This is a genomic window from Pseudoalteromonas sp. PA2MD11, from assembly GCF_017808125.1.
GTDB lineage: Bacteria > Pseudomonadota > Gammaproteobacteria > Enterobacterales > Alteromonadaceae > Pseudoalteromonas > Pseudoalteromonas simplex.
The window spans coordinates 115,343-173,013 of record NZ_JADKNF010000006.1 but is presented as its reverse complement, the minus strand read 5'-3'; the positions used below and the strand labels follow the sequence as shown (position 1 = coordinate 173,013).

Here is a 57,671-nt window from a genome sequence, read left to right as displayed (position 1 = left end):
GTGAGTTGGGGCAATTGTTGTTTTATCGCTGAAATAGTCGCTAATGAAGCCTTCGTTCTAAGTACAACTTCAACCAGCCCTAGCCCTGCATCAGCCATTGCTTTGGCTATTTTTACCCCTTGTTCAGGTGTCTCAGCTTGAATAAGAGGCAGCAGTGTTTGCCCTGACATCAGTTCAGAAAAGCGGATCATGTTCGTTCTCTCTTTAAATTAATTGGTAAAGATCAAGTTGCTGCTAACGAGCAGTTAAAAGGTAGTTTTGAAATTAAGTACTCTGCATGGCCTTCACAAAGTGTTCTTTTGGTGTAATTGCTCCTGGCTGCTGGATCACCACAGCAGCGGCTTTTGCAGCAAGCTGTACAGCTTTATGTTCATCCATACCTGCCATTCTGGCACCTAGGTAAGCACCATTAAATGCATCGCCTGCTGATGTGGTGTCGACAACATGTGTAACTGGTGTAATTTGATGCTCAAACAATTGACCATTTATTTTTGTAAAGACAGAGCTTGGGCCATTTTTAACAACGACTTCTGAGATATTAAATTGCGCTAAATAGTCCATAACGGCTTGTGCGCTATGAAGCTCATAAAGTGTCGTTAAATCTTCAATACCTGGTAGACAAATATCAGCTAGTTCGAATGCAATAGTGTATTGCCCTTTAGTTTCTTGCTCACTCTGCCACAACCGGGCTCGATAATTGGGATCAAAAACGATTTTAACGCCCGCTTTTTTTATCCGCTGCACGATTTGCCAAAATAAATCTCGGCTTGCTGGTTCAATGACAGCCAATGAAATACCCGAGATAAACAGCATATCTGCACTGGCTAATTCTTCTTCAACACTTGGGTTAAAAAAATCCACCACTTTACGGGCTGCTGAGTCATGTCGCCAGTAGGTAAAACTGCGCTCCCCTTGCTCATCAGTTTCAATGTAGTAAATACCGGGTACTTTATTAGCATGTGTGAAGACAAGCTGTGTCGCTAGGCCTTCTTCGACAAATCGCTGCCGCATTTTAATACTGAGCGCATCCGTACCGATAGCACTTACAACCCCACATTCAAGTGAGCTAAAACAACGCTTTAAATACACCGCTGAATTATAAACATCGCCAGCAAATGATTGATTTAGCGTGCTATCTGAAATAGCTTTTAACTCAACCATGCATTCACCCAGAAAGAAGATTTTTTTCATTATTTTATCCTGTAATTAAAAAGGCTTTTTAGAGAATCTAAAAAGCCTTTATTTGGGTTACTTTTTACTGCTTAGTGGTTCAATTTTTGGGATCAATAGCCAAACAGCCAACATCGCAATAATCGCAAGCGATGCGCCAATCACAAATGCAGGTGTGTAATTACCGCCGGCAGTTAAGTAAGGCACCAATGACGTTAGACCTACAGCACCTAGTTTTGCAGCCATACCAGAAATACCCGATAAGGTGCCGACTGCTTTTTTCCCTAATAAGTCACTCGGTAGCGTTTGCACATTACCAATCGCTGTTTGAAAACCGAATAAAATCACAGCCATAATCAATACAGCTACTACGGGCGCGCCTGGGTTTGCCATGGCAATTAAGGCTGGCAACATAATTAAGCAGCCTAATGTAATGGTGAGCTTACGTGTTTTATCCGTGCTCCATCCGGCTTTTAAACGGTTTTGCGCAAGTAAACCACCAAACCATGCACCAAACATAGCGCCTACATAAGGCACCCAACCATAAATTCCAATTGACTTAACATCCATGCCATAGACTTCATTGAGGTAAATTGGGATCCAAAAAACAAACAACCACCAAATAGGGTCAATTGCTGCTGATGCAATGATAACGCCCCAGCTTTGTTTACGACTTAAAAGCTCAGTCGTGCTTGGGTTGTATTCTTCATCATTGGTGTTATCGGCTGTAGACTGACGTTGGCCGGTTAAGATGTATTGCTTTTCTTCTTCGCTGATCCATGGATGAGAGCCTGGTGGAGCTTTCACTAGAATAAGCCAAGGCACTAGCCATAAGAAGCCCATAACACCTACCACAACAAACACCATTTGCCAGCTAAAGTAGACAGTTAAATAAGCAATAAGAGGGATTGCAATAATGCCGCCAATTGCAGCACCAGAGTTAAAAATTCCTTGTGCTAAGGCACGCTCTTTAGTTGGAAACCATTCAGCATTGCCTTTTGCAGCTCCCGGCCAATTCCCAGCTTCTGCAACGCCTAAAATAGCGCGAAAAAGACTTAAGCTCATTACTCCTTGGGCAAATGCATGAGCCACGGTTGCTAGCGACCACACACCTATTGATAAAACAAAACCAAAGCGCGTACCAACCCAATCAAAAATTTTGCCAAAAATTGCTTGCCCAAATGCATAAGCAAATACAAAAACAATCGAAATATTGGCATAAATTTGCTTTCGCTCTAAAGCTGATTCATCAGGAAACAGTTCTTCAACAATATCAGGCCATAGCACACTTAGCGCTTGTCTATCGATATAATTGATAATAGTTGCCAGTGCTATTAGAGCAATTACCCACCAGCGTAAACCTTGAAGTTTCATATTATTCATCCTCTAAAAAGTCTTCACGAGCTGGGCTAAAGGTATCAATTAAAATACCGCCCGTTGGGCAAGTTGCACCGTGATCTGCAAAAGGAGGAATAAAACAGCTATCACCTGCTTTTAATACTTTGGTAACACCATCAATATTAAAATGAAATTCACCTTCAACAACATAAGTAACTTGTGAATGACGGTGAGCATGGTTATAGCCAATAGCACCTTGTGCAAACCAAATTTTAACGGCCATTAGTTCTTCGTTATAACCAAGCATTTGACGTTTTAGGCCATTCCCTAGGGCTTCAACTTCAGCGTCGCTTGCAAATGTAAAATGTTCACTTTGTTTAGTCATGGCAACTATTCCTAAATGTTGGTCATCAAATAAACGCCTAAGTGGCCGTCTAATGAATATGATTGATTTTTATATTTAAATGATCTTTTACTAGCGTCTTTGTTGTTATTAATGGCAATTAAATAAGGCTTATCTGCCACAGTTAACTCAATAAGCGTAAGCTCCCCCTGTTGTGTGTGTGACAAGGCAGATAATCGGCTTTGTGCAACGAGGGTATATTCTTTGCTCGGGTTATATTCACCATGAGGCTCTAGTATTGAAATAAATTGATGCCTATTTACACCTTTCACTCGGCGGATAAAACCATGTTCATTACGTAGATTGAAGTTAGGATCGTTTGCACCAACTTGCGTGAATAGAAACGACTCTTCGCCATTCACTAAGCTTGATAAAGTATAAAAGCGGCCATTTTCATTTAACCATGTGACCTTAGCTACCCCCTTTTCAGGACGAGCTTGCGCTCTTAACCAAAGATGTTGATAACCATTCTTTTTACCCAGCGCCGTCATCTGTTGACTCTGCGTATTTAAATCAAAATTACTATCGATAAATTGCCCTTTATAATGCAAAGGCAAATCTAGTTGGTGAGGTTGTGATGCGTTGACACTGTATAAATCAATAGCAATAGTACTACCTAGTTCTTTAAGTTCGACCAAAGCAAGCGTTCTCTCAAGCTCAACCTCTTCGTAAGCTGTATTTATTTGACCACTCGATACACTGCCGTATTCCGAGGTTTCAAAGAAATTTAGCGTTGGAGCATGTTTGTTTCCTTGCTTTACATCTGAATTAAAATGACTGATTTCGTCCACAACGACTGTATTGTGCGCTACGGTTTGTTTTGCATAGCTGTTATTTTCCGGTAAGTAACGACCCCCAAATTTGGCTTCAACATTTAAAAAACGCGCAGCACCATAATCAGAAACAATTTCTTGTCCCTTGTCGTAAAACTGCCAGGTTAACTTATCGAAGTGGCCATGCCCTAATCCCTGAGAAGCAGGTTTAAAGAGTAATGCCTGTTCGCCATTGGGTTTGCTGCGCATGATCACAAGCGCCCCTTCATCTCCTTGGCTGCCATCTCCAAATGCGACGGACCTGAACTGATAGGGTGTTGCTAATCCTTCATCTAACGCATTTGCAACTTCTAAACCATCTCCCGAAAGAATAATTTGCCCTTGTTGTTGAGCAATATCTAAGTAGCCTGTATCACCCGTTAAACCGTAAGCAACCGTCACACCATGCACAAGTTCAATGGTGTCGATCCCTTTGCTCTTAATTGCATCATTAATCGGAAAAAACAAACCGTTATAGCTTAGTTGAATTGTAGTATCTATGGCTTTTAGCAAAATGCTATCACGATAGTGTGCAATTTTTCGCTCAGGTTCGTTATGTGCAATAGCTTGGGCAAACGTAACAAAAGGGAGTAACGCAAAGCGCTGGTAATAGGGGCCTTCGTTATAATACCCCTGAGGTGAAAAAAGCATATCAAGTTGCTTTAAGAAGCCACCTTTACCAGATTTATCTAAATCATACAGCGCCTTTTCAACCCACTGTGGCTCACCTAACACGTAGCCTGCCATGCCAACTCCAGCTGTAGCCCAAGTGCCGTGATTATGTACTTTATTAAAAGTAGAAGGCTGTCCTTGTGATAAAAAGAGTGCCACAGGTCTTAATAGCTTATGCTCAATGTCATTAATGTCTTGATCTGTTAGTGTCTCAACGATCAAATCATAAGCTTGAATTGTGTATACCAACCACATAGCTTCATTTAAGCTTTGCCAAAATAATTTTCCTGGGTTTTGCGACTTAACTTTACGTTTGGGGTGCACATCTAACGTTGGATAGAGTGCGGCATATTCAAGTAACATATCGCGCACAAAATCGGCATATTTTTGCTCTTGGCTTAACTGGTAAATTATGCCAGCGCCATACATCAGCTGATAATTCTTTTTATGACGCTCATGGCTATAACCACCGCCACCATCTTTAGGTAACGGCACAACAATCCCAAAAGCAAGTTGCTGATCTACTTGTTGCTTTAGCTCAAGATACCGATCATTAAAGCGACCCGATTGGTTAAGCGCACTGCGCATCTTCTCAACATCAGATTGGGTGATTACTAAATTTGGGTGCGTCGCAAAAGCACTGCATGTGGTAATAGCCAGAGCAGTTACCGCTATTTTTAAGCCTGTGTAAAAATTAAATATTTTCATGCTTGCTCCCTACTTCTGAATCACTTGGTTATTTTTTAAAATAGCCGTATGCGAGCCTGCAATATTTAGCTCTTTAATGTGTGGTTTTGCTGTATTAGTGAACGTGTTTGAGATAATACGCGTTTGCGGTTCACCAACTGTATGTTCAACGACAATCGGCGCAGAATTGGTAAACGCGTTCTCGGCGATTTCGGTAACTTGCACACCATGTAAGTAAACACTGGCATTAGTTTTATTTCGCTTACCTAAACCCACTGAGTTCAGTGTATTATTCTTTAACAAAAAGTGAGGACCAAACGTACTTTCATCAGTGCCGCCACGATAAAGCTTAACTAGCGCACCACTAACATTATCAAAATGATTATTTGTTAAGGTGACATACTCTGCGTTATACACACCTAAGTTTTCAATCTCGCTGTCCAAGCGCAAGATATCACCAGTAACCTGACTAAACTGGTTATTAATTAAAGTGATTTCATCCGCTAGTGCACCTTTACCCGTTTTAAAAAAATCAAAGGTATGATTAATATCTAAATTAATTAATTGGCAACGCTCCATAATCAAACGGTAGTTTTCAACCATGCCCCATTTTTTAGTACGAATAACCGAATTACCCGCTGAGTCTGGGCTGTTTTTACCAGATATAACTAACCCTTCTAATTTTAAACTGCCGCCATCATGAATTTCGAACAAACTCGAGCGCTCAAAGGTCAAATTCACAGCGCCATCTTGAGCCGCCTTAAAAGAAAGGGTTTTATCAATCACGACCAGTTTTGCGAGGTCATAGTCTCCTGCTGATAGTTCAAGTACATCACCAGAGTGCGCTTGTTCAATTTTAAGCAGGAGATCCTTCTCAGAATTTTCCACTCGATGGGTTTTTCCCGAATCAAAAGCCACAACTGCAGGGCTTTTAGGGTACCAGCTCACTCCTGTGTCTGCTTTTTTCAGTACAGTTAAATCGGCCTTAACACCCGCAAGAACTGACTCTGAAACAGGGTAAAGTAAACCCGCTTTATTACGCATTAACTTAACTTGCTGTTGATTTACTCCCTTGCTAAGCGATGGTAATACGGCTGTATTGGCAATGTTGTTACTAAACTTAATGCCACTAATATCATCAAAAGCTGTGAACGGTTGCTGCGAGTCGTTAATGATCAGGTTATTGTTCATCACACTATTAATTGGTACAGCACTGCGTTCAGCATCACTGCCAGCAGCAAGCTGAATATGTTCAACATTTATAAAGGTATTGTTTTCAATTTGCGCATTTTCAACTTGGTGATAGCGGTTAATGGGTGAATTAGGCACACCATTCATCACCGTAAAGCCACTGCCAAAACGAAATCCCGTTAATCCCTCGAGATAATTATTACGAATAATGTGATCTTTGTTGATAACGCGAATGCCGCCAGTATGCTCTACACCATTACCGAAAAAAATATTTTCTTCGATGATATTTCCATTCCCATGACGCAGTGTAAGTGTGCCGCGAGCTTCATAAAAAACGTTATTTCGAATATGGTTCTTACCTGATTTAATCGAAATGATTTCGACCTCACCATTGGTTTGTTCAAAATAGTTGTTCTCAACTAATGTGTGCGAATCGGACAACGAGTAATGGCTCGTCCCAATACGTAACGTTTCTCCACCGTTAGAGCCAAATACAGGACGATAGCCAAAATAGTTATGGTCAATTTGATGGTAATTCTGCTGACTTTGTTCAGAGTTCAACCGAACCGCAACTGTTACTCCTTTATTTCGTTTACCTTCCAAGTGGTTGTGATCAAAACGGTTATGCTGACCATAAAGCGCTACCCAATAATCAGATTCGCGCTTATCTGGGTTGTTATAATTATCGATCACCATTTCAGAGACACGCGAATTAAATGCGAGTTCTTTACCATTACGAAACTCAATAACCGCGGATGTCGGGGTATAACCATTTTTAAATACAAGGCCGCTGGCATGCAAATACTGCCCTGCTAAACGAAGGTTTGACTGCCCAGATAAAATAACCTTACCTTTAGTTTGCGGCTTTAATCTAATCGGTAATTGTTTAGAGCCTTGACCAGATAAAACAATTTCGAAGTCATGCCACACCCCATTTTGTAAAATTACGGTATCACCTGCTTGTAACGTGTTGGCTATTTTTGCGTAAGCTTGTTTGTTGTCTATTAAGTAGTCTTTGGCTGCAATCGTTGTCGAAAAACAACCAAGAATAACTAGGCTAAGCTTTATTATATTTAGTTTAATCAATCGCATAGTTAACTCATTTTTACTGATATTTCGACGAAAAACGCCATCAGCTTTATTATGTGTGTTCAGACGCTTCACGATGTGAAGCGCTTTGGCAAATGGCTTTACTTAACTAAGCTTTTGAAATAATCAAAAATCTCAGGCACATTGCCTTGACCCATTCCCGCATCAAATGCCGCTTGTAAATTCGCCGATGAGCCTTCAGCAATTTTTGACACAGTGCCAAGATCCTCTACCATCTGTAAAAAGTAACCTAAGTCCTTATTTGCATTTGCAATTGAAAACCCAAGATCACTCACTCCATCCACCGCATAGTTTTTACAAAAATGCATAAAAGGTGAATTTGATGGTCCCGTAGACATAATGTCGAAAAGTTGTTGGCGATTTACGCCGGCACGATCAGCAACAGCAAATGCTTGAGACATCGCACATACCGTTGTCATACCCATAAAGTTATTAATTAACTTTGTTGTATGACCTGCGCCAAGCTCCCCTAAATGGAACACATTTTCACCTTGATCATCTAATACAGGCTTCACTTTATTAAACGTCTCTAAGTCACCTGCAGCCATAATATTCAATAAGCCATCTTTTGCATGCGCTGGAGTACGCCCTAAAGGTGCATCAATCATACCTACGCCTTTTGCAGCAAGGTCTTTACCAATTTTCTTAGTTGAGGCAGGAATTGATGTACCAAAATCGATTAAAACAGATCCTTCTTTTAATCCATCCAATAAACCTTCATCTGAATAAACTACTTTTTCCACGATATCTGATGTTGTTAAGCAAAGCATAACAATGTCTGAAGCAGCGGCTAACTCTTTACCTGTCGATACTGTTTGAGCACCTCGCTCTACACATTTTGTAACGGCTTCTTTATTAAGATCCATCACAATCAACTGATAGCCTTTGTTTTGTAGATTCTCGACCATATTGCCACCCATTAGGCCAAGGCCGATAAAACCGATCGTTGGTTTTGACATGTAGAACTCCTAAATAAATTGACACTTTTGAATGAAGTTAACCATTTCGAAAAGTGCGCCTAGTTAAATTTTTTAAATCTCACAGCACTACATCTTAATAGCAGCACTTACACAAACTGGCACAACAAGGTTACCAATAACAACATAAGTTATTACCAATAAATTGCATTGTCAACCAATTGGCGTTACAAAAAAAGAAAAGAATATTGACCAATATTCAAAAAAGTCTGTCGCGATAAAAATAAAAGCTATCAAGTAAAATTATTTACTAACTTAATTAGTTAATTTTATTAGATTATTTGATTATTTACGGGAATTGATAAGTTTGAGAAAATTTTGAGATGAGGGTGCAACTTAAAAACATAAAATTGGTAAGAACACTAAAATCATCTTTATGACCAATCATGCCAACCAGCTTAAATTAGTAAACAAATTTGAAGCATTTAAATATTGTTGAAAACAGCAAAAAGCGTCGTGACTAGTTGTTTCAACAATTCCACTGGTAACCCTGTAATCATTTTTAACGTAGGCGGTAATGGTTTAAATATAAGAGTAACTAAAACTATGTCGCCCGTATGGGCGACACACATTTATTAATTAGGGCAATTACCTAATTCATAATACCCTGCACTAGTTTGCGCTAAGGTACTGGTATAAAAAGTGTTATAAAGACCAAGGTTATCACCTGAACCCACTGCATAGGCGTAAGAGCCATTCGTAGTTGCGCGATTTGCTTGCACATGTGCATAGTTGCTTGAGGTGGTTTCAGTGCATTGGTAATCACCATTCGGGGTTGAGTCACACGCATCACCCACACCATCTGCATCACTATCCAGTTGATCACTATTGGCCACCAGCGGGCAGTTATCTAGGCTATCACTGACACCATCGCTGTCAGAGTCACTCGTTTCACCATCAGGAGTGCTGTCACACACATTACCAATCCCGTCATTATCGTTATCAGCTTGATCAGCATTCGCTACATTCGGGCAATTATCTGCGCCGTCGAGCACACCGTCGTTGTCTGCGTCATTAGTCGGTTCGGTGGTGGTTTTGCATGCCTGTAATGGCCCTGCACAACTTGAATCATCATCAGCGATCCACTGACATTGATTGGTACCCGCTGAATACTCGCGCATAGTAAAGGCAGCGGTTCCAAACGCTAAATAACAGGCAGAGTAACCTTCGCCCCAGCTAATATGGCCTTCGTTGATATGAAGATTGTAATCGCCTGTCACGCCAGCATCGATGACAAAACTAATGCTATCTGTTGATGTCAGCGCAGTATCATCTGTTGCGGTGATCACTACGGTATTATTGCCACCAGCCAAATTGCATTGTTCAGCAAAGTACTCAAGCCCATTCACCGTAGCCGTCACATCACCATTGCTAAAACTGACCACTACGGTACTTAAGTTTTGATTATCATCAATCACCGTTCCCGTCACTGTAGCGCACTGCCCGTTTACACTTGCCGCAGTATCACTCAGTAGCGGTGCTGTAGCTGCAGGCTCTGGCCCGACACGTACCGTAAGATTAGCTTCATCCCCCTGTTTCGCTTCGTTATCTATGGCACTGACACGCACTTCATAAAGTCCATCGCTGAGTACGCTTGTCACCCCGCTAAAGGTATTATTCGCATCGACTTGTACGTTCAGTGATTCAATTAAGCTTGCCGCGCCACCGGCTAGGCTATACACGTTAATATCAACATTGGTTACACTGCCTTCTGGGTCGACTGCACTGCCTGTAATGGTGAGCTGATTATTACTGTCTGTGGCAGTTAAATTACTAATTTCAGGGCCTGCATTACGATCAACTCGTTTATTATTAGCCGCAAAGTACTCACCGAGATAGGTTGCAAAATTAATACTGTTTGCTGCGACATAATCGCCAGACGCACCTTGTCCGCCCGACCACGAATGATCCAAATTATTAAACCACAGCATAGCAACCCGATTGTCTTGCCAAAGTGACTGCTCAGCAGTGCGTGTTGCATCATCACTTATGGTCGTCGTGCCTGAAAGTTGATTAACCTCATAAAGGGCAGCAAAGCCATCTGCGTTTTGCTGGTTGTAACAGGTATTGACTGTGGTATCGGCAGTACCATGACCAATCACCGCTATTTGTGTGGCAAAATGATCTTTATAACTGCCAGCATAGCTTTCACAGCGGGATACAAAGGTGTTTTCAGACACTGTTTCACAGGTCGAAATTGCCCCACTTGAACTTGTGCCGATGGTCGGCCCGGCGCTGGGAGCAACCCCGGCAAATACATCTGGCGCTACACAAGCCGTTTGTGCAGCCATTGCAGCCCCAGATGATAAGCCTGCAATATACACTTGTTTAGGGTCAATATTACGCGCCACGTCAGAACTTAATGCATTGGCTAAATTAATTAAATTTTTATAATCACCAGAGCTGCGATTGATTGCTCCTTGCCAATATGACCAGCAGCTATAGCCTGCTTTATTCATAGCATCAGGAACGGCTATTACCATGCCATGGGCTTCGGCTGCATCTTCAAGATTCGCAGTTAAGTAGTTATTAATGGGTTGTACGCAGCCATGCAGTACCAGCATCAAAGAATGGCCATTGCCTATGCTTGATTGCGTATCCGGAGTGTAAATATGAACATTATTAAAACCGCCAATGCTGACATTTTGCTGCCAACTCCCTGCAAAGCTTGGCTGTGAGAAAATAGCAGCACAGAGCACTGCGAGCGGAGTAAACGACGCTGATTTTCGTTTACATAATTGTGTTACTTTTTGCATATATCGCCTTTATAGTCGTTATCTTTGTTGTCTGTCAGTTGATGACTAACCCAATGTAGTAGAACTATTCAAAAAGCGAACTATAACTATAGTGCTATACAACCATTAAAAAAAAACCCAAAGGTAGCACCACTGGATTTATTGTTATTTTCAAAACTAAAGTTAATTTTATTAACAAAGCCAACGTAACTCGTTGGCTTTGCTTTTGCTAAGGAGTCGGCTTAAAAATTAAACCCAACTGATAGCCAATAACGGCGACCATCTTCAACATATCCGTATTCAGCTTCGGTGATTTCTTTGTCAAACAGGTTATAAACACCAAACCCTAACTTAATGCTGCGGCTTAAATCATAGTTACCACCGATATCAGCCAAGGTGTAATCTGGCGCAATTAAGCTGTCTTGTGACGGACCTGTTGTCGGCTGACTTTCTTCACCACGGTAATGTACACGCAACCAGGTGCCTAGTTTATCAACCGGGCGCCAATTAACTGAAGTTTGTAAAATATGCTTTGGTAATTGGTTAAGTGGGCTGCCTTTGTATTCACCGGTTTTTTGCTCAGAATCGGTGTAGGTGTAGTTGGCACTAACATCAAGCTCACTGGTAATGTCGTAAGATACTGATAACTCAAAGCCTTGCGTTACGGCTTCATCCACATTGACATAGGTCGTTGGCATCGAACCAAACTGATTTGGTCCATCTGTACACTGGGTAAGTGGGCACGAAATACGGGTAATTTTATCTTCAAACTCGTTGTAAAATACGGTGCTTGAAAGCGATAAATCACGGCTAGCATCATAGTAAATACCCATTTCGTAGTTTACTGATTTTTCAGGGCTTAAATCTGGGTTACCGTAAATATTACCACCTCGGCTCACTTGCCCCCACGCTGCGGTAGATTGACGAATATTCGGCGCTCTAAAACCTGTAGAGATACCGCCTTTTACCGTCAACGACTTAGTTGCTGTATACACACCATATAAACGCGGGCTGAAATGGCCTGAAAAATTGCCATCATGATCATAACGAAGACCTGTAGTGAGTTTAAACTGCTTGGTTGCTGCCCACTCATCTTCGGCAAATACTGACCACTGCTCGTTCTCAACATGGGTTAAGTCACTAATGCGGTTACTGGTGTAATCGTCCAGCTCTTCCTTTAAATATGACGCCCCAAATGCAGCATTATGATTGGTAAAAGGTAAAGTCCAGCTGGTTTGCGCATCGGTATTTTCGACATACATTTCGCGAGAGGTATTATCGAATTTATCGTACTTTAGGTAACTGCGTGATGAGCCAAAATCATAAAAACCATTATGGCTTAGTGAATAGCTCTCTTGGTCATACTCTGTGGTTGATGACTCAGGACAGCCATTTCGACCACAGCTTTCGCCTTCAGCTAAAGGAGCAACCGTTTTGCCTAATGTTTCGTCGAGTTTTTGTTTTGCAGAGCCTACTTCAAGCATGATTTCGTGGTTATCAGAAGGCGTTAAGATGAACTTAGCTTTGATATTACTTTGCTCTTTGCCACGAAAACCTGCTTCAAAATCGTCTTCGTCACGCTTTGAGAATTGACCAGATAACTGCATACCTAATAACTCAGGAATTAAGCCACCCGCTGTGAAAAAGCTACCTTGATTGATATTGCCCGATTCACTTGATTCTTGAATGATGCTATCTAGGCGCAATTCGCCATACCATTTTTCTGGTGTTTTACGGGTAATAATATTGATAACCCCACCGATTGCATCTGAGCCATATAATGACGACATAGGGCCACGGATAACCTCGATGCGTTCAATCGCTGAGATAGGCGGAGTCCATGCTCCTTCAACACCAGGGCCATCACTATTTGGGCGGGTTTCACGAGAGGTTTGACGCTGGCCATCAATTAAAATCAAAGTATATTGACTTGCCATACCACGAAGACTGATATCTTTTCTGTCGCCACCACCTGTGACAACCACACCAGGAACATCTGTCATTGCATCGGTTAGATCACGATAAAAACGCTTTTCGAGTTGCTCACGATCAATAACACTGATGCTGGCTGGTGCCTCTTTAAGGATCTGCTCATAACCTGAAGCAGAAACTACAATCACTTCCATGTCTTGCTTTTTATCATCTGCATTTGCAGAATAAGACAAACTAGCCAGTATAGCTGCCGTTAATGGTAAAATGTTCGTAACAACCCTCGTCATAATAATACTCCGTGACATTTTGTTTATTAATGATAATAATTAGCGTTTGCATACTAATGAGAAGTCCCGATTTTCACAATTTACGATTTCTTAAAACTGAATTAAGAAGGCCTGAACTATGAATTCCAAGCTGATAAAAACACTACGCGTTTTTTCTCGTACTGTAGAGACAGGCAATATGAGCGGTGCAGCTGCAGAGTTATCGATGACCACATCGGCTGTGAGTCAACACATTAAGCAATTAGAACAAGAAATCGGATTAAGCCTATTTAACCGCAGCCCACGCGAACTTACCTTAACCGAAGCCGGCCATCTGTATTATCAAAGCTGTTTAAAAATGCTGGCACTTGCTGATCAAGCCAGTACGCAATTACAACATTTGCAAAATAAGCCCAGTGGCGAGCTTAAATTAGTGGCGCCAGTGGGTTTTGGTGGAGGATTATTAAGCGAGCCGTTGGAGCGCTTAATTAACGAATTTGATGATTTACGTATTCAGTTAATTTTGACTGACGAGCCAATTGATATGATTAAATGCGGCGCTGACTTAGCAATCGCTATTGGCCCATTAACAGATTCCAACCTAGTAGCAAGGCAATTAGCAACGTGGCCACTAAAGTTATGCGCCCATAAAGATCATCCAATTAGTCAAATAAAACAGGCTCGCTGGCAAGATCTCAACCAGTTTGCCAGAATTGGACACAGTAATGCTGACAGCAACGCATTTAACCCTTCTACATTAGAAAGCAAGCCACTGCCAAAGGCTAAAATTACAGTGAACAACATGCAAAGTTTAATCAAACTTGTGATTGATGGTGTTGGCTATGGCGTGTTACCCGAACCAGAAGTTAGGCATTTACTAAAATCGAAAGAACTGGTTGAAATAGCACCTGAATGGGCAATGCCAAACTATACTGTTTATGCTGTAACACCAGCCCGAGACAGTTTAGCGGCAAAAACAAGGACTGCCATTGATACTTTAAAACTATGCTTTAACCATGTGTCTAAGCAAGTTGAATTAGTTAATTAAGACTCATAAAGGATAATAGCCATTTGCAATATGCAGATGGGTATTATCCAACTTAGCGTTAACCTAGCGCCAGCCAAACGCCTACACCCATCATAAGCGCGCCAGCAATACGGTTTAACCACTTCACATTATCGCCTTTATCTAAAAACAGCCTTAAGCTTTTACCGCCTGTTGCGTAAATCAACATACAGATAAATTCGCTCAGCATAATAATGCTCACTAATACCGCAAGCTGAGGAGCAACCGCTAAATCAACATTAATAAACGGAGGGAGTAAAGAAATCATAAATGCCCACCCTTTTGGGTTTGCAATGGCAGTGATATAACCCTGCGAAAATAATTGCCCACGACCAATTTGTTGCTGTGTAGCATCGTTAGGTTTAAAGCTGGTTTTAGCGCGCCACATATTAACACCTAAGTATATTAAGTACGCGCCACCTAGGTATTTTAAAAAGACAAATAAGTCAGGGTAATTAAGCATAATACTAGCAACCCCAATCACCGCAGCAATGGCTACCGTGGCAACCCCTAACACCTCACCGACCATCATCCACAGCGTACGTCTAACGCCTACACTCATGCCTAACGTCATGGCGAGCGTCATACACATACCAGGTGTAATAGAAACAAAGAAAAAGGTCGGAATAAAAACCGCGAGTACTGCTAAATCGAGCATAAATGCAATCACATGTTTATTGCTTAAAAAGAGAAAGCGATTAAATCACATTCACTTAAATAAGCAAACAAACACGCGATTGCTAACAGGCTTATAAAAACATACCGCCCGATGCTTCTATTCGTTGCCCGGTTACCCAACGGTTTTCATCACCGAGTAATTGCGCAATCATAGGACCAATATCATCAGCTTGGCCAACGCGTCCCATGGCTGTAAATGAACTCACTAATTGCGCAACATGCTCATTATCACGGACAGCACCGCCACCAAAATCAGTGGCAATTGCGCCAGGCGCGACGACATTCACGGCAATATTGCGACCAGCAAGTTCCTTTGCCATGTATTTGGTTAATACTTCAACGGCTCCTTTCATGGTGGCGTAGGCCGCTTTTCCTGGTAATGCAAAGCGCGTCAGCCCTGAAGATAAGTTAATAATACGCCCGCCATCATTGATCATCTCATGCAGTGTTTGCGTTAAGAAAAACACCCCTTTTACATGTACATTCATCAAATTATCAAACATAGCTTCGCTGGTATCAGCAAATGCACTATCACTGCCATGGCCTGCGTTATTAATTAAATAATCAAATCGAGATGTTTGCCATTGTGTTGCCAAGGTACTCTCAAGTGTTTGTTTAAATTCAGCAAAACCTAAAGTATCGCTCACATCAAGTTGAATGGCGACGGCTTTTGCCCCTAGCGCTGCAACTTCTTCTACAACGTGCTGCGCTTCATCTTTATGGATTCTGTAAGTAAATACGCAATCAATGTTCTTACGTGCCAAACTTAAAACCGTATTTTTACCTAAACCGCGATTACCACCTGTGATCACTGCAATTTTGTTGCTCATCGTGCTTACCCTTTTGCTTTGAAGTAATTGTGAGCAACCAGTATATTTACACTGCAAAACCAGATAAACCATGTAAAATTGAATTAACTGTTCGTAAATAACAAACAATCATGAATGAACTTAATGCCATGAAAACCTTTGTTCAGGTTGCAGAGCTAAAAAGCTTTTCGGCTGCAGCACTTGCACTGAGCATGCCTAAATCATCTGTCTCGCAGTTGGTCAAACAACTCGAAGATACGTTAGGTGCTCGGCTTCTAAACCGCACAACAAGGCGAGTCACGCTGACCAACGAAGGCACAGTTTTTTATCAGCGCTGCAAAGATATGCTTGCTGATATAGACGAACTACAAACCCTATTTCATAAAAAAGACGAAGCGTTATCAGGGCGTCTTAGAGTAGATATGCCACAGCCAATTAGTCGGCGCTTAGTGCTACCGAATCTAGACAGCTTTTTATCTGCACACCCGCAATTAGAGATTGAACTGAGTAGTTCTGACAGGCGAGTTAACCTAATTGAAGAAGGTTTTGATTGTGTAGTGCGAGTCGGTAATTTAGAGGACTCATCGCTGATTGCGAAAAAAATTGGCCACTGCCCTATGATTAACTGTGTAAGCCCAGGTTATATTAAAAACTATGGCAACATCACAAAACTTAGCGATTTAGCCGAGCATTACATTGTTCGCTATAGCCAAACACTCGGCCAACTTGACCCCGGCTTTGAATACCAAGATACGCAAGGCGATTGGCAAACCCTGACCATGAAATCACAGCTTACAGTCAACAATACTGATGCTTATAAAGCAGCGTGTTTAGCTGGGCTTGGCCTTATTCAAGTGCCTCGTCATGGAGTTCTTGACGAGCTTAGTCGTGGTGAACTTATCCAAGTTTTACCTGACTATAATTTGCCGCCCATGCCTATGAATATCGTCTACCCAAATCGACGCCATTTACCAAGGCGTACCCGAGTGTTTATTGATTGGTTAAGCGAGCAATTAAAACCGATTACCCATAGCTAAGATGCTTGCTATGTGCGCTTCAGTTTAACTACCTTTAATTACAGACAGCAGGAGTTGATCAATTTCATTATTCACTCCACCAACGCTACTATTGTTTAATATTACATAACCAATATTTTTATCTGTCACAGAGCGAGTTAAGGATGTCCAGCCTCTATTAAACCCTGCAAAACCTAGACTCTTATTCTCAGAGTCTACGACATAACTCATACTCCATCGCCCTCCTGTGTGAGGCTGAGCTTGAATCATATTTGCAATAAGCTGATTTGATAAAATATTTGAACCAATGTAATTACCTTGCTCATTTTTTAGCACTGCCTGATTAAATTTAGCTAAATCATCTGCCGTTGTTATAAAGCCAGCTGCAGCTGTTTCTGTAAAGTACACCATAGCTGTTTTGTTGCCATTCTCATCGTAAGGACTAGCCAGCTTTGCTGGAGAAATACGGTTGATATCAAACGAAGAATTTGTCATTCCGAGGGGTAAAAGAACGTTTTCAGTCATATAATTACTGAAAGATTGATTAGTCAGGTCTTCAATTAACAGCTGAACTATCGTGTAACCACCACCTGAGTATGACCATTTAGTGTCAGGTTCATGAATAATTTTAACGGCTCCATCACCCGTGTTATTGCCTTCTAATGACTCTACAAGAGTAGGTAATGGATCTTCAGCACTCCATCCATTGTAGCCACTTAATGAAAGCCCTGCAGTATGAGAGAGAATATTACGTAAAGTTACTTTGTTAGCATTAAACTGAGAATTCGGTATTTTCCAGCTTTTTAAATAGTCATTAATTGGTTTATCAAGTTCAACTTTACCTTGTTCAACTAGTTTCATTGCGCCCCAAGCTGTAATCACTTTAGAAATGGAGCCAACATTGAATAAAGTTTTGTGTGTGATTGGGGTTCTATTTTCAGCGTCAGCATAGCCATAAGAATATGAACCAAGCACCTCATTCCCTTGAACAATCGATATAGCAATACCACGCGCTTGGCTTTTTTCAAGAATTAACGGGATCTCCTTATCTAGCACTTTAGAAAATTTTAAACTTTTGGTTTGTTTTGCATGTAATGAGCAAGACGATATTAAAAATAATATTAGAATTATAAACTTATTCATGAGCATCCTTGTTTTATAACGACCGCATCAAAGGCCTAATTTAATTGACTAAAATAGCATTCAAAGCAGAAACCAAGCACTTAGGACCTTCCCTTAAGCTATTGCCTGCTAAACTTTTAGAGCTGATAGTAACTTCTCAGCTTCATCAAATAGCTTAACGCGTTCATCCATTTCTGAAACATGCTTTAAGCGCGTGTAGATTTCAATATAACGTGTTCTTGCTTTTACAAAAGCCTCTGAATGATAGCAGCTGTAAATCCACTCCAGCTCTTGCTCTGATATGCTTTCGAGAACTCTGTATGGTACTTCCTCACAATACTCTAACAGTGAGAAGTTTGTTAGATGGCGCATATCAATAGGCTCTACTTTTTCATCAAGTAGCCATGGCAATAAATATACATTCGAAAACATAGTTTCAGCTAATTCGTAAGACGCCTTATTAATATCACCAATACGAAAAGTTAGTATCGAACGACACAACATTTGCACTGGCTCTCCCATATCATCAGGAAAGTGTGAATCATGCCACTGTATGTGTTGCTCAGCTTTTTTCATATCATTGAGTACGAGCAACAAAGGAAATATTAAATATCGCTTACCATAACCATCTGAGATACACCCATAATCTCTAATCTCTCGGTTAAAAGCAGATTTATAGCTAGATATCTTTGCTCGAATTTTCTTGTCGGTATCTGGAATTATAAACATGAACAACATTTCCTCTTATTTGCTAACCGCTTATCTACGAATAAGAATATGCAAGTAGGCAATACAAAAATCCCCGCTTAATGGGCGGGGATTCCTAATTTAACCATTTAACTAACTACTGAGTGACACCGTCAGCGGCAACTGGCTCTGCGGGTTTTTCGTCACTTAATAAGTATTTTTCTAACCACTGCTCTTGCTCCCAAAGTACATGCAGCAAGCTCTTACGAGCGCGATAGCCATGCGCCTCATAAGGTAACATCACTAAGCGGGCTTCTTTACCTAAGCCTTTTAGTGCAGCGTACATACGCTCACTTTGCATTGGGAAGGTACCCGAATTAGGATCTTCTTGACCATGGATCATCAGCATAGGCTCATTGATTTTCTCAGTGTGGAAAAACGGTGACATCGCCGCGTACACATCTTGCGCTTGCCAAAAGTCACGCTCTTCACCTTGGAAACCAAATGGCGTTAGGGTGCGGTTGTAAGCACCACTGCGGGCAATACCGGTTTTAAATAAATCGCTGTGCGCTAATAAATTCGCCACCATAAAGGCACCATAAGAGTGGCCTGCAATGGCAATGTTATCTTTATCTGCCACACCTTTTTCAACAAGTACATCTACCGCAGCCTTAGCACTTGCTACCAGCTGCTTACGGAATAAGTCGTTTGGCTCTTTACCGTCAACACCCACGATTGGCATTTTCGGGTCGTCAAATACGGCAATACCTTTTGCAAGGTAAGGCATTGGCCCCCAATAACCGATATAAGTAAACTCATAAGGCGACTCGCGCATTTGTGACGCAACGGCTTTATCTTTATATTCAAGCGGATAAGCCCACATTAGAACCGGTAACGGGCCTTGAGTTGAATCATAACCAGGCGGTAAATAAAGCGTACCACTAAGCTCAACGCCATCATCACGCTTGTATCGAATTAGCTCTTTAGTCACCCCTTTAAATTCTGGGTAAGGGTGCTCAAAAGTCGTAAGTTGAGTCAGGGTTTTATCGTCTAGGTCGCGAATAAAAAAGTTAGGTTGCTCAGTTTTAGATTCGCGAATCGTAATTAAACGCTCGCCTTCATCATCAAGCATTGCACGCACACGCTCATAGTATGGCGCTTCTGATTGCCAAACACGTGTTGTAGAATTGGTTTTTACATCATATCGGTCTAAAAACGGAATATTACCTTGTTCAGAGGCACCGTTACCGCGTAAGAAAAGATAACGCCCACCAACAACTTTTAATACGTCAGCGCCTAAATCATTCTTTTCATAAATTGGGTAACCTGGATCTTTATACGCATCGTTATAGCTGCGCTCAGAAAATAGCACACGGTTTTTATCTGCATTACGAGGTTGAATAACAAATGTGCGAACTTGTCGGTCGCTAAAGCGCCATTCAGATAACAGAGCAATATTACCGTTGCCCCAAGTAATTGAGTCAAAACGGCGTTCAACTTTCGCAAATAACTTCGCATCACGTTTAAAAGGTGCTCTTAGGCTATAAAGGTGATCGTGATAAGGCACGTCGGTTTTCATATCACCGCCGTCTTGTGCTTCTGCCCAAATGATCTCAGCGCCTTGATCTGCTCGCCATTGAAATTCGCGGCGACCAGTACGCACACTGTCATAACCTTGTGGAATGTTATCTGCTAAAGGCTGCTTCGCAAGCTCTGCTAACGTATAGCCACGCATGCCCCAAATTTGCCAAGTCGCAGCAAATCGGCTGTAAGGTACTTGATACGAAAAAGGCTCATCAATCATGCCAACCAAAATATTGGTTGAATCAGGCGAGACCGAAAACGATTTAATTAAGCCCGGTTGACCAATCGGTTGGCCTTGACCACTGAGCGGAATATAAGTCAGCTGGCTTTGGGCAAAGAACTTAAATTGTGCTTCATCGTATGGGCTAGTTAGCAGGTTTTGATAAGTACGCGCAGGCGCTTTTTCACCACTACTTTGCTGAATAACAGGCACAACCTGCGAGCTGTCGTTGCTGATACGTGCTTTACCAATATTGACCGCTGCATTAGCGACAATAGCGCTGCTATCTGGCAGCCAAGTATAAGACGTGCGCGTTAGCACAGAATTAAGAGGCGTATCACTTAACTGGCGGGCTTGCTTAGTACTTACATTATAGACCCATAGGTTAGCACTCGATGCTTGCTCAACCACAAATGCCAAATATTGACTGTCGCTTGACCAACTTGGTGAGCGTAAAATGCCATTTGGCAAACCAGATACACCAATTTCAGAGCCTGTTTCAACATGCTTAAGCACTAAAGATGTAAATTTATTACGCACTCGTGAGCGCGAAAAATTAGCAGGATTAAGCTTAATGCCCGCAAGTTTTAACTCTTCTTTGGCTAAGTCTTGTAAGGTATCGATGCGTTTTCTATCGAATAGCGCCAGCCACTGGCCATCATTCGATAAATAACTACTTGGTGCGAGCTTAGCGTCAACCACAGCAGCCAGTGCCGGCGATGGAGTTTGATAACCTTGATTAGCAAAACTGGGTGTGCAAACAGCTGCGCCAATGACTAGCGCAAAAAGCAGTTTAAATGCTTTCATGTTCGTTCCTTTTTCGTTTTTATTTTCGATTCTGTAAACAAGTAGAACATGTTTGCAGCATTTCATAAAGAGTTTCGACCCTTTTGGCAGCCAATCAGTGACTTAAACAGCTAAATTACGCTAAAATAAGAGCACTCTATTCGCCACTTTTTGCTAATAAAAATGAAAAAATCGACAGGCAAAGTCACAATTTGGGATGTGGCTGAACAAGCACAGGTTTCAAAGTCAACGGTGTCTTTGGTCCTTACCAACAGTGATAAGGTCAGTAAAAAAAGTAAAGAAAAAGTACTGGCTGCCATTGATAAGCTTGGCTATGTGTATAACCGCGATGCTGCAGCCCTACGCAGCAAGCGATCAAACCTAGTCGCGTTGGTTATAAATGACTTAACCAACCCGTATTCAGCTCAGCTTGCTGTTGGTCTCGAAAAACACATCTTTGAGCTTGGCATGCTGCCAATGCTGGTGAATATTGCAGAGTGTGTCGAAAGGCAAACTCAAGTGGTGAAAACCCTAAAAGAATACAACGTATCGGCGTTTATTATGTGTCCAGCACCGGGGACAGAGCAGCAGTGGCAAGATGATTTAATAAATAGTGGTTTTCCGGTTATTAATATCATGCGTGAAATTCCGTTTTCAGCTGCGCCGTGTATTTTGCCTGATAACAAAAAAGGCACACATATTTCGACTAGCCATATTTTATCGCAAGGCATAGAAGAAGTTGCATTTTTAGGCGGCACGGCAGAAATATCTGACTACCATGAACGTTTAAGTGGTTTTTTAGCTGCGCTTGAGCAATTTAATATCACTGACGAAAAACCCGTTATTCAAGCGCCGACAAACCGCCAAGGTGGCCGAGAAGCCTTTAATACCCTTATAAAACAAGCGCCAAATACCAAGGCCATTGTCTGTTTTAATGATGTGATTGCTTACGGCGCGATTGAAGCTATGCGCCAACACGGCCTTGAGCCGGGTAAAGACATTAAAGTTATTGGCTTTGATGACCTAGAAGATTCACGCTTAATGCTGCCCTCTCTTTCAACCATCGCCATTAATGCCGATGAAATCGGTAAACGCACCTGCCAGGTGTTAAAAGAACTATTAGATAAATCAACGCCACCCGTTCGCACCTTGGTGGATGTTAACTTAAAAATACGAGATTCAAGTCAATGAAAAAAGTGTTAGTGATCGGTTATGTATGGCCTGAGCCTAATTCGTCGGCAGCCGGCACCCACATGATGTCACTCTTGCGCGCCTTTCGTGCAGAAAACTGGCAAGTTGAATTTGCAAGCCCAGCGCAAAAAACCGAACACATGGTGGATCTCAGCGAAGATGGCATTACCACACAGGTCATTGCATTAAACTGCTCAAGCTTTGATGAGTACGTGCAAGCGTATAACCCTGATATTGTGATGTTTGATCGCTTTATGATGGAAGAACAGTTTGGTTGGCGAGTCGATAAATACTGCCCTAAAGCACTTAAAATTCTTGATACCGAAGATTTACAGTGCCTAAGAAATGCCCGTCACGAAGCTCACAAAGCAGGCCGAGAATTCAGCCATAGTGATTTACACAGCGATATTGCAAAGCGAGAAATCGCGGCAATTTTACGCTCAGACATCAGTTTAATTATCTCGCATTACGAGATGCAGCTACTCAATGACGTTTTCAAAGTTGATAGCGCCCTACTTCACCATTTACCATTTTTGGTTGATTTACAGCATATTCCTACCAGCACCAAAGCATTTGCTGAGCGTAAGCACTTTATGACCATTGGTAATTTTCGTCATGCGCCAAACTGGGATGCTGTGTTGTACTTGCAACAGATTTGGCCGCTGATCCGCAAACAATTACCCGATGCTGAACTCCATATTTATGGCTCCTACCCGCCACCTAAGGCGACAGCGCTTAACAATCCAAAAACCGGCTTCTTAATCAAAGGCTGGGCAGATGATGCTTATCAAGTTATGGAAGATGCCCGAGTATGTTTATCGCCACTGCGTTTTGGGGCTGGTATCAAGGGTAAGTTACTCGAAGCGATGATCATGCAAACGCCGAGCGTAACAACCCCTATTGGTAGTGAAGGCATGCATCAAGATGAGCCATGGTCAGGCGCAATCTGTGAAGATGCACAGCAATTTGCTGATGCAGCAGTGGCACTTTATCAAGATGAAGCTCTGTTTACCCAAGCACTGCAAAATGGCCAGCTGTTATTGCAAAAATATTATGATAAATCAAAACTTCAGTCGCAGTTAATCGCTAAAATCACCGCCATTAGTGAGTCATTAGCGCAGCATAGACAGCAAAATTTTACCGGCCAAATGCTTAAACATCACACCATGCGTTCGACCCAATACATGGCGCAGTGGATTGAAGCAAAAAATAAGTAATTTTGCCGTAAATAACACTAGACATAGCGGCTTTTGTCGCTAAAATCGCGCAGGTCAATTTTAAGCGATATAGTCTAGCTATTAGACTATATCTTATTGAATTTTGGTCTATCCTTAACTGAACAATTTAACCTTTGGTTCAAAACGCCTTTGAAAACCGCAACGTTTACTGAAAAACGAAAATTTATCGTGAAGCTTGGCAAAATGCTTCATAAATACGGTACACCTGCATACCGACTAGAAGCGCACTTAATGGAAGTTGCGACTTACCTCGGTTTAAAATCATCTTTTGTTATGTCGCCAACATCCGTGACCTTTGTTATTTGGACAGATGGTCACGAAGAAGAGTATACCCATGTGGCGCGTGTTGATCCGGGCGATCATGACTTAGGCTCGCTGGCAGATACCGATGACTTAGTAAACAAAATGCTTAATGGCGAGCTGACGCTACAAGAAGTCGATAAACAGCTCGATATCATTTACACCATGCCAAACCCATATAATAAATTTATGACTGGCGTTGCGTTTGCGACCTCGGGTGGGGCATTTGCCATGCTGATGGGTACTAGTTGGAATGATGTATTCTGGTCTGCACTCATCACCTTAGTTGTTTATCTATTTGTGCTTTGGTCAACAAGCTCAAAACGCGTTGCGCATATGCTTGAACCATTAGTTGCCATCGTATCGGCGATTATAGCCTGTGCTATTAGTGTCTATATTGATGCCCAAATAAACATACGACTGGTGGTACTTTCAGCCATCATTGTGTTTATACCCGGCTTAGCATTAGCCCTTGGGTTAGCAGAATTAGCAGCAAGGCATTTGGTATCGGGCACAGCAAGAGTGATGGACTCATTCATGCTGCTATTTAAGCTGTATTTTGGTGCTTTTATTGGAATCGGCATTGGCTTTGCTATTTTTGGCCAAAGTGATTTTGTGCAACCAGAGCCTTTACCTAAATGGACTGCTTGGCTTGCTATTTTCATGCTATGTAGCAGCCTAATCGTGATTTTTAGAACCAAACTAAAACATGCCCTTTGGTCAATCGCTTCTGGCTTTATCGCGTATGGCACAAGTATTGGTTCCGCTATGTACCTAGACTACACATTAGGTACATTTGTTGGTGCTTTATCTGTCGGGGTATTCAGTAACTTGTTTAACCGTGTTGCAAATGCACCCGCCTCTATTGTAGCCATGCAAGGTTTAATTGTTTTAGTACCTGGAAGTAAAACCTATATCGGTTTGAATTCATTAATTGAAGGTCAAGATTTCGTTTATGCGGAGCATATAGGCCAACAAACCTTCTTGATATTTATGTCATTAGTGGCGGGGCTTATCTTCGCTAACGTTGCGCTGCCACCGAAGAAAAGTCTATAACTTACTAAGCCCGAGCTTCTCGGGCTTTTTTATATCCTCGTTTTAACAAGCCGACTTTGCTTATCAGTAACAAACTGATATAACTCATAAGTGCATGTGGTAAAAATAAATAGGATTTATTCTGTGATGAGATTGGCTTGGCTGTTATGTAGCTTTTTCGCATTTAGTGTGTTTGCAGAGTCCCAGTGTGTTAACTGTCATCAAAGCCAAGTTGCAGACTGGCAAACATCCCATCATTTTCATGCTATGGAAAAAGCCACTCCCGCTTCAGTGCTTGGCAATTTCAACGAACAAACCCTCGACTATCAAGGCCAGCAAGCGCGCTTTTTTCAAAAAGACCAACAACTTTTTATAAGCATGCCAAACCTTGATGGCAAATTGACTGACTACCCTGTTTTATACACATTTGGCTATGAGCCATTGCAGCAATACATGTTTGATATGGGCAAAGGCCACATACAACTGTTTCCATTTGCGTGGGACTCACGCAGTAAAACAGACGGCGGTCAGCGCTGGTTTGTACTGCATCCTGAGCAGAAACAACACGACCTTTTTCATTGGTCGCAAAAAGGCCAAAACTGGAATCATATGTGTGCCGATTGCCACTCAACTGATTTCAAAAAGCAATTTGACCTTAAAACGAATAGCTTTGATTCAACTTATTCAAGCATTAACGTGAGCTGTAAAGCGTGTCATGGCGACACACAAGCGCATTTAAAATGGGCTGATGGCGATAGCAGTATTGCCGATAAGGGCTTTACTCATAATATTAAAAAGCAAACCCCGCTGTTTACCCAAGAAATCGATGGCAGTATGCAAAGCGTGCAGCCTCTGGTAAAAAGCGAGCAAGTGCAAGTGTGTGCAACATGTCATGCTCGCCGCTCACAGCTTGATGACCGCAAAGACCCACATAGCTTTTTACAACACTTTCAAGGCTCATTACTCACTCCTGAGCTTTATCACGTTGATGGTCAAGTGTGGGACGAAGACTATGTTTGGGGTTCATTTTTACAAAGTAAAATGTTCAATGCCGGGGTAACATGTAGTAACTGCCATAACCCTCATTCGGGTAAATTAAAACTACCGGGTAATCAAACCTGTACGCAATGTCATAGCCAAGAGGTGTTCGACACGCCAAAACATCACGGTCATAAAGTGGCAAGTACTGGTAGCCAATGTGTTGATTGTCATATGCCTGCCACCACCTATATGCAAGTTGATGCAAGGCGCGACCACAGCTTTCGGGTACCACGCCCAGACTTAACATTAAAAACCAATGCTCCAAACGCCTGTAATAGCTGCCATGAAGACAAGACGCCACAATGGGCGGTTGCTAAAATAAAAGGCTGGCATCCACATTCAAAGCACCTTGGCACTGCGCATTTTTCTGAGGCGTTTTATGCCGCGGATAACCGTTTGCCTAATGCATCAACCATGCTGACCAAAATCGTGCAAGATAAAGGCTTTCCTGAGATCATCCGTGCATCAGCATTAAGCCGCTTAGCCGCAAGCCAAGATAACAATGCTGTCGTCGCGATTGCTCGCTCAGTAAAAGACAGCGAACCATTAAAACGCCAAGCAGCCATTGAGGCGGCGATGCCGTTTGATATCAACCAGCGCTGGCGCCTGTTGAACCCGCTTTTAGATGATGAAAATTTGCCTATCAGAGCCGAAGCTGCACGAGCACTGGCGGCCATGTTAACTCAACCATTTCCAGCGGGTCTTAATGAGCAAGACAGCAAACGTTTAAATGCAGCCCTTGATGAATACAAAGGCATTCAAGAGTACCAAGCAGAGCGTGGCTATTCACACACCAATTTAGGCAATTTGGCGCTCACATTACAAAAGCCTGAGCAAGCCAAAGCACATTACCTGCAAGCAATCAGTGTTGAGCCTATTTTTGCTCCCGCTTATGTCAATTTAGCAGATTTATACCGTAATCAAGGCGATGAAAAAGCAGCGCAAGCCATCTTAAAACAAGGCTTAGACGTTAACCTAGAAAGCGGCGATATTCATTACGCCCTTGCAATGAGCCTTATTCGCACAAAACAAAAAAACACCGCTCTTAACCATTTACAAAAAGCAGCGCAGTTTGCACAAGAAAATGCAAACTATCAGTTTACCTACGCCCTGCTATTACAAGATTTAGGCAACATGCCAGCGGCCATCTCAGCCCTTGAGCGCGCATTTAATTTAACACCGAATAACCCAGATATCAGCTACAGTTTGGCACAGTGGTATGTGGCAGAAGAGAACTACAGCCAAGCGCTGTTTTATGCCAGAAACCTAGCCCGCCTGGTACCGGGTAACCAGCAAGTTGAGCAGTTTGTGAAACAGCTTGAAATGATGAATAGCATTAATCATTAAGCATTAAAAAAGGGCCAAGTAGGCCCTTTTCAACTTATGGTTAATAATTAATGCCCATAGTTTAGTGATTTTGCTTTTTCGATTGCTTCATTCACGTTAAGTGACGCTGCTTCTTGACGTGGTGGGAATTCAACAAAAGTTTGAACATGTTCATTTAACTTAGCAATAATCGGCTGCATCAACCAACTCTTACGCATGATTTGATGAAAACCTGTTACACCATCATAGTGCTCTAATGGATCTTTACGTAAGTTAAATAGTTTAGGCATGCTGTGAGTTACCATATCTTCGTAATATAAGCCATTTGGTTTGGTCGCGAAGTGCATTTTCCATGGACCAAAACGTACCGCCGTAAGTTGTGACTCATAGTAATAAAAGAAATAGTTACGTGCAGATTTATCAGCTTTACCAGTCCAATAAGCTAGGTTGTTTTCACCATCAATATACACTTTGTCTGACTTTTTAAGCTTTTCGCGTAAGTTCTTTTCACCTAGTGCAGCCGCAATTGTAGGGAAAACATCTTCATGTGATGAAATGCCATTGAGCTTTAAGCCTTTTGGTATTTCATCAGGCCAGCGTACCAAGAAAGGCACGCGCACGCCCCCTTCCCACGTTGTCATTTTTTCACCACGGAACTCAGTGGTTCCTGCATCAGGCCAGCTTGATTGCTCAGGACCATTATCGCTGGTGTAAATAACAATAGTGTTATCGGCAATTTTTAGCTCATCAAGTTTATCTAGTAGCTTGCCAACATGACCATCATGCTCCATTAAGCCACTACCAAAAATATCTTCTTCAGAACTAATGCCTGTCGCTAAATTTCGGCTTTCAGGTTTTAGGTGTGTGTAAACATGCATACGACTTGTGGCATGCCAAATAAAGAATGGTTTTTTCGCTTTAACTGCGCGTTCCATAAAGTTAAGTGAGCGCTCTAACACTTCTTCGTCAAACGTTTCCATTCGTTTGCGAGTAAGTGGGCCAGTATCAGTGATTTTGCCATTGGCGTAAGATTCAATCACACCACGCGGGCCAAACTTTTTAACAAACTTAGGATCTTTAGGGTAATCAGCCTGCTCGGGTTCTTCAGACACATTTAAGTGGTACAAATTTCCGTAAAATTCATCAAAGCCATGCTTTGTTGGTAAGTGCTCATCTAAATCACCTAAGTGATTTTTACCATATTGAGCCGTCATATAACCGCGAGCTTTTAAAAATTCGGCTATGGTAGGATCGGCTTCTTTTATACCAAGAGGGTTACCAGGTTGACCTACCGTGGTTAGGCCTGTCCGCACAGGCAACTGCCCCATTAAAAATGCTGCACGGCCCGCAGTACAGCTAGGTTGTGCATAATGATCAGTAAACAATGCACCTTCGTTAGCAATGCGATCAATATTAGGGGTTGGGTAGGTCATACCGTGTGAGTATGCACTGAGTGAGATTGGCGCAACGTCATCAACCATTATGGCCAATACGTTTGGCTTATCAGCTGCAAGGCTTACCGTTGAAACCAAACCGCAAATAGCTGCCGCTATTAGTTTTTTCATAAATCATCCTTTATTAGTTAAAGCAATACCTTTCACTCACAATGAGCTTTCATCAGTATAGATGAAAAAACGGTCGATTCTAGCACTTACCTTTATATACATTGGCCTCTATCAATAAAACCACCTATTTTCTATAAACCGCTTTTGAAATTAATAATTAATACCTAACAACAAATACTTAGTGAACTTTTTAGCTATACTAATACCCCATAAATTTTAACTACTGGATCCCCATATTTTCGCCCTCAATTAGGATTGAACAAGAACAAAAAATAGACTATAACTAACTAATGAAACAGCCTTTTTATCTCTGTGTAAGGACAACACATGACTTCATATCACCTCATCACACTAATTAGTATTGGGGTTTCATTTTCCAGTTATGCGGATAATAAAAAAGAAGTACAAGACATGTCAGATCCTCTGGCTGTTTATACTCAAATAGGCTTTGGTACCACTAACAAAGGGCTAAACTTAAAAGTAGGCCAAGCATACGACACAGGTATCGCAACAACTGCCGGAATGAATGTTATTGAAGTAAAAGGCATATATGGCGATGCACTAGGCTGGGAAAGCGACAGCAAAACAACAGATTCTATCGACTCGTTTCGCTTTCGAAACTTCTCTGTTGATTTGAGCTCTATGAGTGCAACGCAAATTGATGCTAACTATAACCTTAATGCCAATCTTGTTGCTAACGAAAGTATGGATGTTTCGTACAGCTTTATTAAAGCTTTAAAACCTATGGGACGTTTCACGTTCTATCCGTTAGCTGGTGTGGGTGCATCGCTTGGTGAAAATACCCTAGAAGATGACGGCAGTCGTGACAGTGGTTATTCCATTATGGGTGCTTATGGTTTAGTGGGTATGTACGCTAAAGTGACAATTAACGATAAAATATGGCTTAACTACAATCCATTTTGGCTAACCACTATCGGCGGTAGTGATAACTACAAAGACCATTACTATGGGTTGAACCAAAGCCATATTTTAACTCATGAATTCGCCGCAAGTTACCAAATAAACCCGCGAATGAATCTCCGCTATTTTGCAAATTGGAATGAAAACGTTGACTTTGTGGATGGCGACCACCGTCTCGAGTTTAATTATCAACTATAAATTAAGATTTGAAGAAAAATAAACTACAGGGTAAGGGATTAAGTGAAAAAAGTAGTACTAATAAATATGTTGGCGGTAAGTTTACTAAGCACTGAAAGCTTTGCATCAAGTTACGATGAATATGCAATAAAACCTGCCGAGCAACAATTAAGCAATCAACAACAAAAAGTTGATGAACCTATTTCATTTTTGCCCATCCCGACGTTTATTACAGAACCAGCTGTAGGGCCTGGCCTTGGTGTTGTAGGCCTTTTTTTTCATGACAACGAGAAAAAGGCTAAAAAGAAGAAAAAAGAGGGCTCTACCCTGCCACAAAGTATCAGTTTAGTTGGCCTTATGGGCACTAAAAATGGCACCAAAGGCGGCGCTGTTGGTCACATTACGTTTTGGTATGAAGACCGTATTCGCTATCAAGGGATTGTTGGCTGGGCGAGTATCAATCTTGATTTTTATACCTTCGATGAAATAAAGCTTCTCACGCCATTATCATTAAATATTGAAGGTCCTGCTGTGTTCCAAAATCTTAAGTTACGCTATGACGATAGTAACTTCTTTTACGGTTTTAAACAGATTTATCGCCAAGTTGATATTGGCTTAGCCGATAACCCTATCGAAGATTTTTTACTTGAAAACGACATTATCAAGGAGCACCTTTCACTTGATGTAAATACGTCAGGTATCGGTCCGCTACTGGAATACGATAGCCGAGATAACCCGCTTAACCCTGAACGTGGCTTTAATTACAAGGCCGAATATTTATATTTTGATGAGGCTATTGGCAGTAAGGTTGATTACACCAGTCTAAAGCTAACCGCCTTAAACTATTGGCGTTACACCGATAAGTTTAATTTTGCTTTACGTATGCAGTATGACTCGGTTAATAATCGAGGTGAGAAACGCTTACCGGTTTACATTCCGCCAAGTATTAGCTTGCGTGGGGTGTCAGCAACGCGTTATCAAGGCCTAGATGTATTTGTTACTGAAGCTGAAGCAAGCTATAAAGTCACCCATAAAATAAAACTCAATGTGTTTACTGGTATGGGCTGGGCAGCCGATAGCTTTTCTGACTTATCAAAGGCTGAAACCATTGATACTGTGGGTGCAGGGTTTCGCTATTTGATTGATGAACATTACGGTATCAGCATTGGTTTAGATGTAGCCCATGGTCCTGAACAAAATGCTATATACATTCAAGCAGGTTCTACCTGGTAGCAAAACCAGTGCTTTTTCACTAGTTTTTAAGAAAATCCAAACCAAAAGATTGAATTCGTTGATTTCACTGCTATTATCAAAAGCTCAATAAACATTCAGGGATTGAACGGATGCATAAAAAAGTATCAACAAACCATTATCCATTCAAAAACTTTAAACCTCACGGCCTTGTTGAGTTTTATCAACGTGAAAATACACTTTTAACAACCGCAACAGGTCCTTTCAATGAAGAGATTATTGACGCGCACTCTTTTATGCAAAAGGATTACATCAATAAGCTCAACGCTGATTACGGCCAGTGGTTTGAATTAGTTGAATTTAAAAATTCGTGTATGGCAACCCCTGATGCACTTGAAAAGTTAATGGTGTATTTTGTTGAACTCAAGCGTAAGGGCATTGCACCAGCCAAAACAGCCTTAGTCATAAAAGATGGGCTTGAAGGCGGTAGCTTGCTGAGTGATACCTACTGCAATTTGTATAAACGAGCAGGCTTGATAATGAATGTATTTAAGTCAAAAACAGCGGCCCTTAACTGGTTAGCAGAAGAGCCCGTTGCTGAATTAGCCTGTTAACACACTATTTAATTTAAAAAGTGTTGCTCTTCTTCGCGTAAGGTCAACACTTCAACTCCCTCAGCCGTTACTGCTAAAGTGTGCTCCCATTGCGCAGAAAGCTTTTTATCTCTTGTAACCACAGTCCAGCCATCAGGCTTGGTTTTTACTTTAGCAGCCCCTTGATTGATCATTGGCTCAATTGTAAAGGTCATCCCCTCTTTTAATACCAGCCCGGTATTTTTCTTGCCATAATGTAATACCTGTGGCTCTTCGTGCATTTGCTGGCCGATACCATGACCACAGTATTCTTTAACCACACTATAACCATGTTGATGAGCAAAGTTTGCAATCGCATTACCTATGTCTCCGAGCCTCACACCCGGCTTAACCATTTTAATTGCGTGCCAAAGAGCTTGCTGAGTGGTGTCTACCAAACGCTTTGCTAAAGGCGATACATCTCCAATTAAGTACATTTTGCTCGAGTCAGCTAAATAGCCATTTTTCTCAAGAGTGATATCAATATTCACAATATCGCCTGCTTTTAAAATACCCTTCTCGCTAGGAAAACCATGACATACCACCTCGTTCACAGAGGCATTTAGTACATAAGGGTAGTCGTACTGCCCTTTACTTGATGGCCTTGCTTGTAACTGCTCAACAATGTAGCGCTCGACGAGATCGTTTATTTCCATTGTAGTCACTCCCTCTTTTACAAAAGGGTCGAGATAAGCAAATACATCAGCAAGTAATCGACCAGACTCTCGCATCAAAGCAATTTCGTCTGCATTTTTAATTACAACTTTACTCATCACTCACATCCTTAGCCTTCACATCAGCTTGACGAAGTTGCTCTTTGATAATATCGCTGTAAGTCATGGTGGGGTTAAGCTCTGCAAGCATCCCTATTTTAATCCAATACTCAGATTGTGAGTTGATTGAGCGTACCATCGCTGTGCTTGCTTTACGGATTTCTTCGTGTAGCTCATCGCTTATTTTAACAATACCCATCATGCGACCTATATATGAAACGTATATAGATCGTATTCATATAATATAAAAAAGCAAGAAGAACTTGTTTAATTACAACTCAGCAATCATTTTAACAAGCGCTTGCGTTGTCCATTCAAGTTCATTGAATTGAATATCAGGTTGATAATAAAAGCCTTTTTCTCGGGGTCTGTTCACATAGACCTTTATCGGCAAAATGACTTTAGCAAAACCTGAAGGTAGGGTTTCGAGCCTCACTTCCATATAGGTAGAATCGGTACTACTTGGTGCGCCAACTAACTGTGTGTTTGCAAATAATTTAAAACTATCAAGTGCGTCTAAACAGGCGCTGGCACATTGCCCTGGCACAATCACATAAACCGGTGTAGTAAACTTGCTGGCGTTTTTTGGCAATGCTGGCTGCTCTGCTGCAGGTATCTCAACATAAAAATGTTCACCTTTTTCATAAGCCGCCTGCATACTTTCGTGAGTCGTCTTTAACCATTGATACCAAGGGCTAGCTTTATCATAGCTTGCGACTACATCGCCAAAATAGTCAGTATTGCCTTTAGAAGCACGCCACCACACTTGGGTATTTTTGTCTAACTCATAGCGGCCATATTTAAACTGTTCACTACCCCAAAGTGCTGAGGCTATTTGCTCACTCCACATCGATGAGCCACCTTGATTATGGCGAAGATCAAGCACCACAGCTTTAGCTTGCATTAACTTATCATGTTGCTGTTCAATGGCGCTCAGCATCGTTTGGTAATCTGCTTGCTGCTGCTCATTGGGTGCATACGTTGGCATACTGATCCACGCAATATCCTTTAAAGGCCAATTAAGCTCAATTGGTAACTTGTCGCCGTTGTAAGCATGTTTAAGTTTACCACTGACATCATCAGGCCTAATACGCCAATTTAACTTTAAGCTGTAAACAGAGCCGTCGGCTTTTTCAAATGTGCAGCTTTCAAGTGGCGATAAAAACGGGTTTCCGTCATCAATAGTTAGTCGCCAGCCATGATTCCACCAACTACCAGGTTGCTCAACTTCGCCGTAATAGCGAAAAACACGTTCAACGAGCAAAGTATTAATTGCTGTATTATCACAGCTTACGAGCTTATCGCCCTTGGCAACTGTATCTAATTCGCTGTAATACACTTTTAACGCATCACCGCGCCATACAGTTGAAAAGCCCGGCCAACTTCTTTGGGGTTTTAATTCACTTGGTAAGGTATCAATCGCTCCCGCATGACCATCTTGTAGTACAGTTCTAAAACGTGCAATAGCCGCAGCAAAACCTTGTGAACTATGCGCTTTTACAGCCAGCTTTAAGCCTTCTTGCTTTGCTTTTTCAAGCTGTTTAGCAAAGCCTGGATTTCGTACATCATGCATCCCTGGGTGATTGATAACCGATAATTGATAAGCCGCTTCAACATCTTTTATAGCAAGTTCAGACCAATTAATTTCAGAGTGAGTGACTGTACGCCCCTCATCGGCACGACATAGATTAACACCAAAAGGGCTAAAGTTTAGAGCTGTAAAGATGAGTGATAAGTAAAGCGTCAAGCGTTTCATAAAAATCCATTTTAAATAGTTATTATGTTCAAAAACCCCCCCATTAAATCACTAAGGCATTGTTGTGGCAATAAAAAGTACTTCACATGCTAATAGATTAAAAAAATTCATCTATCAGGTTTATTTTAATCGTTTGTCGAATTAGAAGGATTACTCTAAAGTTAACCCATCAGCGCTTTTAAGCTAAACAGCTTCACACCATTGAGCGTGTTTGCGCTAACCGAATTGTTGTCACAAAAAGTCTAGCTTGTGTGTTCTCTGGGCTTTTTTATATACCGAGTCACTGCATACGTGGTGACTCAACCAAATTGTTGTCAAAAGCTTAGTTTGTGTGTTCTCTAAGCTTTTTTATTCCGAGTCATTGCACACGCGGTGACTCACCAAATTGTTGTCAAAAGCTTAGTTTGTGTGTTCTCTAAGCTTTTTTATTCCGAGTCACTGCACACGCGGTGACTCCACCAAATTGTTGTCGAAAAGCCTGGCTTGTGTGTTCGCCGGGCTTTTTTATGCCCGTTATAAAATAAAAACGCCACTAGATGTGGCGTTTGGGTAGTTTCGACAACAATAAGAAATTGCTTTTAAAAGAAACCCAGTGGATTCTCACTGTAACTTACTAATAGGTTTTTAGTTTGTTGGTAATGATCAAGGGCAAGTTTATGTGTTTCGCGGCCTATGCCTGACTTTTTATAACCACCAAACGCAGCATGTGCTGGGTACATGTGATAGCAGTTGGTCCAAACACGACCCGCTTCAATCTTACGACCAAAGTGATAAGCACGGTTCATGTTTCGACTCCATACACCAGCACCTAAGCCAAACTCAGAACTATTAGCAAGGGCTAACGCTTCGTCTTCATCTTTAAAAGTCGACATTGAAATAACCGGGCCAAAAATCTCTTCTTGGAACACGCGCATGTCGTTAGTGCCTTTTAATAGCGTTGGTTGAATGTAGTAACCGCCATTAAACTCATCAGACAGTTGCTCGACTTCGCCGCCAGCGAGGACTTCGGCCCCTTCTTGTTTACCAATTTCGATGTAGCTTAGGATCTTATCAAACTGAGCTTGTGATGCTTGAGCACCCACCATAGTCTCGGTATCAAGTGGATTACCCCGTTTAATTTGTAGAGTTCGGGCAAGAACACGCTCAATAAATTGCTCGTAAATATCTTCTTGAATAAATAAACGCGATGGACACGTACACACTTCACCTTGGTTAAAGTACGCAAGTACAGCCCCTTCAATCGCCTTACTCAAAAACTCATCGTCTTTTTCCATGACATCGTTAAAGAAGATATTTGGTGATTTACCACCTAGCTCAACCGTCGAAGGAATAATATTATCAGCAGCGCATTTTAAAATATGTGAACCCACTGGCGTTGAGCCTGTAAAGGCAATCTTCGCAATTCGAGTACTGGTTGCCAGCGCTTCGCCTGCTTCTTTACCATAGCCGTTAACCACATTTAGAACACCTGCAGGCAATAAGTCACCAATCACTTCAAGCAGCACTAATATAGATGCTGGCGTTTGTTCAGCTGGTTTTAAAACAATACAGTTACCAGCAGCAAGGGCTGGTGCAAGTTTCCATGCCGCCATTAACAATGGGAAATTCCAAGGAATAATTTGCCCGACTACACCCAGTGGTTCATGAAAATGATAAGCAACGGTGGTTTCGTCTATCTCACCGATTGAACCTTCTTGCGCACGCACACAACCTGCGAAATAGCGAAAGTGATCAGCCGCGAGTGGCACGTCTGCCGCAAGTGTTTCACGGATTGCTTTACCGTTATCCCAGGTTTCGGCCACTGCCAGCATTTCTAGGTTTTGTTCAATGCGATCAGCAATTTTTAATAAGATATTGCTACGCTCGGTGACCGACGATGTTCCCCATGCCGCTTTTGCATCGTGGGCTTTATCAAGTGCCAGCTCGATATCTTCTTCTGATGAACGAGGTACTTTACAAAACACTTTGCCGTTTACTGGACTAATGTTTTCAAAGTATTCTCCTTTTACAGGGGCAACCCACTGGCCACCAATATAATTCTCATACTGCGCTTTAAAGTTAACTTTTGCGCCTTCACTGCCTGGATTTGCATAAATCATAATGTGTTCTCTCTTCAAATTGTTGTGTTTTATTTAGCATTGACTAAATTATGCGGTAGGTTATTGTTTAATGAACCGCTAACAATTGAAGTTAGCTCAGTTACTGAAAACACACTTGATTCCTAGTCCAGACTTTTTGACTATTTGTCCAGAATTTAGGGCGACAGCGAGGCAACAATGAACACATCAGTCAGCAATAGAAGTTTAGATAAAAAACGACAACGTATTGATGTGCTTATTGAAAATAAAGTCAGTTTTGCGGGTGAACATGCTGAATTAAGTATTTACGACACTTACTTAGATGCCCAAAAAGTGGCGTTACATTCCACTGAATTATTATTTTGCGGCATGATCAGCGGTAAAAAAATCATGCATGTTGCCGACAGTGATTATCATGAGGAGTTTTTGCCAAACCAGTCATTTGTACTTGCCCCAGAGCAAGGGGTGCTAATCGACTTTCCTAATGCGTCTCTTAATCAACCTACAACCTGTTTAGCGATTGAAATCAGTACCGACAAAATAAGCCAAGTCATTGATGCTCTTAATTTTAACCAGCAAATTACGCAAGATGACTTTTTCCAATATCAAGCCAAATTAGTGCACGCCCAGCATAACCCGCAAACTCAGCAACTGCTTGAGCGGATGATCACCCTGTTTAGTGAAAATGAACAACACCGCGATTACTTAATTGATTTATCACTCAATGAACTCATAACCCGCCTGTTACAGCAGCAAAGCCGAGATTTAATGATAGCAAGTTGTAAGCAAGGCAAGCTCGCAACTCCGTTAAGCCATGTAGTAAGTTATATAGAACAGCACCTTGCTGAGAATATTGATATTGATGTGTTATGTAAAATAGCCTGTATGAGCCGCAGTAAATTTTATCAGCAATTTAAACTAGCCTTTGGTGTTACTCCCGCTCACTGGCAACAGCAATTACGCTTACAAAAAGCGTATAAACTGCTCGAAAAAGGTGAGGCGATTAGCCAAGTTTGTTATCAATTAGGCTTTAATAACCCAAGCCATTTTAGCCGTGTGTTTAAACAAGCCTTTGGTACAACACCTAAGAGTATCGCTAACCATTAAGTTCTGGATTGCGATGAGAATAAACACGATAGGTCAAGGCAAGTAAAATACAGATGGCACTTGGCACATAAAGCGCCGAAAAGCTCATTTTTGCAAATAACCATGCCCCTGCTAAGCCGCCAAGAATAAACCCTAAAATGATTAGGCCGAACAGTTTAGCCTTACGTTTATCAAGTGCCTCGCCACGTAAAACGCGACCAAACATAATACCTAAATCAGTGAAGATACCCGTTACATGGGTGGTACGAACAATTGCACCACTGTAAGTTGTTGCTAAGGCGTTTTGTAAACCACATGCCGCAGACGCTAAAAAGTGCCCGTAGCCAGAGCCATTAAATAATAGCCAAAGTGCGCCCAGTAAAAGCCCTGCTTCAATGAATAATGCTGTGTCGTAATGACGACCTAGTTTAAGTGCTGAACTATGTAGCAAAAAACCAGCAATACCAGACCCAACTAAAAATGACAGTAATACGCCTAATAAATGTAACGCATCAAGGCTATTGCCATGCATGAGATCTGTGCCAAGCAAGGTTGCGGTTCCCGATAAATGCGATACCGCTTGATGCTCAAAGCTAAGTAAACCAACTGCATTCACACACCCAGCCACCAGCGCCAAAATAAATGCGCCAATCTCAACCCATTTTGGTAACTTAGAAATCACTCGCTACTCGCCTTTTTCTCACCCTCGTACTCATTCTTTTATGGTACGCCTATTTTTATGACTAAAAACACTTTTTTTCGACTCTTTATATGGTAATTTACAATTAAGTAAATCGATTAAGAAGCTACAATGACAAAGCCAAAAAGTTGGACGCTGAAAAGTATTGCCCAAGAGTTAGGTGTTTCAAATGCCACTGTATCAAATGCGTTTAACCGCCCTGATCAATTATCGAAAGCACGCCGCGAAGAGATTTTGGCGGCCTGTAAAAAGCTTGGCTATTTTGGCCCTAACAAGGCGGCACAATCATTGCGCCGAGGCACCTTTAATATTGTTGCGTTAGTATTACCAGACAGCGTTGAATATATGATATCTGACCCGGTCGCTAGCAGCTTTATGCGCGGTGTGTCAGCGGTGCTCGAAAAAAATGGTATTAACCTTTTATTATTTTCAGGCAACAGCGATAACCTAAATAGCGTTGTCGACTTTGTAGATGGTTTTATTTGCTATGGCCGCCCACGTAATAAGCAACTTGTTGAGCAATTAAAACAGGTTGCCAAACATGTGGTAACGGTTGATTTTAATATCGGTCGCGATGCCTCAGTAAACGTAAACAACCAACAAGCCAGCTTTGATATTGCAAAACACGCACTTCACAAAAATGATGATCGGGTTGCTATTTTAGGCCTGCGTTTACTCGATAACGACGTATTATGCCGAGTATACGAACATCATGAGTTTGAAGCCGGTCAGTCGATTGCTCATCAACGACTGCGCGGTTATCACCAAGCAATCAGCGATGCTGGCATCACCCTGGGTGATGATAGAACATGGAATATTCCTGAAAGCAACGAGCGCTTTGCCAGCATTGCCGCCAAAGAAGCACTTAGCAGTACACCAAGGCCAAACGTATTGTTATGTATGAGTGATTTGATCGCCCTTGCCGCCATGCGCGAAGCATTAAAAATGGGCTTATCGGTTCCTGAAGATGTCAGAATTGTTGGCTTTGATGGCATCGATGAAGGCCAACGATTTGTGCCAAAACTCACCACTGTCCATCAAAATAGTGAAGAAAAAGGCCGCATTGCTGCGACCTTGTTTCTATCGAAAGAGCAGCAAACAGCCGAAATCGACTATCAACTGCAATTGGGTCAAAGTAGTTAAGCTAAAAAGTCAGCCAAATCAACAATGCGTTGTTCGCCTTCACGGTGATCAACAATGATCACTTCACGGCTAGCAAAATCAACTTTTAACTCGATTGAGCTGGTATCATCATGCCAGCTTAAACGACACACAGTGCCTTCACCTTTTGCAATAAACTCACCGTTAAATGCTGGGTGCTCATTACGTAATTGAATCAGCTTGATCAAACCTTTCACCACAGGTTTAGCAAGTGCAGCATCAATGTCTTGTGCATTTAAGTAAGGGCGATTGATATCACGACCTACATTGGTACGAGCCAATAATTCCATATCGTTTTCACAAGCAAACAGGCCACCATAATAAACTTGTGGAATACCTGGTGCGAAGAACTGAATCGCACGCGCTAATAAATAATCGAAGTCATCTGCGCCTAAAGCATTGTAATATGTGCAGTTTACTTGATATAAATCGACATTACTTGCTGCTGCACCAGTTGCTAGACGGCTTTGCCCTTCACTCTTTTCATGAATGGTTTCAACCAAGTTATCAATTTGCGCTGCGTTTAATAGACCCGGTTTATCACCCATTGGGCCTGCGTCAATGATGCCAATGCCATCATGGGTATCGAGAACAGTTAAACAGTTACGCGGCGAAATGGTTAGCCAATTCAGTAATGCTTGCGCATCATTGCTAAACAAGCTGTGTAAAATAAGGGGTGGTAAAGCAAAGTCATAAACCATATTTACACGCTTTGCGACTTCAACTTGAGTTTTAAAATGGCTATGGATCTCGGCAATGGTTTCCATACCCGCTTCATTTGCTTGCGCCGAAAGCTTATTTAAATACTCAAAAGTTTCATCCAGCATAAAGCAGTTTGTGCCAGCTTCTTTAATCGCATAACCCGCCGCATCTAAACGAATAATATTGACATTATTATCAGCAAATTTGCCAAGCACCGTATTTAAATACTCGATACCCGCCGTTGATTTCACATTGATATCAATTTGGTTATCGGTAAAAGTGGTCCAAAAATCATAGGCTTGGCCGTCACCACATGTAATTGGTGTAAAACAACTACCTGGACGCGGACGATAAATCGCTTGTTGTTCAGCCTCAGACATGCCATTTGGGAATACATCATCTTTGGTTAGAAATAAATCCCAAAATTCAGATTGCTTGCCTTTAGCGAGTACATCTTTAAATTGGAAAGATTGTGCTGAAACATGGTTAACAATTAAGTCAGCCATTAAGTCATAGTTTGCACCAAGCACGTTAATGTCGTCCCAGCTACCAAGACGCGAATCGACTTCACTATGATCAATAGGATCAAAGCCAGCATCACTGCCATCAATCGGATTATAAAATGGCAACAAATGTACACCTGCAAACACATTGTTAAGTGGGCCATTTAATAAATTACTTAATTCATCAATACCTTGACCAGTAATACGGTCTGCGTAGGTGATTAATTGCACTTTATTGTTGATCATAATTGTTAATACCAAGTTGAAACTTAATCGATTAAGATATATCTTTAACCACGACAGCAAATTATTCAAGCAGTTTTTATAATTTTTATACACTAATATACATAGTAAAGGCGCAGACCTTTCGGTGGGGATACAACAATGAATAGAACACACGATCCTTTGCAAACCATTAGATGGCTGACATACATGATGTTTTTTATGTTTGCGATGACCTCTGATGCGGTTGGTATGATCATTCCTGAGCTTATCGAAGAATTTAATTTAAGCATGACCCAAGCCAGTGCCTTCCATTATGCACCTATGGCACTCATTGCATTCAGCGGCCTATTTTTAGGATTTCTTGCCGACAGTTTTGGCCGCAAACAAACCATCATGCTGGGACTCGGCATCTTCACCATTTGTTGTTTTCTATTTGCTGTTAGCAGTAGTTTTAGCATATTTGTAGTGCTCCTTAGCTGTATTGGTCTTGCTATTGGCCTATTTAAAACCGGTGCTTTGGCACTGTTAGGTGATATTTCTACAAACAATTTAGAGCACACAAAAACCATGAATTTGGTCGAAGGTTTCTTTGGTGTTGGCGCCATTGTAGGCCCTGCCCTTGTCAGCTTTTTAATCACCCAACAGGTTAGCTGGACCTACCTTTATGTTATCGCTGGGGTTTTATGTTTGATTTTAACCATAATTGCTTGGCGTGCAGATTACCCTAAACCTAAAAAGCTAGAAGAACACGCAAAACCGGCCTCTCTTGCAACCACCATGAGCATGATGAAAAACCCTTATGCACTGGGCTTTTCATTAGCAATTGCCCTTTATGTTGCAACCGAAGTAGCAATATACGTTTGGATGCCTACTCTACTTGGCGATTACACTGGTCCGTGGCAATTACTGGCAACCTATGCACTGACCTTATTTTTCATTTTACGCGCTGCGGGGCGTTTCTTAGCGGTGTGGCTATTAAATCACTTAAGCTGGCAAGCGGCGATGCTATATTTAAGCTTAGGAATTGCACTGTGTTATTTAGGCTTAATCTTCGGTGGTGTTGATTGGGCGGTATTCTTACTCCCTTTATCTGGGCTATTCATGTCGATGATCTACCCAACTTTAAACTCAAAAGGTATTTCTTGCTTTGCGGTGCAACAGCACGGTGCTGTTGCTGGGGTTATTTTGTTTTTTACTGCCCTCTCTGCTGCAGCAGGCCCATTATTAATGGGTGTGATCAGTGACTACTTTGGCCACATTCGTTACGGCTTTTATCTCGCAACAGGCTTCGCATGTTTACTGTTTTTAGCCATGCTATATAACTACTTACGTAACCCTGCTGAGCAAGCGTTAGCGCAGCACAGTGCATTAAGCCACTAAATAAAAATCGTTAAAAATCAATTATCGAACATAAATCGTGCAAGTTTTTCACTAAAAAGACTTGCACTGTGTAAAATTATTGTTATCTTAACTTAATCGATTAAGATAATAATTTAGACAACAAACCATCTGGGATTGAGACGAGGCACATTATGACAACACACAAACATGCCCTTTATACATTAAGCGCGCTTGCATTAGCAGTAAGCCAAAACTTACACGCCGAAGAGCAAGCACAACCTGAGGCTAAAAAAAGCGGTCTTGAAACTATCGTTGTAACCGGTGTACCACGCCGTACAACCATCATGGCATCAAGCTCATCGGTTAGCAGTGTGACATTAGCTGAAATTGAAGTATCAACACCACGTTCTACTGCAGAAGCCTTCAGAACAATTCCGGGTGTACGTTCAGAATCGACGGGCGGTGAAGGTAACGCAAATATCGCGGTACGTGGTTTACCGGTTGCATCGGGCGGTGCTAAATTCTTGCAACTACAAGAAGATGGCTTACCTGTTATGCAGTTTGGCGATATTGCCTTTGGTAACGCAGATATCTTCATGCGCTTAGATTCAACAGTGCAAAGTGTTGAATCAATCCGTGGTGGCTCAGCATCAACTGCAGCAAGTGATGCCCCAGGTGGTATCATCAACTTTATTTCAAAAACAGGTGAGAACGAATCAGGCAGTGTATCAACCACTGTAGGCCTTGATTATGACTCAATTCGTACGGATTTTGAGTATGGTACTTACCTAAACGACAGTGTGCGCTATCACATTGGTGGCTTTGTTCGCCAAGGCGAAGGCCCGCGTGAAACTGGTTATACATCTAATAAAGGTGGCCAAATTAAGGCAAACCTGACCAAAGAATTTGATGCTGGTTATGTGCGTGTGTACTTTAAACACCTCGATGATAAGAGCGTAGGTTACCTACCTATGCCTATGTACTCAGATGGCGATTCAATCCCAGGTTTTGATGCGCAATCAGATACGCCGCATTCAGCGCTTTTCACCCAAACGCTGCGTTTAAATGGTGATAACCAAATCAGCACAGGCGATATGACCGACGGTATGAACCCGGTTGTTACCTCGGTTGGTTTTGAAGCAGCATTTGATTTAGAAAACGACTGGCGCATCGAAAACCGCTTTAGAACATCATCAGTAAGCGGTAACTTTATTTCTCTTATTCCTGCTGAAGTTGCATCTGCAAGCTCTATTGCTTCTAGTATTGCTGGTGATGGTGCATCGCTTGTTTATGCAAATGGTGGTTCAGCAGGCGAAGCCTATGGCGATGACGATTTAGCAATGCGTATTCATACATTCGATGTAACGCTAAATGACATGGGCTCAATTGTTAATGATCTTAAGTTAACTAAGTCGTTCTCTGATGACACCAGTGTTACGTTTGGTTACTTTGCATCAAGCCAATCGATTGATATGTCGTGGCTTTGGAACTCATATGTTATGGAGCTAAAAGGCGACAACGCTGCATTACTTGACGTTTACGCTGCAAATGGCGACAGCTACTCAGATAATGGCTTGTACGCTTATGGCACGCCTTACTGGGGTAACTGCTGTCAACGTAACTACGACACAGAATACGAAACACGCGCACCTTACATTAACTTAGCCACTAAGTTTGGCGATTTAAGCATTGATGCAAGTGCTCGCTATGATTCAGGTGAAGCACGCGGTAACTACGCAGGTGCAGTAACATCAACAATTGATATGAATGGCGATGGTACCATCTCAATTCCTGAGCAAAGTGTTGCTGGTATTGATAATGCAAATCCTAGCATTGTTAACTACGACTGGCACTACAGCTCATACTCAATTGGTGCGAACTACCAAATTGATCCAAGCTTTGCGACTTTTGCTCGTTTAAGTAAAGGCGGCCGCGCAAATGCAGACCGCTTACTATTCGGTAAAGTAGAAGCAGACGGTTCAGTTGCCGAAGCCGATGCAATTGATGAAGTAAATCAATACGAAATCGGTGTGAAAAAACGTTTTGATTCACTATCAGTATTTGCAACTGCATTCTACGCAGAAACAGAAGAGCAAAACTTCGAAGCAACATCACAAAAATTCTTCGACCGCGAGTACGAAGCAAAAGGTATTGAGGTTGAATCAACCTACTACGTAGGTGATTGGGATTTCCGTGGTAACTTTACTTGGACAGACGCAGAAATTGCCAAAGATGCGTTATCGCCAGAGTTAGTCGGTAATACACCACGTCGTCAAGCTGACCTTATTTACTCTCTAATGGCGACTTACAACTTTGACAAAGGTGCTGCTGGTTTAAGCTTTATTGGTACAACGGATGCTTACGCACAAGACAGTAACGACCTTAAGTTTGATGGCTATACACAAGTGAATGGTTTTGTAAGTTACAATCTGTCTGAAAACTTAAGTCTATCGCTTAACGTGAACAACCTGTTCGACACCGTAGGTATCACAGAAGCAGAAGAAGGCTCAGTACCAGATAACGACATTATTCGTGCCCGTACTATTAACGGCCGTACAACGTCACTTACTTTAAAATACTCTTTCTATTAATTACTCTCCTCCCTCGTTTTAGCCCAGTTTTTACTGGGCTTTTTGCGTTTTATGTGTTCTTACCAACAGTAACAAAAGGGTGCTGTATTTGACTAGGTTGCTGCTCATTTCGTTTTACATAACTAAATAGTATTAAGCACCCAAGGGCTAAACTTGCTGCTAGCATTGAGCCAAGTGTTGCAAACCTAAAACTATAAAACTGTGCAACAACCCCAGTTGCCCCTGCCCCGCACATAACACCCAGTTTAATGGCGTTCGTGTAAAACGCTGAGGTAAACCCTATTCGTTCGGGGAGCTGATCTTGTAATACGGTTAAGCCAATGCCCGCAAAAATACCGTAAAACAGCCCATTCAATACTTGCAACGCGATCAAATGCCATACTTGAGTGGCAAAAAACACTCCTAAATAAAATACAATGGCACAACAAAATGCCACCGCAAGCATCGACACTTTACTGTATTTTTTAGCAAGCTTTGCCCCATACAGCATAATAGGAATTTCTAACAGCGCCACTACACCCATAAACAGCCCAGGCGTATGTTCAGCGAATCCTAGTTCAGTAATGCTATAAAGCGGCAGTGCCGATGAATACATAATATTGCCCGTTGAACCAAGCATAATAGCTAAGCCCAACAACAAAATGATAAACTCGCTGCGGCTGCAGGCTCTCTGCCGTTTTGTGATTTCTTAGCGCTGTAGTCAGGAATAAACTTAAATGCAAAAATAAGAGCAACCAAGGCACACACCGCAGCAAAGTAAAACGAGCGGCTAAACTCGCCTCCTGCGGCTAACAAATAACCAAGTGGCGGACCGCCCACCCAAGCAAAGGAAATAGCAGCACGTAAACGGGAATTAAAACTGGTGATGTCGATGTTCTGTTGACGCCCAGCCCATTGTCTTGCCACGGTCATCACTTGCGGAATTGCCGCATTACCCATCGCAAGAAACAACACGCCTGCGAGCAAGACTTGCCAAAATGCAGTGGCATTCGCAAAGACCACTAACGCACACACCATACCCGATACAGCCACCATAAATAACTTTCGCGCGCTGGTGCCTTTATCAACCATGCTACCTAGCCACTGACTGATAACTAACCCATAATGGTGACCGCCACCACATAAACACCTAAGTACATAGGGGGTGCTCGCAGCCCTTCTACAATAAATAAGCTCATCAACGGGTTAACGAATGCCCCCATTAACCCGGTTAGCATACTTAGAAGAATAAAAATTACACCATGCTGTTTCAGCAATGCTTTCACTCACAACCCCACATCAATACGACAAGTCAACATTTAAAGGGCGCTTATTATATTGTTGTAGTGGAAAACTCATTTTGTAATACAAATAAAAAAGCCCAGCGGGGAAACTGGGCTTTGTCGTGTGGAACAATGTTAGTCGAAGGACACTGTTACTGGGTTAGAACAAGTCGTTTCAGTTACACATACTTGATACTCATAGCTTGGCAACTCAGCCTTACGCTGTACATCGCGGTAGAAACCACGATCAGCGACTGTTTCAAGTAGTTCACCATTACGATAAATGCTTACTTGATCGGCCACTGTTTGCCAACCTAAATCAACACGCATCGTACCTAATCGTGTTTTACTTGCACGTTTAACAGATAGCTCAATTTCGACATCAGATACCACAACCGTTTGTGTAAACGTATCTGTTTGACCTTCGCTATCGGTCGCAGTTAGCGTTACTTCATAGCTACCCGCTTGTGCGTAACTATGCATAGGGTCAGCATCTGTTGAAGAAGCACCGTCACCAAAGTCCCACGCCCAAGCAACAATATCATCGTTACTATCGGTGCTGGTGTTAGTGAAAGTGACATTTAAGCCTGATGTTTCAAATGCAAAGCCAGCTTGTGGTGGCTGCGGGCTTACTTCACCAATAGCGCTAAACGTCAGTGACCAGCTGTTTAAAGTACCCGTATCAGCTGACAGTACGTCTTTCACATTAAGTACCCAATCACCTGTCGCAACTTCACCATTAAAGTTTGCTAGCGAATAGCTTTGTACTAGGTCGTCGGCACCACCACCTGATTGGCTGTGTAGTGTAGCTGTTGTACCTTGCGGCGACGTTAATGTAACGATTAAATCACCAATGTAAGTATGAGCAATATCAATACTTGCATCCGTTGAGAAAACCGTCAGTTCATCTGCAACTGTAATGATTGAATCAACACCCGTGTCATTGTTATCTGGAATAGACACTGGTGTTTCATTTGAGTAAGTAAAGTCATTTAAGCCAACAGGATTAACAAACAATGACGCACTGCTTTGTTTAGCTAGCTCGCCCGATGTTGCATCAACAACAAAACTATAGCTACCCCACGCTGTTGCCTCTTCTGTTGGTACAGTTAAAGTAACTACATCACCCGGTACCGCCTCAGTTTGCGATAGCGTTGCGCCCGCTAAGTCAGCTTGAAGTGCTAGGCTAACAACACCTTCCCACTGGGCGATTGAGCCAATTTCAAAGGTATAAGTTGCCGTTTCACCAGCAGTAATCTGCTGTGAACTTGGCGAAACCGAGATTTTGAAGCTTGGAGTCGGATCAGCTTGTTCTAGTGCCTGATTCACATTTAAACGATTGCCAGACACTGTTTTACCTTGTAGTGCTTCATTCTGGTCACCGCTATTCATTAGCAACTCTTTGAGTTCAAGCGCTGTTAAATCAGGATTAATCGATAGCACTAATGCTGCGGCACCCGCAACATGTGGTGTTGCCATTGAAGTACCCGAATAACTAGCATAACCATTGCCCGGTACCGTTGATAAAATAGCACTACCCGGTGCACCTAAATCAACACTGGTTAAACCCCATTGTGAAAAGCTAGACATGTTATCTCTGCTATCAGTGCTGGCAACAGATAATACGCTGTCGTGCTCGTAGTTTGACGGATAGTGAGGGTTTTGGTCATTATCAACCGCATCGTTACCCGCAGCAGCAACGAATAAGATATCAGCTTGTTCACTCGCTGTGATAGCATCCGCTAGAGCTTGGCTAAAGCCACCACCGCCCCAACTGTTATTTAGAACACGTAAATTTACGCCTTGATTCTTAAGATCAACCATGTAATCAATACATTTAATAGCGTCAGAAGTGGAACCGGTACCATCTGCACTTAAAAATTTACAACCTACAATCGATACTTCGTGGTTAACACCTACAATACCCGTGCTGTTATTACCTGACGCGCCAATTGTACCCGATACGTGAGTACCATGGCCTTGGTCATCCATTGGATCACCAGAGTCAGTGATAGCATTAATACCGTGAACGTCATCAACATAACCATTACCGTCGTTATCGATGCCATCTCCTGGAATTTCGCCTGGGTTGATCCATGCATTATCAGCTAAGTCTTCATGGCTGTAATCAACACCCGTGTCAATCACACCAACAACAACATCGCGACTACCTGTTGAGATAGACCATGCTTCAAGCGCATCGATGTCAGCATCATCTACACCACCTGTCTGACCTTCATTGTGTAACCCCCACAATGATGAAAAATCTGGATCATTAGGCGCACTTGCAATTGAGACTCTATAATCTGGTTCTACATATTCTATGGCGGCATGAGTTTGTAGACGCTTGATAGCTTCTTTTGTACTCATTCCTGCAATTTTAAACTTAGCTAAACGGCCAGATAAAATCGCTGAGTAATTATCATCAACACCATCTTTATTCATATCGCTGATTGTGGCTCTGACTAAGCTACGAGCATGAGCACGCATTGCTGCAGAAGTGCCCTTTTTATACATAACGAGTACAGAATCTTCACTTGCACCGACGAGAGTTGTTTTTGCTGGTGTGCTGATTTGCGCAGCACCTATACAAGGTAATAAGGCGAGGCTTAATACAGATAATTTAGTTTTCATATTTACTATCCATAATTAGTAATACTGACCGAATCAACATGATTCGACCACCAAAGCTCATTACTTCTGAAAATGATTATCACGCGGCATACCCCATAAATGGCGAATTGCAGATAACAGGCAAGGAAAAAAATTAAACAGGCAGCAAATCCATGCTTTTTTACCAATTTAGATTCTAAATTCAGATAAAAATCAGCCTTTTTCGTGACAAATGGAGCGTCAATTACCCGAGGTTATTTATCAAACTTTTTTACTGCTTTGTAATAATCCCTCATATCAAAACCTGATTAGATAATTATAAGATCATGAAAATAAAGAATTAATTAAAACCACAAAAACTGCTGATTTTATATTATTCCATATCTGTCTAAAGTGATTTTCTGTTAATTGCTTTATCTTTTCAGTGCATTTAACAATTTTGCTTCATTCACTTCTGATTGTTAGCGAACACTTGAATATCACGCAATTTAATCCGGCAAGGCATGCCGGTACATGGCCCTAAAAGCAAAAATAATATTTTAGGGCTTTGATTAATAATAATTTAAAGGAAATAATCATGAAGTTAAGAAAGTCTCTTCTTACCTGTGCAATCACCTTTGCACTCGGTTCAAGCTTTGCTGTTAACGCAAATACTGATGACAAAGCGCAGTCTAGCTCTGAGCTTGCTACTCAGGTAACAACTTTAGGTGTTAGCAACTCAATTATTCTAGATCAAGTATCTGTAACAGGTGTGGGTAATGAAGCGGTTATTACCCAGCAAGGCACTGGACAACGTGCAGAAACCGTCAGTATTGGTGACGGCAATATGGTTCAAGTTAACCAAGCACAAACATCTAACTTATCACTTATTTATAATACAGGTGATTTCAATGATGTTGCTCATACCCAGAATGGCACAATGAATGGCGCACTGTCTGAAACAGTAGGTAATGACAACGCTATTCGTGTTGAACAACAAGGTGCTGGCTTCTTTGGTATTAATAATGAAGCTATTAACACAGTTACAGGTGATGAAAATACAATTACTGTAACCCAAGGTGATGGGGGCCACTGGTTCTACAACTTCGATTTAGAAGGTAATAGCAACACAGTAAGCTCTGAGCAAGTTGGTTTATTAAATGAAGCTACATTTAATACTGTCATTGGTGATGACAACACGATTGAAGTAGCTCAAGAAGGCTTATTCAACGCCTTTACGTCAGATGAAATTGTCGGTAATGGCAACGACATTACAATTGACCAGACCGGTGCGTTTAACAGTGCAACATTAACTTCTGTTCGTGGTGATTACAACGAAGTTGAACTTGAGCAAGATGGCGACTCAAACACTGCGTTAATTGCTGAAGTTACAGGTAATGATAACGAAGTTAAATCAGACCAAGAAGGCAACAGCAATAGCTTTGAATCAGCGGTATTAATTGGTGACGGCAATACGTTACTTGTTAATCAAAAGCAAGATGGGAATACTGCAGGCTTAGATGCAATTGGCAATGATAACGAGCTAACGGCATTCCAAAATGGTAACGGCAATGATGTATACCTTGGCGCAATTGGCAATGATAATGAATTTGTTGCAAACCAAATTGGTGATGCAAACAGTGCACATATTGCTAACTTCAATGGCAACGATAATAACGTTGATATTGCACAAGCAGGTGATGAAAACACGGTACTGGTTCAGTCTTCTTATCCAGATACATCGCTATCTTCAAATGATAATGATATTGCGATTAACCAAGAAGGTAATCTAAATGAAGCCGCACTAACGTTTGCAAGTGTGCTTGATAGCAACAATAACCAGGTTGCATTCACACAAGTTGGTGAACTAAATGCGATTGACCTTATCATGGAAGGAAGTAGCAATTCAGTTGATATTAGCCAAACTGGTTCTGAAAACTTTGTTGCAGGCATTGGTGAAGGCGCATTCTTGTTAGGTGGTGAAGGTAATTCACTGGTCGTTGTCCAAGAAGGTAATGCTAACCTTGTAGAAGGCTCAATGATTGGCTCTAACAGCACGGTCGTTATCACTCAGCTAGGTGATGGCAATATCGCGACTGTAACCCAAGAATAATCATATTTAGGGGGAGCCTTGCTCCCTCATTTCGCTATGAAATTAAATAACTTTCTCCGCATATGTTGTATCTTGCTTGCAGCTCAAAGTGCTGCTAGTTATGGCGAAGATCTCGAAATTGATGGTTTAGTACTCGATAGAAGCATTAGCCGATTTGGCCATCAATTTTATTTTGAGTTTGCCAATCATTGGCGTGACTTACCTTCAACAGCTGGCTTTAATATCGAAATAAAAGAAACGGTATTACCTCGAGCGGGTACTCGCCTTGTTTTAAGAATGAACAACCAAATTGTGTACGTTACCTACCTAGGTCGTCGTTTAGAGCCATTAGATGAGCGTGTTAAACAAGCCATGTATAGCGTAATGGATGCAATGGCGCGTAACAAAATGCAGCAATCATCACCTGATATGGCAAAAAATGGATGGTAAAATGAAATACTTAACAACACTAATAATAATACTCTGCCCCCTCTACAGTTGGGCAACTGAACTCGTTTATACCCCTATAAATCCAAGTTTTGGTGGCAGTCCACTCAATGGCAGCATGCTGCTTAATAAAGCGCAATCCCAGAATAAACATAAAGCGCCAACAATCGAACAAACTTATGGTGAAAAATTTCAAGACTCATTAGAGCGTACCTATTTAAATCGCATGGTTCGTGAGATCACCGATATGGCGTTTGGTGATGAAATCGACGACAGTATTTTTAACGGTGACTCTATCTTCATGACAGGTGATTATGAAATTCAGATCATTACCAGTACTAGCGATTCTATTACTGTAAGAATAACAAATACTTCTGATGGAACAATTACAGTTATTGAAGTACCGAGGTTTGGATAATGAGAAGTTTAATCTTAACCACACTAATCGTAATTTTGTCGGGTTGTTCATCAATGGGCAATTTAATTCCACCGACAAAGCAACTCGCAAGTACACTAGAGCCAACAGAAACCTTTAAGGCATTGCAAGCACTTCCACAACCAGTGGGCAGCATTCCTGTTTCTGTGTATTCATTTCGCGACCAAACTGGGCAATACAAACCTCAAGCTAATGTCAGTTCGTTTTCTACCGCAGTGACCCAAGGCGCAAACTCTATTTTAGTGCAAGCATTACATGAATCAGATTGGTTTATTCCGGTAGAACGTGAAGGTCTACAAAACATTTTGACTGAGCGCAAAATTATTCGTGCCGCGCAAGCCGAAAACGACAAACTGCCTGAACTGCCACCGCTTACGACTGCAAAAATAATCTTAGAAGGCGGTATCATCAGCTACGATACTAATATTAAAACGGGCGGTATTGGGATGGAATACTTCGGGATTGGCGCATCAGAGTTATACCGTGAGGATGCAATCTCAATTTATTTACGCGCTGTCGATGTTCGCACAGGCCAAGTTTTGCTATCCGTTGCGACAAGCAAAAAAGTGCTCAGTCAAGAAATGCGCGCAGGGTTCTTTCGCTATGTCAGTTACAAGCGTTTAGCTGAAGCAGAAGCCGGTTTTACCGACAACGAGCCTATGAGCATCTGCGTAACTCAAGCAATAGAAAAAGCATTAAGTGATCTTGTACTAAAAGGTATTAACAAAGGTATTTGGGCTGCAAAAGCGGTCTAATTGAATTGTGGCGCTGAACATCACAGCGTCACACACTTAAAATGAACTGCCGACTTTCGTCACCAAGAACTACTACTAACCATGCTAGAGCTAAGCACTGGGTAAAATCACTCTCCTTTAAACGCAATACTTACACCTTTGGATTATAATCACTGTGTATTTTGTAAAGACAAACTCACTGCCATGTAGCTTTGTGCCCAGTTAGCTAGTTCTACGCGATTACGTGATGATGTTTTCTTAAATGCGCTGTAAAGATGGGTTTTAACCGTATGATCGCTGATGTTTAAACGCTCTGCGATATCTCGATTACTCGCGCCTTGTGCAAGTAGATGAATCACTGATTTCTCGCGTTTAGTTAGTAAGCTGAGATCAATATCGTTATTTACCGAATCATTACTGGCACTAAATTGACTTCGAGACATAGCATAAAGCATGTGATTAAAGGTTGTAGAAATACTTTTACGACTAAAAAATAACTCACCATTGATCACTCTCACAAGCCCTGAAAAAATATCTTCAGGTGATTGCTCGGCAAAAAACACGCCTTTAATGCCATTTAAAAGTAGGTTCTTTTCACAGATGGCGTCAGCATCTGCATTAAAAATAACCACTGAGTTTTGCTTAGCAAGTTGTACTAATTCTGCTGGTAATAGGTCTTTCCAATCGGTGTTAGTGCTATCTATCAGATAAAGATCAAATTCGTCGCGCATCGCATCTTGGGGTAAGCTTGTATCTACTTTGACGCGGACAAAGAATGCATCAAGCATCTTGATTAAATATTGATAGCTTTGACTACGGTTTTGCAGTTTTGGTTGTGCTTTTAGAAAAACAGAAGTTGGTTGAATCATCTCATTTCTTCCTTGAAACATTTTATTCACAATACCCAATTTGGATACATGATTCAACCATTTACAATCCTTTATTTTAGTAATTTACAACATCACCAATCCATTTGGATGGCCAGACGCATAAGTTAACAGGTTGTAAATAACCATACTCACACCTCCCCTTTTACAGTGAGTCATTGAGCAGTTTGTAAAAACGTGATGTTACGCCGTTCGTCCAACCAAACCCTTGTTGTACTGTGTATTCACCGCCACCAGCGCGACTTACCAATTCACATACATTGTATTTTTCAAGAAGACACTTATCCTCAGCAAAACGCATTTCGATCATACTCAACCAATTTTTCATGACAGCTTCGGCTTCGCTGATAAAGCCATAGTTAAATAAACCCTTAACAGCAAACCATTGCAGAGGTGCCCAGCCATTAGGGCTATCCCACTGCTGAGGAGTATTAGATAATGTTGTAACTAACCCTCCAGGTTTTAAAAAGTCACTCATTAGTTTCGTTTTTACTTGCTGAGCTTGCTGCTCAGATGCAGCACCGACAAATAAAGGTACAGCCATTGCCATAGAATCAATGGGACTTTGCTTATTCAAACGAATATTAAAGTCTCTATAAACGCCTTTATCATTGTCCCAACAATATTGATTAATTGCTTCTAGTCTAAATAATGCCAATTCAGCAATTGCTCGACTTTTATGCTCTTTGTTAATTAAGCTGTAAAACCTTTCTAAGGTCTTTTCGAGGTTATAAACTAAACAATTTAAATCAATAGGTACTATATTTGTTGTTTCAATACTCTTCAAATCACTTGGCTCACTGAGCCAGCGACTGCTGAAATCCCACCCTGATTCACAGGCAGCACGAATATTCTGAAAGTAACTCAACTGCTGATCAGCTGAAAGATTTTGCGCATCATGCAAATCTTCTTTCAACGACTCTGGTCGTGGCGAGCGGGCGCTATCCCAATATCGATTTAAAATAGCCCCATCAGACATTTTAACGACACGCTTAGTAGCTTGTTTATCGTCAACTAACTCTTCACACCCTTTCATCCAAAACTGATATTCAGCTTCTAATGCCGCTATCGCATTTTCTAGCCAAGAAAAGTCTTTGCGTTGCACATATTTAGCCTCCCATAATAGCGTAACCATCAAAGCTAAAACGGGCGGCTGAGACCGAGAGCTGTAATAAACTCTATTTCCATTTGGAATGCAGCCATTGCGTTTTTGCAAGTCAATAAAATTATTAACCATGGCTTCAATGGTTGCCAGGTCGCCTATGTCCTCAAGGCCTAATGCTGTGAAGTAACTATCCCAGTAGTAAATTTCTTGAAAACGTCCACCAGGAACAATGTAGTCAAACTGTAGAGGCATCAAAGAGCTTGATAAATCACTATCGGCACTGCGATGCAGGTGCGGCCATAGATCGAGTATATACTGGTTTACCGATGTCGTATTGAGTTTCGCCATTGGTATAGTTTGGTTGGCGAATGAAAAGTGCGACATAACAAACTCACGAAGCTTTTCACCTTGCAGAGGACCTACTAATTGGTATAACTCACTCGCACTCTGCCAAGATAAATTGGGGACTGCATCTGCAAATGTTTTAGAATCAGCAAAAATTTCTGCCATTTGCACATCTTTAAATAGCTGGCTATTAACAAAGTTCATAATCATTCCTTAATTGCCTGACGTGTCAGACCATTTTCTAAAACAAGCGTCGCTTTTTTAAACGCCGAAACACTCACTAACAACATGACTATTGGCAGCAAAGTTAGATAAAAGGCGTGCTGGCCACTAAACTTATCGAACACAAAGCCCGTAATTATTGAACCCGTGGTGCCCCCTAAAGCCGAGAAAACAACGATTAAGCCAGTCATCGCAGCATGTTTATGCTTTTCTAAAGAACTCAGCATGACTGAGTTGAGTAAAGGGTAAATAGGTGCCATAAAAAAACCAACTAGAGGCAACATATATGCCGCAAAAGGCACATCAAAAATATTTTTTACTTGGCTGCCATCAACATCATGAGTAAGAGGTAAAACAAGTAAAATCAACAGCCCCATTGTAATCAGGCAAGTCAATAGCATCTTGAACCAACTAATAAACCTAAGTACTTGCCCAGCAACCAAACGGCCAAGCGCTAACGCTGCAGCAAATAAACTAGCGAGCTGAATACTGACATCAACGGGGAGTTTTAAAACTTGATTGTTAAAGGTAGGCAGCCAGGTACCCACTCCTTGTTCAATTAAAACGTATAAAAAAGCACTAACTACAAAAATAAGCACTAAGGGTTGGTAAGTTAATTTCAGCATATCTAAGAAAGCGTCTACTTGTGACTGTTTCTGGTTATGTAACTCAGGAGATTTAATTGGCGCTGTTAAAACAGTAAAGGTAGTCACTAAGACGATCGCTGCTAGCATGTAATATACATTCAACCATTCATTACTTTGGGGGTTATTAGCATCGATGAATAATGCAAAGATCCAGTAACCCGATAACACCCCAAGCATAAACACCCCTTCAATAGTGTTTAGCAAAGACGAATGTTTGTTCGCGTTATCAGAAAGTTGACCAATAATTGAGTAAACAGAGATTTTCACTACAGCGAAGCTACAACCAATTGCAGCAAATAATGCTTTTAGCACCCAAAATTCAGCAATGCTTGGCACCAATAAACACAGAGCCGACACTAACAATAATGCACCGAGCATCGCGATTTTGTAGCCTATTCTTGGAATGAATGAAGCGACTAAAAAAGACATAATGGCAATGCTCAAATCCTTAAATCCCTCTAAAACAGAGGCATCCGTCTTGCTAACATCCAGACTATTAATTGCTTGTAAAATAACAGTGCCTACACTATTGAGCATAATTGCAAATACAAAATAGCTGCTTGCTAACGCTATGGTAATTCTTAATGAAGCCATTTAACTATACCGAAAGTAATTTTTACTCAGTCTAGTTGAGTGGAATTTCTTTTGCAAACGTTTGCAATAACAAAATACACAATTTATTCACAAAAAACCGAGCTCTATTTGCTAGATTGTCGATTTATCATTTCAATTTCAACAACTTGGGAGTTAACTTTTTGGCCTGCGAGTTGTGCAAGTAGTTTTTCAACCAAAATAATAGAGGCGCGCTGGGTATTTTGCTTAATAGTTGAAAGGGATGGATGACTAATATCAGCCATAGAAATGTCATCAAATCCGATAAGACCAACATCATTTGGTATACTGATGTAGCGTTCTTTAAGGGCCTTCATAGCGCCAAGAGCGACCATATCACTGCATGCCATAATCCCATCGAAACAAAGCCCCTTATCTACCAGTAACTGATTTATACCCTGATAAGCAGCTTTACTCGTGATATCGATAGACAGTACATTTGGCGTGGCTTTTGCCTTTGAAACTGCATCTAAGTAGCCTCTGTAGCGTTCACCAATTTCAGCGTGAGCAGGATCACCCAAAAACAACACATTTTTTGCACCGTGCTCAAGTAAGCGTTCAGTGGCTAAACGGCCTCCCAAGTAATTATCACTACCAACTATAGGGTAATTACTTTCTGTTTTTGGATCTCCCCAAACAACCAATGGAACACCCGCATTTGCAGCTGCCTCAATATTCGCCTGGCTTTTACCTTGTCCGACAACAATCAAACCATCAGCCCGACGGCTGTTGATGAAATAATTGACCCAATCATCACTTGCCATAAATGAGTTAGAAAGTAACAGTTCGAGGCCATGCTTATTCAGTGCAAGGTTAATTTCGCCAACAAGTTTCAGTAAAAAAGGGTCATTAATTGATTGTTCTGTGTCACCATCAAGATTGATCATCACAGCAATCACATTGGTTTTTTGCGTTCGAAGACGGCTTGCAGCAGTATTCAGACTAAAGTTGTGTTTCTTCGCTAAACGCTGAAGCTTCTGCCTAGTTTCTAGTTTAATCAAAGGGTTATCATTAAGTGCTCTTGACACTGTCGAGGTAGATACACCTGCTAATTTAGCAAGATCAACTAGTTTTAATTTTTTATCGTTCATGGCAGTAACACAGTAATCCTTAAACTGGGATAACAATATAGCATTTTTTTAAACAAACAACTGCTTAAAATTTTTTATTAAAAATCAATAACAAAACCAAGTTAACTGGAAGAAACCAAGAAAATTGTGAAAAACAGTTACAAAATTGTTTGCAAACGTTTGCATAAACTTCTATGGTTTAAATAGGCAAAGCATTAACAATTTTTTAAAATCTTGTTATGCAGTGTACTTAACAACAGATTAGTGGGAAAAAACTATGGCAACAAAACACACACGAACTGCAATTGCATCCGCAATTCTTTTAGCAATGTCAGGCCAAACTGCTTTTGCTGAAGAGCAGACACAACAGGCAGCAGAAGAAAAAGTAGAACGCATTATTGTATCTGGTACACCAGGTGGTGTAGG

General features: G+C 41.5%; 47 protein-coding genes (2 of these 47 running past the window's edge). 18 read left to right on the top strand and 29 right to left on the bottom strand.

Annotated elements, in window-relative coordinates:
• The 9 genes from eda to ISP07_RS09435 all read right to left on the bottom strand — a co-directional run.
• Positions 1–191 carry the start of a bifunctional 4-hydroxy-2-oxoglutarate aldolase/2-dehydro-3-deoxy-phosphogluconate aldolase gene (eda, locus tag ISP07_RS09475; RefSeq protein WP_138618290.1) on the bottom strand. Its footprint begins 430 nt before the window's first position, so only the first 191 of its 621 coding nucleotides appear in the window; the start codon lies at positions 189–191; the stop codon falls past the left edge of the window.
• A 73-nt stretch (positions 192–264) separates the two neighbouring features.
• On the bottom strand, positions 265–1,191 hold the full coding sequence (locus ISP07_RS09470; protein ID WP_166338618.1) for a sugar kinase: 927 nt from the start codon (positions 1,189–1,191) through the stop codon (positions 265–267).
• Positions 1,192–1,248: 57 nt separating this feature from the next.
• Complete coding sequence (locus ISP07_RS09465) at positions 1,249–2,544, bottom strand: MFS transporter (RefSeq protein ID WP_138618286.1); 1,296 nt, start codon at positions 2,542–2,544, stop codon at positions 1,249–1,251.
• A gap of 1 nt (position 2,545) precedes the next feature.
• A complete protein-coding gene (locus ISP07_RS09460) occupies positions 2,546–2,893 on the bottom strand; it encodes a cupin domain-containing protein (protein WP_209327473.1) in 348 nt (115 codons plus the stop codon).
• 11 nt (positions 2,894–2,904) lie between these two features.
• Positions 2,905–5,103, bottom strand: coding sequence for a heparinase II/III domain-containing protein (locus ISP07_RS09455; protein WP_209327472.1), 2,199 nt, complete (start codon positions 5,101–5,103; stop codon positions 2,905–2,907).
• Between the two features lie 9 nt (positions 5,104–5,112).
• A complete protein-coding gene (locus ISP07_RS09450; protein WP_209327471.1) occupies positions 5,113–7,365 on the bottom strand; it encodes a polysaccharide lyase 6 family protein in 2,253 nt (750 codons plus the stop codon).
• A gap of 98 nt (positions 7,366–7,463) precedes the next feature.
• Positions 7,464–8,342, bottom strand: coding sequence for an NAD(P)-dependent oxidoreductase (locus ISP07_RS09445; RefSeq protein ID WP_138618280.1), 879 nt, complete (start codon positions 8,340–8,342; stop codon positions 7,464–7,466).
• 593 nt (positions 8,343–8,935) lie between these two features.
• Positions 8,936–11,116: a PHB depolymerase family esterase gene (locus tag ISP07_RS09440; RefSeq protein ID WP_209327470.1), complete on the bottom strand. Its 2,181-nt coding sequence runs from the start codon at positions 11,114–11,116 to the stop codon at positions 8,936–8,938.
• A gap of 221 nt (positions 11,117–11,337) precedes the next feature.
• A complete protein-coding gene (locus ISP07_RS09435; RefSeq protein ID WP_228290574.1) occupies positions 11,338–13,314 on the bottom strand; it encodes a ligand-gated channel protein in 1,977 nt (658 codons plus the stop codon).
• Between the two features lie 118 nt (positions 13,315–13,432).
• On the opposite strand from ISP07_RS09435, the gene ISP07_RS09430 reads away from it, so the two are divergent.
• Entirely contained in the window at positions 13,433–14,341 is a 909-nt protein-coding gene (locus tag ISP07_RS09430; protein ID WP_209327468.1) for a LysR family transcriptional regulator, read from the top strand.
• 58 nt (positions 14,342–14,399) lie between these two features.
• On the opposite strand, the gene ISP07_RS09425 is transcribed toward ISP07_RS09430, so the two are convergent.
• Together ISP07_RS09425 and ISP07_RS09420 are read right to left on the bottom strand one after the other, a co-directional pair.
• Positions 14,400–15,017, bottom strand: a complete 618-nt coding sequence (locus tag ISP07_RS09425) for a LysE family translocator (RefSeq protein WP_199529070.1) — start codon at positions 15,015–15,017, stop codon at positions 14,400–14,402.
• Between the two features lie 91 nt (positions 15,018–15,108).
• Positions 15,109–15,867: an SDR family NAD(P)-dependent oxidoreductase gene (locus ISP07_RS09420; RefSeq protein WP_209327467.1), complete on the bottom strand. Its 759-nt coding sequence runs from the start codon at positions 15,865–15,867 to the stop codon at positions 15,109–15,111.
• Between the two features lie 110 nt (positions 15,868–15,977).
• Between ISP07_RS09420 and ISP07_RS09415 the strand changes: the two genes are divergently transcribed.
• Positions 15,978–16,883 carry a LysR family transcriptional regulator gene (locus ISP07_RS09415; RefSeq protein WP_209327466.1) on the top strand — a complete coding sequence of 302 codons (906 nt, stop codon included), beginning with the start codon at positions 15,978–15,980 and terminating at the stop codon, positions 16,881–16,883.
• A gap of 24 nt (positions 16,884–16,907) precedes the next feature.
• On the opposite strand, the gene ISP07_RS09410 is transcribed toward ISP07_RS09415, so the two are convergent.
• The 3 genes from ISP07_RS09410 to ISP07_RS09400 form a co-directional block, all read right to left on the bottom strand.
• A complete protein-coding gene (locus ISP07_RS09410) occupies positions 16,908–18,005 on the bottom strand; it encodes a serine hydrolase domain-containing protein (protein ID WP_228290573.1) in 1,098 nt (365 codons plus the stop codon).
• Positions 18,006–18,113: 108 nt separating this feature from the next.
• The gene (locus tag ISP07_RS09405) at positions 18,114–18,713 is read right to left on the bottom strand and encodes a hypothetical protein (RefSeq protein ID WP_209327464.1); all 600 of its coding nucleotides are present in this window, start codon (positions 18,711–18,713) and stop codon (positions 18,114–18,116) included.
• Between the two features lie 115 nt (positions 18,714–18,828).
• Entirely contained in the window at positions 18,829–21,282 is a 2,454-nt protein-coding gene (locus ISP07_RS09400; RefSeq protein WP_209327463.1) for a S9 family peptidase, read from the bottom strand.
• Positions 21,283–21,444: 162 nt separating this feature from the next.
• Here ISP07_RS09400 and ISP07_RS09395 point away from each other — a divergent pair, with 162 nt between their 5' ends.
• The 4 genes from ISP07_RS09395 to ISP07_RS09380 all read left to right on the top strand — a co-directional run bounded on the left by ISP07_RS09395 (position 21,445) and on the right by ISP07_RS09380 (position 27,413).
• Complete coding sequence (locus ISP07_RS09395; RefSeq protein ID WP_054553993.1) at positions 21,445–22,452, top strand: LacI family DNA-binding transcriptional regulator; 1,008 nt, start codon at positions 21,445–21,447, stop codon at positions 22,450–22,452.
• Positions 22,449–23,669, top strand: a complete 1,221-nt coding sequence (locus tag ISP07_RS09390) for a glycosyltransferase (protein WP_209327462.1) — start codon at positions 22,449–22,451, stop codon at positions 23,667–23,669. Before ISP07_RS09395 ends, ISP07_RS09390 begins: the two co-directional genes overlap by 4 nt.
• Positions 23,670–23,819: 150 nt before the next feature.
• Positions 23,820–25,046 (top strand): threonine/serine ThrE exporter family protein, encoded by a 1,227-nt coding sequence (locus ISP07_RS09385; RefSeq protein ID WP_209327461.1) that lies wholly within the window; start codon positions 23,820–23,822, stop codon positions 25,044–25,046.
• A gap of 126 nt (positions 25,047–25,172) precedes the next feature.
• Positions 25,173–27,413 (top strand): cytochrome c3 family protein, encoded by a 2,241-nt coding sequence (locus ISP07_RS09380; protein WP_209327483.1) that lies wholly within the window; start codon positions 25,173–25,175, stop codon positions 27,411–27,413.
• A 47-nt stretch (positions 27,414–27,460) separates the two neighbouring features.
• Here ISP07_RS09380 and ISP07_RS09375 read toward each other — a convergent pair whose 3' ends face one another.
• Complete coding sequence (locus ISP07_RS09375; RefSeq protein ID WP_209327460.1) at positions 27,461–28,957, bottom strand: arylsulfatase; 1,497 nt, start codon at positions 28,955–28,957, stop codon at positions 27,461–27,463.
• Positions 28,958–29,284: 327 nt separating this feature from the next.
• On the opposite strand from ISP07_RS09375, the gene ISP07_RS09370 reads away from it, so the two are divergent.
• From ISP07_RS09370 to ISP07_RS09360, 3 genes are all read left to right on the top strand, one after another.
• Entirely contained in the window at positions 29,285–30,076 is a 792-nt protein-coding gene (locus tag ISP07_RS09370; protein ID WP_209327459.1) for a hypothetical protein, read from the top strand.
• Between the two features lie 42 nt (positions 30,077–30,118).
• Positions 30,119–31,288 (top strand): BamA/TamA family outer membrane protein, encoded by a 1,170-nt coding sequence (locus tag ISP07_RS09365; protein WP_324616121.1) that lies wholly within the window; start codon positions 30,119–30,121, stop codon positions 31,286–31,288.
• 110 nt (positions 31,289–31,398) lie between these two features.
• The gene (locus ISP07_RS09360; RefSeq protein ID WP_054553999.1) at positions 31,399–31,860 is read left to right on the top strand and encodes a hypothetical protein; all 462 of its coding nucleotides are present in this window, start codon (positions 31,399–31,401) and stop codon (positions 31,858–31,860) included.
• An 8-nt stretch (positions 31,861–31,868) separates the two neighbouring features.
• On the opposite strand, the gene map is transcribed toward ISP07_RS09360, so the two are convergent.
• The 4 genes from map to ISP07_RS09340 form a co-directional block, all read right to left on the bottom strand.
• Entirely contained in the window at positions 31,869–32,651 is a 783-nt protein-coding gene (map, locus tag ISP07_RS09355) for a type I methionyl aminopeptidase (protein WP_209327458.1), read from the bottom strand.
• Positions 32,644–32,850, bottom strand: a complete 207-nt coding sequence (locus ISP07_RS09350) for a ParD-like family protein (RefSeq protein WP_119853080.1) — start codon at positions 32,848–32,850, stop codon at positions 32,644–32,646. Before ISP07_RS09350 ends, map begins: the two co-directional genes overlap by 8 nt.
• 72 nt (positions 32,851–32,922) lie before the next feature.
• Positions 32,923–34,407, bottom strand: a complete 1,485-nt coding sequence (locus tag ISP07_RS09345; RefSeq protein ID WP_209327457.1) for a S41 family peptidase — start codon at positions 34,405–34,407, stop codon at positions 32,923–32,925.
• 578 nt (positions 34,408–34,985) lie between these two features.
• On the bottom strand, positions 34,986–36,506 hold the full coding sequence (locus tag ISP07_RS09340) for an aldehyde dehydrogenase family protein (RefSeq protein WP_209327456.1): 1,521 nt from the start codon (positions 36,504–36,506) through the stop codon (positions 34,986–34,988).
• 177 nt (positions 36,507–36,683) lie between these two features.
• Between ISP07_RS09340 and ISP07_RS09335 the strand changes: the two genes are divergently transcribed.
• Positions 36,684–37,592 (top strand): AraC family transcriptional regulator, encoded by a 909-nt coding sequence (locus ISP07_RS09335; RefSeq protein ID WP_209327455.1) that lies wholly within the window; start codon positions 36,684–36,686, stop codon positions 37,590–37,592.
• Here ISP07_RS09335 and ISP07_RS09330 read toward each other — a convergent pair.
• Positions 37,582–38,253, bottom strand: a complete 672-nt coding sequence (locus ISP07_RS09330) for a YoaK family protein (protein ID WP_209327454.1) — start codon at positions 38,251–38,253, stop codon at positions 37,582–37,584. The genes ISP07_RS09335 and ISP07_RS09330 overlap by 11 nt on opposite strands.
• A gap of 129 nt (positions 38,254–38,382) precedes the next feature.
• Here ISP07_RS09330 and ISP07_RS09325 point away from each other — a divergent pair, with 129 nt between their 5' ends.
• A complete protein-coding gene (locus ISP07_RS09325) occupies positions 38,383–39,414 on the top strand; it encodes a LacI family DNA-binding transcriptional regulator (RefSeq protein WP_209327453.1) in 1,032 nt (343 codons plus the stop codon).
• On the opposite strand, the gene gtfA is transcribed toward ISP07_RS09325, so the two are convergent.
• Complete coding sequence (gene gtfA / locus ISP07_RS09320) at positions 39,411–40,883, bottom strand: sucrose phosphorylase (protein WP_209327452.1); 1,473 nt, start codon at positions 40,881–40,883, stop codon at positions 39,411–39,413. The two genes, ISP07_RS09325 and gtfA, sit on opposite strands and share 4 nt — an antisense overlap.
• Positions 40,884–41,021: 138 nt before the next feature.
• On the opposite strand from gtfA, the gene ISP07_RS09315 reads away from it, so the two are divergent.
• Together ISP07_RS09315 and ISP07_RS09310 are read left to right on the top strand one after the other, a co-directional pair.
• On the top strand, positions 41,022–42,242 hold the full coding sequence (locus ISP07_RS09315; protein ID WP_209327451.1) for an MFS transporter: 1,221 nt from the start codon (positions 41,022–41,024) through the stop codon (positions 42,240–42,242).
• A 152-nt stretch (positions 42,243–42,394) separates the two neighbouring features.
• The gene (locus tag ISP07_RS09310) at positions 42,395–44,794 is read left to right on the top strand and encodes a TonB-dependent siderophore receptor (RefSeq protein ID WP_209327450.1); all 2,400 of its coding nucleotides are present in this window, start codon (positions 42,395–42,397) and stop codon (positions 44,792–44,794) included.
• A gap of 49 nt (positions 44,795–44,843) precedes the next feature.
• On the opposite strand, the gene ISP07_RS20545 is transcribed toward ISP07_RS09310, so the two are convergent.
• The 4 genes from ISP07_RS20545 to ISP07_RS09300 form a co-directional block, all read right to left on the bottom strand.
• Positions 44,844–45,413: an MFS transporter gene (locus tag ISP07_RS20545; protein ID WP_229634588.1), complete on the bottom strand. Its 570-nt coding sequence runs from the start codon at positions 45,411–45,413 to the stop codon at positions 44,844–44,846.
• A gap of 5 nt (positions 45,414–45,418) precedes the next feature.
• Positions 45,419–45,865 carry an MFS transporter gene (locus ISP07_RS20540; RefSeq protein ID WP_228290571.1) on the bottom strand — a complete coding sequence of 149 codons (447 nt, stop codon included), beginning with the start codon at positions 45,863–45,865 and terminating at the stop codon, positions 45,419–45,421.
• A gap of 23 nt (positions 45,866–45,888) precedes the next feature.
• The gene (locus ISP07_RS20535) at positions 45,889–46,059 is read right to left on the bottom strand and encodes a hypothetical protein (protein WP_228290570.1); all 171 of its coding nucleotides are present in this window, start codon (positions 46,057–46,059) and stop codon (positions 45,889–45,891) included.
• Positions 46,060–46,191: 132 nt separating this feature from the next.
• Positions 46,192–48,690: a S8 family serine peptidase gene (locus ISP07_RS09300; protein WP_054554010.1), complete on the bottom strand. Its 2,499-nt coding sequence runs from the start codon at positions 48,688–48,690 to the stop codon at positions 46,192–46,194.
• Between the two features lie 556 nt (positions 48,691–49,246).
• Here ISP07_RS09300 and ISP07_RS09295 point away from each other — a divergent pair.
• The 4 genes from ISP07_RS09295 to ISP07_RS09280 are packed head-to-tail and all read left to right on the top strand — an operon-like array spanning position 49,247 to position 52,378.
• Complete coding sequence (locus ISP07_RS09295; RefSeq protein WP_209327449.1) at positions 49,247–50,761, top strand: curlin; 1,515 nt, start codon at positions 49,247–49,249, stop codon at positions 50,759–50,761.
• A 36-nt stretch (positions 50,762–50,797) separates the two neighbouring features.
• Positions 50,798–51,190, top strand: coding sequence for a curli production assembly/transport protein CsgE (locus ISP07_RS09290; protein WP_209327481.1), 393 nt, complete (start codon positions 50,798–50,800; stop codon positions 51,188–51,190).
• Entirely contained in the window at positions 51,180–51,605 is a 426-nt protein-coding gene (locus tag ISP07_RS09285) for a curli assembly protein CsgF (RefSeq protein WP_054554013.1), read from the top strand. The genes ISP07_RS09290 and ISP07_RS09285 overlap by 11 nt, the downstream gene beginning before the upstream one ends.
• Positions 51,605–52,378 (top strand): CsgG/HfaB family protein, encoded by a 774-nt coding sequence (locus ISP07_RS09280; RefSeq protein WP_054554014.1) that lies wholly within the window; start codon positions 51,605–51,607, stop codon positions 52,376–52,378. Before ISP07_RS09285 ends, ISP07_RS09280 begins: the two co-directional genes overlap by 1 nt.
• A 149-nt stretch (positions 52,379–52,527) precedes the next feature.
• Here the strand turns inward: ISP07_RS09280 and ISP07_RS09275 are convergent, their stop codons facing one another.
• The 4 genes from ISP07_RS09275 to ISP07_RS09260 all read right to left on the bottom strand — a co-directional run bounded on the left by ISP07_RS09275 (position 52,528) and on the right by ISP07_RS09260 (position 57,266).
• Positions 52,528–53,226 carry a helix-turn-helix transcriptional regulator gene (locus ISP07_RS09275; RefSeq protein ID WP_054554015.1) on the bottom strand — a complete coding sequence of 233 codons (699 nt, stop codon included), beginning with the start codon at positions 53,224–53,226 and terminating at the stop codon, positions 52,528–52,530.
• A gap of 163 nt (positions 53,227–53,389) precedes the next feature.
• Positions 53,390–54,898, bottom strand: a complete 1,509-nt coding sequence (locus ISP07_RS09270; RefSeq protein ID WP_209327448.1) for a trehalase family glycosidase — start codon at positions 54,896–54,898, stop codon at positions 53,390–53,392.
• Positions 54,899–54,900: 2 nt separating this feature from the next.
• Positions 54,901–56,157, bottom strand: coding sequence for an MFS transporter (locus ISP07_RS09265; protein ID WP_209327447.1), 1,257 nt, complete (start codon positions 56,155–56,157; stop codon positions 54,901–54,903).
• A 104-nt stretch (positions 56,158–56,261) separates the two neighbouring features.
• Positions 56,262–57,266 (bottom strand): LacI family DNA-binding transcriptional regulator, encoded by a 1,005-nt coding sequence (locus tag ISP07_RS09260; protein WP_054554018.1) that lies wholly within the window; start codon positions 57,264–57,266, stop codon positions 56,262–56,264.
• A gap of 256 nt (positions 57,267–57,522) precedes the next feature.
• Here ISP07_RS09260 and ISP07_RS09255 point away from each other — a divergent pair, with 256 nt between their 5' ends.
• Positions 57,523–57,671, top strand: the beginning of a protein-coding gene (locus tag ISP07_RS09255) for a TonB-dependent receptor (protein ID WP_209327446.1). It continues 2,110 nt past the right edge of the window; only the first 149 of its 2,259 coding nucleotides appear in the window; its start codon is at positions 57,523–57,525; its stop codon lies off the right edge, out of view.

What these genes read in the sequence shown, in the direction of transcription:
- ISP07_RS09470 (WP_166338618.1), bottom strand. Translation starts at nt 1,191, where the DNA reads ATGAAAAAAATCTTCTTTCTGGGTGAATGCATGGTTGAGTTAAAAGCT.
- ISP07_RS09465 (WP_138618286.1), bottom strand. Translation starts at nt 2,544, where the DNA reads ATGAAACTTCAAGGTTTACGCTGGTGGGTAATTGCTCTAATAGCACTG.
- ISP07_RS09460 (WP_209327473.1), bottom strand. Translation starts at nt 2,893, where the DNA reads ATGACTAAACAAAGTGAACATTTTACATTTGCAAGCGACGCTGAAGTT.
- ISP07_RS09455 (WP_209327472.1), bottom strand. Translation starts at nt 5,103, where the DNA reads ATGAAAATATTTAATTTTTACACAGGCTTAAAAATAGCGGTAACTGCT.
- ISP07_RS09450 (WP_209327471.1), bottom strand. Translation starts at nt 7,365, where the DNA reads ATGCGATTGATTAAACTAAATATAATAAAGCTTAGCCTAGTTATTCTT.
- ISP07_RS09445 (WP_138618280.1), bottom strand. Translation starts at nt 8,342, where the DNA reads ATGTCAAAACCAACGATCGGTTTTATCGGCCTTGGCCTAATGGGTGGC.
- ISP07_RS09440 (WP_209327470.1), bottom strand. Translation starts at nt 11,116, where the DNA reads ATGCAAAAAGTAACACAATTATGTAAACGAAAATCAGCGTCGTTTACT.
- ISP07_RS09435 (WP_228290574.1), bottom strand. Translation starts at nt 13,314, where the DNA reads ATGACGAGGGTTGTTACGAACATTTTACCATTAACGGCAGCTATACTG.
- ISP07_RS09430 (WP_209327468.1), top strand. Translation starts at nt 13,433, where the DNA reads ATGAATTCCAAGCTGATAAAAACACTACGCGTTTTTTCTCGTACTGTA.
- ISP07_RS09425 (WP_199529070.1), bottom strand. Translation starts at nt 15,017, where the DNA reads ATGCTCGATTTAGCAGTACTCGCGGTTTTTATTCCGACCTTTTTCTTT.
- ISP07_RS09420 (WP_209327467.1), bottom strand. Translation starts at nt 15,867, where the DNA reads ATGAGCAACAAAATTGCAGTGATCACAGGTGGTAATCGCGGTTTAGGT.
- ISP07_RS09415 (WP_209327466.1), top strand. Translation starts at nt 15,978, where the DNA reads ATGAATGAACTTAATGCCATGAAAACCTTTGTTCAGGTTGCAGAGCTA.
- ISP07_RS09410 (WP_228290573.1), bottom strand. Translation starts at nt 18,005, where the DNA reads ATGAATAAGTTTATAATTCTAATATTATTTTTAATATCGTCTTGCTCA.
- ISP07_RS09405 (WP_209327464.1), bottom strand. Translation starts at nt 18,713, where the DNA reads ATGTTTATAATTCCAGATACCGACAAGAAAATTCGAGCAAAGATATCT.
- ISP07_RS09400 (WP_209327463.1), bottom strand. Translation starts at nt 21,282, where the DNA reads ATGAAAGCATTTAAACTGCTTTTTGCGCTAGTCATTGGCGCAGCTGTT.
- ISP07_RS09395 (WP_054553993.1), top strand. Translation starts at nt 21,445, where the DNA reads ATGAAAAAATCGACAGGCAAAGTCACAATTTGGGATGTGGCTGAACAA.
- ISP07_RS09390 (WP_209327462.1), top strand. Translation starts at nt 22,449, where the DNA reads ATGAAAAAAGTGTTAGTGATCGGTTATGTATGGCCTGAGCCTAATTCG.
- ISP07_RS09380 (WP_209327483.1), top strand. Translation starts at nt 25,173, where the DNA reads ATGAGATTGGCTTGGCTGTTATGTAGCTTTTTCGCATTTAGTGTGTTT.
- ISP07_RS09375 (WP_209327460.1), bottom strand. Translation starts at nt 28,957, where the DNA reads ATGAAAAAACTAATAGCGGCAGCTATTTGCGGTTTGGTTTCAACGGTA.
- ISP07_RS09370 (WP_209327459.1), top strand. Translation starts at nt 29,285, where the DNA reads ATGACTTCATATCACCTCATCACACTAATTAGTATTGGGGTTTCATTT.
- ISP07_RS09360 (WP_054553999.1), top strand. Translation starts at nt 31,399, where the DNA reads ATGCATAAAAAAGTATCAACAAACCATTATCCATTCAAAAACTTTAAA.
- map (WP_209327458.1), bottom strand. Translation starts at nt 32,651, where the DNA reads ATGAGTAAAGTTGTAATTAAAAATGCAGACGAAATTGCTTTGATGCGA.
- ISP07_RS09350 (WP_119853080.1), bottom strand. Translation starts at nt 32,850, where the DNA reads ATGGGTATTGTTAAAATAAGCGATGAGCTACACGAAGAAATCCGTAAA.
- ISP07_RS09345 (WP_209327457.1), bottom strand. Translation starts at nt 34,407, where the DNA reads ATGAAACGCTTGACGCTTTACTTATCACTCATCTTTACAGCTCTAAAC.
- ISP07_RS09340 (WP_209327456.1), bottom strand. Translation starts at nt 36,506, where the DNA reads ATGATTTATGCAAATCCAGGCAGTGAAGGCGCAAAAGTTAACTTTAAA.
- ISP07_RS09335 (WP_209327455.1), top strand. Translation starts at nt 36,684, where the DNA reads ATGAACACATCAGTCAGCAATAGAAGTTTAGATAAAAAACGACAACGT.
- ISP07_RS09325 (WP_209327453.1), top strand. Translation starts at nt 38,383, where the DNA reads ATGACAAAGCCAAAAAGTTGGACGCTGAAAAGTATTGCCCAAGAGTTA.
- gtfA (WP_209327452.1), bottom strand. Translation starts at nt 40,883, where the DNA reads ATGATCAACAATAAAGTGCAATTAATCACCTACGCAGACCGTATTACT.
- ISP07_RS09315 (WP_209327451.1), top strand. Translation starts at nt 41,022, where the DNA reads ATGAATAGAACACACGATCCTTTGCAAACCATTAGATGGCTGACATAC.
- ISP07_RS09310 (WP_209327450.1), top strand. Translation starts at nt 42,395, where the DNA reads ATGACAACACACAAACATGCCCTTTATACATTAAGCGCGCTTGCATTA.
- ISP07_RS20545 (WP_229634588.1), bottom strand. Translation starts at nt 45,413, where the DNA reads ATGCTTGGTTCAACGGGCAATATTATGTATTCATCGGCACTGCCGCTT.
- ISP07_RS20540 (WP_228290571.1), bottom strand. Translation starts at nt 45,865, where the DNA reads ATGGTTGATAAAGGCACCAGCGCGCGAAAGTTATTTATGGTGGCTGTA.
- ISP07_RS09300 (WP_054554010.1), bottom strand. Translation starts at nt 48,690, where the DNA reads ATGAAAACTAAATTATCTGTATTAAGCCTCGCCTTATTACCTTGTATA.
- ISP07_RS09295 (WP_209327449.1), top strand. Translation starts at nt 49,247, where the DNA reads ATGAAGTTAAGAAAGTCTCTTCTTACCTGTGCAATCACCTTTGCACTC.
- ISP07_RS09290 (WP_209327481.1), top strand. Translation starts at nt 50,798, where the DNA reads ATGAAATTAAATAACTTTCTCCGCATATGTTGTATCTTGCTTGCAGCT.
- ISP07_RS09285 (WP_054554013.1), top strand. Translation starts at nt 51,180, where the DNA reads ATGGATGGTAAAATGAAATACTTAACAACACTAATAATAATACTCTGC.
- ISP07_RS09280 (WP_054554014.1), top strand. Translation starts at nt 51,605, where the DNA reads ATGAGAAGTTTAATCTTAACCACACTAATCGTAATTTTGTCGGGTTGT.
- ISP07_RS09275 (WP_054554015.1), bottom strand. Translation starts at nt 53,226, where the DNA reads ATGATTCAACCAACTTCTGTTTTTCTAAAAGCACAACCAAAACTGCAA.
- ISP07_RS09270 (WP_209327448.1), bottom strand. Translation starts at nt 54,898, where the DNA reads ATGAACTTTGTTAATAGCCAGCTATTTAAAGATGTGCAAATGGCAGAA.
- ISP07_RS09265 (WP_209327447.1), bottom strand. Translation starts at nt 56,157, where the DNA reads ATGGCTTCATTAAGAATTACCATAGCGTTAGCAAGCAGCTATTTTGTA.
- ISP07_RS09260 (WP_054554018.1), bottom strand. Translation starts at nt 57,266, where the DNA reads ATGAACGATAAAAAATTAAAACTAGTTGATCTTGCTAAATTAGCAGGT.